Annotated in this window: 54 protein-coding genes (1 of these 54 cut by a window edge); 30 read left to right on the forward strand and 24 right to left on the reverse strand. The window is 56.5% G+C overall.

The annotated features are described in order from the left end of the window. The 4 genes from IE156_RS16605 to IE156_RS16620 all read right to left on the reverse strand — a co-directional run. Window positions 1-583: thiol:disulfide interchange protein DsbA/DsbL (locus IE156_RS16605; protein ID WP_189393758.1), on the reverse strand; the 583-nt coding region annotated here is incomplete at its 3' end. Window positions 584-672: 89 nt separating this feature from the next. After that, window positions 673-1,422, reverse strand: coding sequence for an SPOR domain-containing protein (locus IE156_RS16610; protein ID WP_189393759.1), 750 nt, complete (start codon window positions 1,420-1,422; stop codon window positions 673-675). A 14-nt stretch (window positions 1,423-1,436) separates the two neighbouring features. Next, window positions 1,437-3,122 carry an arginine--tRNA ligase gene (gene argS, locus IE156_RS16615; RefSeq protein WP_189393760.1) on the reverse strand — a complete coding sequence of 562 codons (1,686 nt, stop codon included), beginning with the start codon at window positions 3,120-3,122 and terminating at the stop codon, window positions 1,437-1,439. A gap of 130 nt (window positions 3,123-3,252) precedes the next feature. Continuing rightward, window positions 3,253-6,858 carry a phospholipase effector Tle1 domain-containing protein gene (locus IE156_RS16620; protein ID WP_189393761.1) on the reverse strand — a complete coding sequence of 1,202 codons (3,606 nt, stop codon included), beginning with the start codon at window positions 6,856-6,858 and terminating at the stop codon, window positions 3,253-3,255. Between the two features lie 97 nt (window positions 6,859-6,955). Here IE156_RS16620 and IE156_RS16625 point away from each other — a divergent pair, with 97 nt between their 5' ends. Continuing rightward, window positions 6,956-7,303 (forward strand): DUF1840 domain-containing protein, encoded by a 348-nt coding sequence (locus IE156_RS16625; protein ID WP_189393762.1) that lies wholly within the window; start codon window positions 6,956-6,958, stop codon window positions 7,301-7,303. Window positions 7,304-7,389: 86 nt separating this feature from the next. Continuing rightward, window positions 7,390-7,710 (forward strand): hypothetical protein, encoded by a 321-nt coding sequence (locus tag IE156_RS16630; RefSeq protein WP_189393763.1) that lies wholly within the window; start codon window positions 7,390-7,392, stop codon window positions 7,708-7,710. A gap of 219 nt (window positions 7,711-7,929) precedes the next feature. Here the strand turns inward: IE156_RS16630 and leuA are convergent, their stop codons facing one another. Continuing rightward, entirely contained in the window at window positions 7,930-9,624 is a 1,695-nt protein-coding gene (gene leuA, locus IE156_RS16635; RefSeq protein WP_189393887.1) for a 2-isopropylmalate synthase, read from the reverse strand. Window positions 9,625-9,954: 330 nt separating this feature from the next. Beyond that, window positions 9,955-10,509, reverse strand: coding sequence for a hypothetical protein (locus tag IE156_RS16640; protein WP_189393764.1), 555 nt, complete (start codon window positions 10,507-10,509; stop codon window positions 9,955-9,957). 16 nt (window positions 10,510-10,525) lie between these two features. Between IE156_RS16640 and rpoN the strand changes: the two genes are divergently transcribed. Beyond that, a complete protein-coding gene (gene rpoN, locus IE156_RS16645; RefSeq protein ID WP_189393765.1) occupies window positions 10,526-11,911 on the forward strand; it encodes an RNA polymerase factor sigma-54 in 1,386 nt (461 codons plus the stop codon). Window positions 11,912-12,079: 168 nt separating this feature from the next. Here rpoN and IE156_RS16650 read toward each other — a convergent pair whose 3' ends face one another. The 9 genes from IE156_RS16650 to IE156_RS16690 form a co-directional block, all read right to left on the reverse strand. Then, complete coding sequence (locus IE156_RS16650; RefSeq protein ID WP_189393766.1) at window positions 12,080-14,206, reverse strand: TonB-dependent receptor; 2,127 nt, start codon at window positions 14,204-14,206, stop codon at window positions 12,080-12,082. A gap of 466 nt (window positions 14,207-14,672) precedes the next feature. Continuing rightward, window positions 14,673-15,311 carry a 3-isopropylmalate dehydratase small subunit gene (gene leuD, locus IE156_RS16655; protein WP_189393767.1) on the reverse strand — a complete coding sequence of 213 codons (639 nt, stop codon included), beginning with the start codon at window positions 15,309-15,311 and terminating at the stop codon, window positions 14,673-14,675. After that, window positions 15,308-16,720 (reverse strand): 3-isopropylmalate dehydratase large subunit, encoded by a 1,413-nt coding sequence (gene leuC / locus IE156_RS16660; protein ID WP_189393768.1) that lies wholly within the window; start codon window positions 16,718-16,720, stop codon window positions 15,308-15,310. Before leuC ends, leuD begins: the two co-directional genes overlap by 4 nt. Then, window positions 16,717-17,619, reverse strand: a complete 903-nt coding sequence (locus IE156_RS16665) for a hydroxymethylglutaryl-CoA lyase (RefSeq protein WP_189393769.1) — start codon at window positions 17,617-17,619, stop codon at window positions 16,717-16,719. Before IE156_RS16665 ends, leuC begins: the two co-directional genes overlap by 4 nt. Continuing rightward, the gene (locus IE156_RS16670) at window positions 17,616-18,827 is read right to left on the reverse strand and encodes a CaiB/BaiF CoA transferase family protein (RefSeq protein WP_189393770.1); all 1,212 of its coding nucleotides are present in this window, start codon (window positions 18,825-18,827) and stop codon (window positions 17,616-17,618) included. Before IE156_RS16670 ends, IE156_RS16665 begins: the two co-directional genes overlap by 4 nt. Window positions 18,828-18,951: 124 nt before the next feature. Continuing rightward, complete coding sequence (locus IE156_RS16675) at window positions 18,952-20,250, reverse strand: TRAP transporter large permease (RefSeq protein WP_189393771.1); 1,299 nt, start codon at window positions 20,248-20,250, stop codon at window positions 18,952-18,954. A 1-nt stretch (window position 20,251) separates the two neighbouring features. Beyond that, complete coding sequence (locus IE156_RS16680) at window positions 20,252-20,770, reverse strand: TRAP transporter small permease (RefSeq protein WP_189393772.1); 519 nt, start codon at window positions 20,768-20,770, stop codon at window positions 20,252-20,254. Window positions 20,771-20,827: 57 nt separating this feature from the next. Further along, window positions 20,828-21,829: a TRAP transporter substrate-binding protein gene (locus IE156_RS16685; protein WP_189393773.1), complete on the reverse strand. Its 1,002-nt coding sequence runs from the start codon at window positions 21,827-21,829 to the stop codon at window positions 20,828-20,830. 36 nt (window positions 21,830-21,865) lie between these two features. After that, the gene (locus tag IE156_RS16690) at window positions 21,866-22,486 is read right to left on the reverse strand and encodes an isochorismatase family protein (RefSeq protein WP_189393774.1); all 621 of its coding nucleotides are present in this window, start codon (window positions 22,484-22,486) and stop codon (window positions 21,866-21,868) included. Window positions 22,487-22,655: 169 nt separating this feature from the next. Between IE156_RS16690 and IE156_RS16695 the strand changes: the two genes are divergently transcribed. From IE156_RS16695 to bfr, 3 genes are all read left to right on the forward strand, one after another. Continuing rightward, entirely contained in the window at window positions 22,656-23,540 is an 885-nt protein-coding gene (locus IE156_RS16695; protein WP_189393775.1) for a LysR substrate-binding domain-containing protein, read from the forward strand. A gap of 139 nt (window positions 23,541-23,679) precedes the next feature. Then, entirely contained in the window at window positions 23,680-23,949 is a 270-nt protein-coding gene (locus IE156_RS16700) for a (2Fe-2S)-binding protein (RefSeq protein WP_189393776.1), read from the forward strand. Between the two features lie 268 nt (window positions 23,950-24,217). Further along, window positions 24,218-24,697, forward strand: coding sequence for a bacterioferritin (bfr, locus tag IE156_RS16705; protein WP_189393777.1), 480 nt, complete (start codon window positions 24,218-24,220; stop codon window positions 24,695-24,697). Window positions 24,698-24,877: 180 nt separating this feature from the next. Here bfr and IE156_RS16710 read toward each other — a convergent pair whose 3' ends face one another. The 6 genes from IE156_RS16710 to IE156_RS16730 all read right to left on the reverse strand — a co-directional run bounded on the left by IE156_RS16710 (window position 24,878) and on the right by IE156_RS16730 (window position 30,804). Continuing rightward, window positions 24,878-25,552 (reverse strand): TIGR00366 family protein, encoded by a 675-nt coding sequence (locus IE156_RS16710; RefSeq protein WP_444541882.1) that lies wholly within the window; start codon window positions 25,550-25,552, stop codon window positions 24,878-24,880. A 3-nt stretch (window positions 25,553-25,555) separates the two neighbouring features. Next, a complete protein-coding gene (locus tag IE156_RS18655; protein ID WP_268248118.1) occupies window positions 25,556-25,699 on the reverse strand; it encodes a hypothetical protein in 144 nt (47 codons plus the stop codon). Window positions 25,700-26,184: 485 nt separating this feature from the next. Next, a complete protein-coding gene (locus tag IE156_RS16715; RefSeq protein ID WP_189393778.1) occupies window positions 26,185-26,808 on the reverse strand; it encodes a hypothetical protein in 624 nt (207 codons plus the stop codon). A gap of 107 nt (window positions 26,809-26,915) precedes the next feature. Continuing rightward, window positions 26,916-28,529: a peptide chain release factor 3 gene (locus tag IE156_RS16720; protein WP_189393779.1), complete on the reverse strand. Its 1,614-nt coding sequence runs from the start codon at window positions 28,527-28,529 to the stop codon at window positions 26,916-26,918. Between the two features lie 97 nt (window positions 28,530-28,626). Beyond that, window positions 28,627-29,250, reverse strand: coding sequence for a LysE family transporter (locus IE156_RS16725; RefSeq protein ID WP_189393780.1), 624 nt, complete (start codon window positions 29,248-29,250; stop codon window positions 28,627-28,629). Between the two features lie 63 nt (window positions 29,251-29,313). Next, entirely contained in the window at window positions 29,314-30,804 is a 1,491-nt protein-coding gene (locus IE156_RS16730) for a DEAD/DEAH box helicase (protein WP_189393781.1), read from the reverse strand. A 427-nt stretch (window positions 30,805-31,231) separates the two neighbouring features. Between IE156_RS16730 and IE156_RS16735 the strand changes: the two genes are divergently transcribed. Genes IE156_RS16735 through IE156_RS16755 form a run of 5 tightly spaced genes read left to right on the forward strand, consistent with a single transcriptional unit; the run spans window position 31,232 to window position 36,199 of the window. Continuing rightward, window positions 31,232-31,852 (forward strand): LemA family protein, encoded by a 621-nt coding sequence (locus tag IE156_RS16735; RefSeq protein WP_189393782.1) that lies wholly within the window; start codon window positions 31,232-31,234, stop codon window positions 31,850-31,852. A gap of 21 nt (window positions 31,853-31,873) precedes the next feature. Further along, entirely contained in the window at window positions 31,874-32,833 is a 960-nt protein-coding gene (locus IE156_RS16740; protein ID WP_189393888.1) for a TPM domain-containing protein, read from the forward strand. A gap of 16 nt (window positions 32,834-32,849) precedes the next feature. Continuing rightward, window positions 32,850-33,347 carry a TPM domain-containing protein gene (locus tag IE156_RS16745; RefSeq protein ID WP_189393783.1) on the forward strand — a complete coding sequence of 166 codons (498 nt, stop codon included), beginning with the start codon at window positions 32,850-32,852 and terminating at the stop codon, window positions 33,345-33,347. Between the two features lie 15 nt (window positions 33,348-33,362). Beyond that, entirely contained in the window at window positions 33,363-34,769 is a 1,407-nt protein-coding gene (locus IE156_RS16750; RefSeq protein WP_189393784.1) for a DUF2868 domain-containing protein, read from the forward strand. Continuing rightward, window positions 34,766-36,199: a DUF3482 domain-containing protein gene (locus IE156_RS16755; protein ID WP_189393785.1), complete on the forward strand. Its 1,434-nt coding sequence runs from the start codon at window positions 34,766-34,768 to the stop codon at window positions 36,197-36,199. Before IE156_RS16750 ends, IE156_RS16755 begins: the two co-directional genes overlap by 4 nt. 84 nt (window positions 36,200-36,283) lie before the next feature. Here the strand turns inward: IE156_RS16755 and IE156_RS16760 are convergent, their stop codons facing one another. Further along, a complete protein-coding gene (locus IE156_RS16760) occupies window positions 36,284-37,093 on the reverse strand; it encodes an IclR family transcriptional regulator (protein ID WP_189393786.1) in 810 nt (269 codons plus the stop codon). Between the two features lie 208 nt (window positions 37,094-37,301). Between IE156_RS16760 and IE156_RS16765 the strand changes: the two genes are divergently transcribed. The 10 genes from IE156_RS16765 to IE156_RS16810 are packed head-to-tail and all read left to right on the forward strand — an operon-like array spanning window position 37,302 to window position 47,154. Then, entirely contained in the window at window positions 37,302-38,351 is a 1,050-nt protein-coding gene (locus tag IE156_RS16765) for a porin (protein WP_189393787.1), read from the forward strand. Window positions 38,352-38,394: 43 nt separating this feature from the next. Continuing rightward, window positions 38,395-38,997: a cupin domain-containing protein gene (locus tag IE156_RS16770; protein ID WP_189393889.1), complete on the forward strand. Its 603-nt coding sequence runs from the start codon at window positions 38,395-38,397 to the stop codon at window positions 38,995-38,997. Window positions 38,998-39,020: 23 nt separating this feature from the next. Then, on the forward strand, window positions 39,021-40,031 hold the full coding sequence (locus IE156_RS16775; RefSeq protein WP_189393788.1) for an ABC transporter substrate-binding protein: 1,011 nt from the start codon (window positions 39,021-39,023) through the stop codon (window positions 40,029-40,031). Continuing rightward, on the forward strand, window positions 40,024-40,809 hold the full coding sequence (locus IE156_RS16780) for an ABC transporter ATP-binding protein (RefSeq protein ID WP_229841438.1): 786 nt from the start codon (window positions 40,024-40,026) through the stop codon (window positions 40,807-40,809). Before IE156_RS16775 ends, IE156_RS16780 begins: the two co-directional genes overlap by 8 nt. Then, entirely contained in the window at window positions 40,810-41,574 is a 765-nt protein-coding gene (locus tag IE156_RS16785) for an ABC transporter permease (RefSeq protein ID WP_189393790.1), read from the forward strand. A 28-nt stretch (window positions 41,575-41,602) separates the two neighbouring features. Then, window positions 41,603-42,430: an alpha/beta fold hydrolase gene (locus tag IE156_RS16790; protein WP_189393791.1), complete on the forward strand. Its 828-nt coding sequence runs from the start codon at window positions 41,603-41,605 to the stop codon at window positions 42,428-42,430. Further along, the gene (locus tag IE156_RS16795; RefSeq protein ID WP_189393792.1) at window positions 42,427-43,221 is read left to right on the forward strand and encodes an SDR family oxidoreductase; all 795 of its coding nucleotides are present in this window, start codon (window positions 42,427-42,429) and stop codon (window positions 43,219-43,221) included. The genes IE156_RS16790 and IE156_RS16795 overlap by 4 nt, the downstream gene beginning before the upstream one ends. Window positions 43,222-43,230: 9 nt before the next feature. Beyond that, a complete protein-coding gene (locus tag IE156_RS16800; RefSeq protein ID WP_189393793.1) occupies window positions 43,231-44,022 on the forward strand; it encodes an aspartate dehydrogenase in 792 nt (263 codons plus the stop codon). Between the two features lie 13 nt (window positions 44,023-44,035). Continuing rightward, the gene (locus tag IE156_RS16805) at window positions 44,036-45,502 is read left to right on the forward strand and encodes an aldehyde dehydrogenase (protein ID WP_189393794.1); all 1,467 of its coding nucleotides are present in this window, start codon (window positions 44,036-44,038) and stop codon (window positions 45,500-45,502) included. Between the two features lie 11 nt (window positions 45,503-45,513). After that, complete coding sequence (locus IE156_RS16810; protein WP_189393795.1) at window positions 45,514-47,154, forward strand: thiamine pyrophosphate-binding protein; 1,641 nt, start codon at window positions 45,514-45,516, stop codon at window positions 47,152-47,154. A 137-nt stretch (window positions 47,155-47,291) separates the two neighbouring features. On the opposite strand, the gene IE156_RS16815 is transcribed toward IE156_RS16810, so the two are convergent. Together IE156_RS16815 and IE156_RS16820 are read right to left on the reverse strand one after the other, a co-directional pair. Beyond that, the gene (locus IE156_RS16815) at window positions 47,292-47,540 is read right to left on the reverse strand and encodes a GlsB/YeaQ/YmgE family stress response membrane protein (protein WP_189393796.1); all 249 of its coding nucleotides are present in this window, start codon (window positions 47,538-47,540) and stop codon (window positions 47,292-47,294) included. Window positions 47,541-47,736: 196 nt separating this feature from the next. Further along, complete coding sequence (locus IE156_RS16820) at window positions 47,737-49,305, reverse strand: amidase (RefSeq protein WP_189393797.1); 1,569 nt, start codon at window positions 49,303-49,305, stop codon at window positions 47,737-47,739. 149 nt (window positions 49,306-49,454) lie between these two features. Between IE156_RS16820 and IE156_RS16825 the strand changes: the two genes are divergently transcribed. From IE156_RS16825 to IE156_RS16865, 9 genes are all read left to right on the forward strand, one after another. Then, entirely contained in the window at window positions 49,455-50,351 is an 897-nt protein-coding gene (locus IE156_RS16825; protein ID WP_189393798.1) for a LysR family transcriptional regulator, read from the forward strand. Window positions 50,352-50,398: 47 nt separating this feature from the next. After that, window positions 50,399-50,998, forward strand: coding sequence for an RNA 2',3'-cyclic phosphodiesterase (thpR, locus tag IE156_RS16830; RefSeq protein ID WP_189393799.1), 600 nt, complete (start codon window positions 50,399-50,401; stop codon window positions 50,996-50,998). After that, window positions 50,995-51,933, forward strand: coding sequence for a LysR family transcriptional regulator (locus IE156_RS16835; protein ID WP_189393800.1), 939 nt, complete (start codon window positions 50,995-50,997; stop codon window positions 51,931-51,933). Before thpR ends, IE156_RS16835 begins: the two co-directional genes overlap by 4 nt. A 197-nt stretch (window positions 51,934-52,130) precedes the next feature. Continuing rightward, window positions 52,131-52,805 carry a DUF4286 family protein gene (locus IE156_RS16840; protein WP_189393801.1) on the forward strand — a complete coding sequence of 225 codons (675 nt, stop codon included), beginning with the start codon at window positions 52,131-52,133 and terminating at the stop codon, window positions 52,803-52,805. Window positions 52,806-52,842: 37 nt separating this feature from the next. Continuing rightward, on the forward strand, window positions 52,843-53,811 hold the full coding sequence (locus IE156_RS16845) for a TRAP transporter substrate-binding protein (RefSeq protein WP_189393802.1): 969 nt from the start codon (window positions 52,843-52,845) through the stop codon (window positions 53,809-53,811). 15 nt (window positions 53,812-53,826) lie between these two features. Further along, window positions 53,827-54,318, forward strand: coding sequence for a TRAP transporter small permease (locus IE156_RS16850; protein WP_189393803.1), 492 nt, complete (start codon window positions 53,827-53,829; stop codon window positions 54,316-54,318). Then, window positions 54,311-55,606, forward strand: coding sequence for a TRAP transporter large permease (locus IE156_RS16855; RefSeq protein ID WP_189393804.1), 1,296 nt, complete (start codon window positions 54,311-54,313; stop codon window positions 55,604-55,606). Before IE156_RS16850 ends, IE156_RS16855 begins: the two co-directional genes overlap by 8 nt. A 12-nt stretch (window positions 55,607-55,618) precedes the next feature. Then, window positions 55,619-56,443: an NHL repeat-containing protein gene (locus IE156_RS16860; RefSeq protein WP_189393805.1), complete on the forward strand. Its 825-nt coding sequence runs from the start codon at window positions 55,619-55,621 to the stop codon at window positions 56,441-56,443. Between the two features lie 64 nt (window positions 56,444-56,507). Beyond that, window positions 56,508-57,302: the 5' portion of an ABC transporter permease gene (locus tag IE156_RS16865; RefSeq protein ID WP_189393806.1), read on the forward strand. The gene runs 342 nt beyond the window's last position; only the first 795 of its 1,137 coding nucleotides appear in the window; the start codon lies at window positions 56,508-56,510; the stop codon falls past the right edge of the window.

Genomic DNA, 57,302 nt, shown 5'->3' on the forward strand with positions numbered 1-57,302 from the left:
CATTAGCCAAGGCAGGCGAGGTCACAAACTTGCCACCGACGGCCAGGCTAGGGGTGCCCTGAATCTGGTAGGTGTTGGACAGTTCGTTGGCCTTGTTGGCTTTGGTCTGCACGCCAAAGGAGTTGAAGGTCTGCTCGAAGCGGGCCTTGTCTACGCCTTGTTGAGCAGCCCAAGCTGTGATGGTCTTGGCATCAAAGAGGCGTTCGCGCTTTTGGTGGATGGCGTCAAACACCTTGGGGTGCAGGTCCAGACGGTCCATGGCTTCCAGGGTGTAGTACAGCTTTTGCAGGTCGGTCATACCGGCATTAAAGGCGACCGGTACGCGACGCAGCACGACATTGTCGGGCAGACTCTTGGCCCAGACTTCAACCTTGGGTTCCAGAATGGCGCAGTGTGGGCAGCTGTAGGAGAAGAACTCCAGCACTTCCGTTTTGCCGACGCTGTCCGAGGGCTGAGCCGCAGGCAGGGTGACGTAGCCTTGGTTGGCTTGTTGAGCCAGCGCGCTGGTGGCGGGCAACAAAGTTGCCCCAGCCAATAGACTGGCACCGACCAGGGATCGTACAAACAATGCGTTCAGCTTCATGAATCAATTTCCTTAAGTGGGAAGATGAGGTCTATGACCTGTTCAATGGCGGAAAAGTTCACCTTGGGCCTGCGGTCAGAGCAAATTACTTAGGGCCGTACCACCGAAGTGTCAATTTTTTCCTCGGCCAGACGGCTGCGGGTCCGGTTCATTTCGTCTATGCCCTTGAAGGGGCCCATGCGCACGCGGTTGACGGTGCTGCCATTCACTTGGGCACTTTGCACCGAGGCGTCAAAGCCCAGCATCAACAAACGCGCCTTCATGGCTTCAGCGTCCGCATTGCTGCGGAAAGCGCCTGCTTGCAGATAGTAGGGAGTGGACGTTGTTGCAGGTTTATTGGCAGCGGCTGGGGCAGCTGGGGCCGGAGTTGCCGGTTTGCTAGCTGCTGGCGCCTGGGTAACAGGTGCTGCTGGGGTCACTGGCGCGTTCGCGGCCGGTGCAGCCGGAGCCGTGTTGCGTGTGTCGGGCTGACGTGCTGACTCCGTACCCATCGAAGGCAAGGTGGCAATCAGATCACCCAAGGCATCCGGAGCGGCAGGCTTGGGGCCGCTGGGCAGGGTGACAGGTGGTAAGGTCAGGCCGGGAATGGCACCGATGGCGGGCGGCGGGGTTTGGCCCGCCGAGCTGCCATACAGGTCCCGATTCGGATCCAGCAAATCCCGCCCTTCAGGCAAGGCAACGGTTGGGTTGTCCCGGCTGGCTTTGTCCACAAAGGGCATGGGCACTTTGGTAACAAACAGGGCGACTGCTACCGCAGCGCCCAGGCCCAGAATCAGGCCAATCAAAATGCCGGTATAGGTACCGCCGGAACTGCTGGATTTTTTACGTGCTCTTGCCATATCTGCCTATGGGTTTACATACGGTCGGGTGCGGACACACCCAGCAGGTTCAGACCGTTGCGAATGACCTGGGCGCAGGCTTGGGCCAGACGCAGACGGGCCAGACGCAAGGCCGTGTCGTCTACCGACACGCGCTCGGCGTTGTACCAGGAATGGAAGTCCGAGGCGCAATCGCGCAGCCAGAAAGCAATGTGGTGGGGAGCCAGCTCGCGAGCCGACTGGGCCAGCACATTGGGGTATTCGGACAGGCGTTGCAACAGGGCAATTTCGGTGGGGGCGGTCAGGGGCGAGATGTCGGCCTGGGGCACTTGGCCCAGCAACTCGGCCGACTGGTTCAACACAGAGTTGATGCGGGCGTGAGCGTACTGGATGTAGTAAACCGGGTTTTCTTCGCTCTTGGACAAGGCGAGGTCGATATCGAACACGAATTCGGAGTCGGCACGGCGCTGGATCAGGAAGAAACGCACGGCGTCCTGGCCCACCCATTCGATCAGGTCGCGCAAGGTGACATAGCTGCCTGCGCGTTTGGAAATTTTAACTTCCTGGCCATTGCGCACCACTTTGACCATCTTGTGCAGGATGTAGGCCGGGAATTCCTTGGGAATACCCAGACCCAGACCTTGCAGGCCAGCGCGTACGCGGGCGATGGTGCCGTGGTGGTCAGAGCCTTGAATATTGATGGCGTGGTGAAAGCCGCGCTCCCACTTGGCCACGTGGTAGGCCACGTCCGGCACGAAGTAGGTGTAGCCGCCTTCGGATTTACGCATCACGCGGTCTTTATCGTCGCCAGTGCCCAGTTCGGTGGTGCGCAGCCACAGCGCGCCGTCCAGCTCGTAGGTGTGACCGGCGTCGATCAGGGCCTGCACGGTTTTTTCAACCTTGCCGGAGGTGTACAGCGAGCTTTCCAGGTAGAAGTTGTCGAACTTCAGACCAAAGGCTTGCAGATCCAGATCCTGTTCGCGGCGCAGGTAGGCCACGGCAAAGCGGCGGATGTCTTCGATATTGTCCAGATCACCGCTGGCAGTAACGGACTGGCCATCGGCCGCTTGCACCGTTGCTCCAGCCTGGTAGTCGCGGGCAATATCCAGAATGTAGTCGCCCTTGTAGCCGTCAGCGGGGAACTGTTCGCTGTCGGGCTCGATCCCACGGGCACGAGCATGAACGCTGGTGCTCAGGTTGTCGATCTGGTTACCGGCATCGTTGTAGTAGAACTCGCGGGTCACGTCGTAGCCTTGCGAGCTGAATACGCGGCACAGCGAATCACCCAGTGCAGCTTGGCGGGCGTGTCCCACGTGTAAGGGGCCGGTGGGGTTGGCCGACACGAACTCCACCATCAGTTTTTCCTGGGTAGGAGCAATATGGCCAAAGTTCTCGCCCTGCTCGGCAATCGTCTGCAGGACGGCCTGATGCGTGGCGGTGGACAGGCGGAAGTTGATAAAGCCTGGGCCAGCGATTTCCGCTGCCGCCAACAAAGTGGCCGCGTTAGGATCGGCCAAGAGCGCATCGACAATTTGCTGAGCCAGCTCGCGCGGGTTGCGACCGGCTGGTTTGGCCAGTTGCATGGCAATATTGCAGGCTGCATCACCGTGCGCGGCCACTTTGGGGCGCTCCAGCGTGATGTTAGGTTCAGCCTCGGGCAAGATGGCACGGACGGCAGCCTGAAGGCAGGCGATTAATTGAGATTGTTGCTCAGCAAGCATAGGAAAGGTCTGGATTGGTAGAAAGACAACTGAGGCGGGTTGTCACCGCATCAGATGGAAGGCGCGACATTGGCCCGCCGGATAGCCCCACATGATAGCGTGATTTGACGCCAAATTCTTTTCAAGAAGCCTAGCGTTCCCATCCCAGGTGGTTCTGTAACCACGTATCGTAAGCGTCCATGTCTACCCAGCCCACCTGATTGTCGCCACGCAGACGCCAGTCATCGAAGCGCGTAATGAGTTTTTCCAGCGTGTTGCGTACTTCTCGACCCAAGGCAGGGTGGGAGTCTTGATACAGCAGGTCCTGGTCGTGACCGTGGTAGTCAACACGGCGTACTCCTTGTGTGCTCAGGCGCAGTCCGGGGCTACGCATGTCCTGCAAGATGGGGTGCAGGACGCTCAGATCGGTCTGGCTGAGTTCGGCCAGCGTCAGCCCTGCTGCGGTGGCTTGCCAATGCATCCAGGCCAGGGCCACTTTGTCCAGATCGCTGATGTCGCTGTTCTCCTCGGGCAAGATGCCGCCACCGATCTGACTATGAGCACCGATAAAAGGCATTTCCACTGCATTCATGGCCTGGGCCAGACCACTTAAGGGAAAGAGAATACGGTGCTCATGCATGGCGACGGCGTGCGCTACCCAGCTCCATGCTTCCGATACACCCAGCCGATATTGGGAGTTGCTCCAGCCGCCTAAACCGAACTGAGCCACTGTATCGAACAGTCCTAAAAAGCGGGGGGTGATGCAGGACCGGATAGCCCCACGTTGTGGATCATTCAGGACAAACCAGCCTTGCCGGGTATGGTCCAGAATCCGATTGGAAAAGTCCCGAGCCAGTGCCGCTCCGCGCGAAAAGCCCAATAGATCAACAGGGATTGCCGTTGGGGTTGGGCCTTGCTCTTGCATGCGATTCAGAAAGTTATTCCATTGAGATTCCAGAATACGGCCCGCTCGCCAGGCCGTCAGTGCATCCCAGTCGGCGGTCACTGGATTACCGGGGCCATCGCTGTAGTGCACCGCCCCATCCTGATACAACTGCGACAGTTTCCACACATTGCTTTTGGTGATGGGAGCTTGGCGTGTGCCATCAAAGGCAAACAGCAGCAGGCCGGTGGGATCGATATGGCGTAATGCTTGTTGCTGGGCATAACCTACAGCCTGAGTTTGCGGCCAAGGCCCAAGAGGATCGGGTTCCAGATACTGGCCGTGGCTGGGCAGATATGTGCGCAGCAGATTGTCATGCCAACCGGTAGCGGATTCTGCGTACTGACCCGGCAGGCGTAAATTGAATTCCAGAGTCTTCAACAGAATATTGGCCTGCCCCAAGGGGTTCAGGTCCGCCGCCCAGACGGGCTGGGCCTGTTGATTGCTAATCAGCCGTACTGCTCCCATCAAATCACTATGCAGGTAGTACAACTGCCCTTGCCCGTCGGCTTGATAAATAATCATGCCCACCGGGGTCAGTCCGGCATAGAGATAACGCCGGGACACAAGCTGGTCGGGTAGTGCAGGCAAATCCAGCTCGGCCATCAGTTGCTGGCCGTGAAAGAAAAAGGCTCGTTCTTGTTGCTTCTGCTGACGCCAGATTCGCTGTCCAAAGGCATCATGCTGATAGTCGACCAGAACGTGATCGGCTGATTGCACCCGTCGTAAACGGCGGTTGGGGCCGTAGTTCAGCTTTAGTGTGCCGACTGCTGTAGCCATCCCTGTGGGTGAACGCTGAATTGGAACCGCTGGTTCCGGAGAGCTTGCGACAAGGGCACCGCTTGGGTTCCAGGCCAGCCACTGCGCGGGCTCGGTCGTCCCCAGACGAAAGGCTATTAACTGGTTTTGAGAGTCGTAGTTCAATAGCCAATGATGTGTTTTTTGCAGTACCGGGTATTCATGCCGGTCCTCCAGCACCTTGCCCTGCTCATCCAGACGGCGCGACTGCGTCCAGACAGGGTTGCCATCCGGCTGTAAGAGCATCAGGTCTACTGTGTGGCCGTTGCGGGTCGCATGAGTTCTCAACTGCAGGCCATTCCCCCAGGCATAGCCTGCTTCTTGGGCTTGAATCACTGTCTGGCTGCGCCCTTGTCTGTCTGTCCATTCCAGTGACTGCAAACGGCCATTGCTGCTCCAGCGATAGCGAATCTGCCCCCCTTCCGGCAGCGTGTATTGGATCAGTCTGTGTTGTTCGTCGTATTCAAAGCGCTCGGTCCAGCTGCGTTCGGGGCTGTGCTTCCGTTCCAGGCGGCGCTCCTGCAATAAGCCAGCGCGTAGTTTGAGCCATTGCGTCTCGTAAGGATGATGGATGCGTAGCGCCCCGGGGCCGAGCCAGTCCAGTTCAGTGCGTTCAGTTTCCTGGCCCTGTCGATGTTCAATACGGCTTAAGCGCCCTTGCTGATCGTAGTCAATCTGCAGTGAGCCTTGCCCCGCATAATCGATACGCATCAGCTTATTTGCCGGGTTCCAGTAGCGTGTTTCACCGCCATGCTGTTTGCTTGCCCAACGTTGCAGGCGTCCTTGTGTATCCAGATCCAGCGTCAGTGGTCCCCAGCCGCCTTGCTTTTGTTGAAGCTGGGATAGCGAGCCATTCGCACGCCGCTGAGCCCGCCAAGGTCCTGCTTGTAGCCATCGTCCTTGCGGGTCGTACAGCCACTCTGTGCTGTGAGGCGGGCAGCTTTCACACAAGCGGCTTTCGAGTTTCTGCAGTCGACTCTGGCCTTGATAGTTACGGTAGTGGAAACGATGCCGCTCCGTGCCTATGGCCCATTCACTCTGGCCCGGCTCATAATGAGCGCTCCACTCCTGATTGAAGGCGTGAGAGATCAAGCGACTGACGCGCCCTTGTGCGTCGTACTCCCATTTTTGTATGGGTTGCGCAGGCTGGTCGGGCGCTTGCAGGCTGCTGCCACCCAAACGATGCGCCCAAGGCACCGGGGCTGGATGGTAAAGGCGCTGCATGCCATCGGGTCGACTGACGCTAGCGAGCCAGACTTGCTGATCGTGTTGTTCCAGATGCAGATGAAACGTCCCGGCAGGAGTTTGAATAATGAGGGCGTTGCCTTTACCTTTGCTTTTGTCGATGCTGTTGTCTCTGTCTGGGTGCTGAACCTGGGCTTGAGCTTGAGCTTGAAGCCCTACCTGCATGCCTTGCTCCCAATTGAACTCCAGCGCTTGCCCCAAATGATTACGCACAGTCTTTATCGAATGAGGGTGGGGATGGCTCTCCGGCAAGCGCTCTATATCCAGCCATTGCTGTGTGGAAACACGGGCATGGATTAACCAGCCTTGTTCGTTAAAGCGCAGCACCAAACCTTCAGGCCCTTGCCAGAGCCAGCCAGAACGCTGTGCTTGCGCGGGTGGGAACAGACGGGTTTGTCGACCATCAGGCATGAAAAGAGCATGGCCTTGCTGGCGCAACTGCAGGTCATAACTCAGGGCCCAGCCCGTATACCCAAGCGTGGGTGTAGGATTGCGCCCTTGCCCATTCCAATGACGCTGCAATTGCAGCAAAGGCCAGGCTTGGCTAAGCGGCAGATCCGTGTCGCTCTGGTATTTGTGCCCACTTAGAAAATCGACGGGATTGAGTAAACCCATATCTGGCGCGGGCTCGGCGTGTTCGCCCAGTGCAGCAGCAGGCGCGCACTGGGTCGAGGCCGGAGGTAAGGGACATTCCAGGGTGGTTTGCGACCAGGCCCAGGCTGGCAAGGCGGCCACGAGCAAGATTAGCCATTGCAGAAGCGCGGCAAGCATGAAGGACTCTCCAAGACAGGGGAAATCCTGCTATCTTGCAGGGGTGTGTATCCTGAAAGTCGAGTCGGAAACACAAAGATCCATAAGGAGAAACCGTATGTTAGTCGTCTTTAAAAGTAAAGCCGCCGCCGATGTTCTGATGTTCGCTGAGCATGCCATGCCTATTCTCCGGGCCGCGGGGCGCTCCTACCCTGATGGTTTGCCTGAGCGTGGTGTGTTCACCCCCGAGCAGTTATCGGACGCTATCGGCAATATCGAAAGAGCAGTGGGACAAGATCGGGAACATAAAAAAGCTCCCCATGAGGACGAGGACCAGGAAAAAGAACACCCGATCTCGCAGTCGGTCAGCTTTGGTCAACGCTCTTATCCCTTACTGGATATGTTGCGTCAGGCCAATAACAGTGGTGTCCCCGTGATGTGGGAACCCGCAGATAGCTCCTGGTAGTTCCTCAAATGTCGGCCCGCCGACAATTTGGAGGGCCGACTTTGCTTAAGCTCCACAGTTGATCTATTTCTTTTCGGAGATCGTCTATGAGCGCTATGGTGCTTGTGATCTTTAGTCCTCGCCAGCACATAGAGCTGGTCACACCTATACAAACCATCGATCCGGATAGCGGCAAGCAATCACGCGACTGGTTCGATCAAACCTGGCAAGCGCTGGGCTGTGAGCCTTTGCGGGCCAGCGGCAAGGTGCTTTTGCTGGACAAAATTATGGGCGTGGCCGATGCCCTGGGTTACACGCTGCTGTCACAAGACGATGAGCGCGCCCAGGAGTTTGCGCGTCATTGTCTGCAAGCGGTGGGCTCTATGCAGGTCACCGTGGATTTGCCGGGATTGGCGGTTACTTACTGACCAGGTTCAAGCCAATAGAAAACCGGCTCTTTAGGGCCGGTTTTTTTATATCGCGAATGAATATGGCATTTTGAGTCGCCCACGAAAAACCCGCCTTGTGGGCGGGTTGCAAGCAGAGCGACGATAAGTCGGCTGCGAGTAGCGGTTCGGGCGCGGCCAGGGTTGGCCGGGCGGGCGCTTGGGTGGGATCACCACCCAAGACGCGATATAAAGCCGGTATTAAGCCGTTGTGGTCTCAGTTTCGTGCTGGGCGATGGTGTGGCGGTTAACCGCGCTCAAGATCGCCAGGAAGGACGACGTCACGATGTCGGCATGAATGCCCACACCAAAGCCCGATGGGCTGTCGCCAATCCGCATTTCCACGTACGCAGCAGCGCGGGTTTCAGCACCGGAACCAATGGCGTGCTCGCTGTAATCCATGATTTTGATGGACAGGTCCAGCGCGTTCACAAAGGCAGAGATTGCACCTTCGCCGGCACCCTTCAAGGTGCGAACCTGACCGTCTTGCTCGACATCCACTTCAATCGTGAACTGTTGGCCGCTGTCGGCATGAGGTTGGCTGACGATATTGTGCTTGAGCAGCTTGTAGTGCTTTTTGCAGTTCAGGTATTCGGATTCAAAAATACCGTAGACGTCGGCAGTGGTAACTTCCTTGCCCGACGAGTCCGTCACACGTTGAATGGCGCGGCTAAATTCGATTTGCATACGGCGTGGCAAGACCAGACCGTGTTCTTGTTCCAGCAAGTAGGAAACACCGCCCTTGCCCGACTGGCTGTTGACGCGGATAACCGCATCGTAGCTGCGGCCCAGGTCGGCCGGGTCGATAGGCAAGTAAGGCACTTCCCAGAGCTCGTCGGCTTTTTGTTGGGACAAGCCTTTTTTGATGGCGTCCTGGTGGGAGCCGGAGAAAGCGGTAAAGACCAAGTCGCCCGCGTAGGGGTGACGTGGGTGTACAGGCAACTGGTTGCAGTACTCGGCAGTGCGACGCACTTCGTCAATGTCCGAGAAGTCCAGCTCAGGGTTCACGCCCTGGGTGTACAAGTTCAGGGCCAAGGTTACCAAACAAACGTTACCGGTGCGCTCGCCGCTACCGAACAAGCAGCCTTCGATACGGTCAGCACCGGCCATGACGGCCAGTTCAGCGGCGGCCACAGCGGTGCCACGGTCATTGTGCGGGTGCACGCTCAGGGTGACGTTGCTGCGCTGGTCCAGATTGTTGTGCATCCATTCGATCTGGTCGGCGTACATATTGGGCGTGGTGGCCTCAACCGTGGCGGGCAAGTTCAGGATGACACGCTCGTCGGCGGCAGGAGCCCAGGCTTTGACGACGGCATTACACACGTCCAAGGCAAATTCAGGCTCGGTAGTGCTGAATACTTCGGGCGAGTACTCGTAGCCCCATTGGGTTTGCGGGTACTTGGCCACTTCGTTTTTGATCAAGCGGGTGCCGGTCAAGGCAATTTCCTTGATCTCGTCTTTGCTCAAGTTAAAAACGATCTTGCGAAAGGCGGGGGCGCAGGCGTTGTACAAGTGAATGATGGCGCGCTTGGCACCGGCAGCCGCTTCAGCGGTGCGCTTGATCAGGTCTTCACGCGATTGCGTCAACACGATGATGGTGACGTCTTCGGGGATACGGTTTTCTTCAATCAGCTTGCGAACGAAATCGAAGTCGGTCTGCGATGCGGAAGGGAAACCGACCTCGATTTCTTTGAAACCGATTTTGACGAGCTGCTCGAAAAAGCGCAGTTTGCGAGCCACGTTCATAGGCTCGATCAAGGACTGGTTGCCATCACGCAAGTCGGTGCTCATCCAGATGGGCGCTTTGGTGATGCGCTTGGATGGCCAGGTGCGTTCAGCGAAGTCGCGATCAAAGGCGACAAAAGGACGATACTTTTGAGAGGGATTGTTCAGCATTGCCATGGGGATACCTGTCGGACAAAAAGTGTTTAATAACTTCTTGCCGTCACCAGCGATTCAGCATTTACGTAGGCCGGTGGCGGCACAAATAACGTAGATGTGGCTGAGAATTGGCTGCCGAACTGCCACAGGACACTAGGCCCGGCAACCGGACGCTAGTAGTAGCAGGCAGGATAGGCTGGAGGCAGGGGCCGTAGAACGGCCGTCACGCACGGAACGCGACAGAGCGGTTTCAGCGGCTTGGCTGAAACCCTGACAGGCGTAGGAAGATTGGCGTGCGTGAGTCATGACCGTTAGTCAAACACAAAAAAAACAGGAAGGCAAGCTTTAGGCTTGTACTTCGTGGCGTTCATAGTCGGCTTGTAACAGGCGGCTGTGCTGCTCGGCCAGTTCCATTTTGCTAAAGCGGCCTGCACGCAACTCACCGTAAGCGCGTTGTAAATCGCCCACAGTCAGCGGGCTGCGCTGGTCGGGCCAGCACCATAAAATCACTTCACGGGCCGGACGACTTAATGAGCGGGCCAGTTGAGCCACGGTTGTCTGGTCGATAATGCGTTGCTGGTTGCGCCGCATGACAGCTTGTACGAAGCCATACAAAAGATAGGCAATAATGAGGGTTATGACGCCCACAACCGTCCACCAGAAAAACGGGTTGTATTGCTTGATCAGCGCCAGGTTTTGAATACTGAGTGCTTGCAGGCCGGAGTAATCCAGACCACGCCCGAAGCTGATAAGACGGTTGAGCAGGTCCCACCAGATAATGGCAACCACGATAGTGACCACGGTGCAGGTAATAGTGGCGGTGGCGCAAAGCTTAAAAAGCGTGTTGCGCAGAGCCTGACTATCGTTCGAGGTGGGTGTCTGGGCGTTGTCGGTTTTCATGGAAATGATTGTACCTATGCTTACGCGTCAGTCACTAGATTTACGCCAGCAGCAGACGCTGGTTTTGACGCCGCAATTGCAACAGTCTATTAAAGTGTTGCAGCTATCGGGGGCCGAGCTGGAGCAGGAATTGGCTCAAGCTTTGCTGGACAACCCTTTGCTGGAGCGTCTGGACGTGCAGGCGGATGTTGTCGCCGAGCCATTGCCCGAAGCCGCTTCGGACGAGGCGGAATCCTCGTGGGCGAGCCTGGAGTTTCCCAAGCATCAGGGCGATTCGGATGATCCGGACTGGACCCCGGAGTCGGCTGTTGTCCAGGATCTGGCCGCGTACCTTCGCGAGCAATTGGGACTGTTGCGTTTGAGCGACCGTGACCGGGTGCTGGCACAACTACTGATCGATGAGCTGGACGATAACGGCTACCTACCCGTGTCCTTGGACGAGGTCCTGGCCTGCCTGCCCGACGAGCTGGATATTGATGAAAGTGATCTTCGTTGTGCCTTGGCCCAGGTGCAGTCGTTGGAGCCGGCCGGTGTCGGTGCGCGGGACCTGTCTGAATGCCTGGGCTTGCAGTTGATGCAGCAGGCCGATCAGCTAGAGCCATCTTTATTGGATTGCGCTCGCTACCTGGTGCGCGAGCATGTCGGCATCCTGGCCTCCCCTAGTCAATTGCGACAACGCAGTACGGGCCATTACTCGGCCGATCTGGTGGAGCGTGCTCATCATCTGGTCTTGAAGCTGGACCCCAAGCCGGGTCGTGCCTGGACACAAAACGTCTCGGCTTATGTGGTGCCCGATGTGCTGTTGGTCCGTGCGAAAGACCGTTGGCAGGCCGCTTTAAACCCCTTGGCGGTGCCGCGCCTGCAATTGGTGAACCTGCACGACTATGAAATTGAGGCTCATCCGGCCCTGCTGGCTGAGCGTCAAAAAGCTACCGGTTTGCTGCGCAGTGTGAACAGTCGCTTCGTAACGATTTTGCGAGTGGCGCAAGCGATTGTGCAGATGCAGCAGGCATTCTTTACGCAAGGGGTGTCGGCCTTGCGACCCATGCAACTGGCCGATCTGGCTGCCGAGCTGGATCTACATGAATCCACGATTTCACGCGCAACGCGGCAGAAATACATGCAGACACCGCATGGCGTTATGGAGCTTAAACAGTTCTTTACCGTGGCGCTGACCAGTACCGATGGCAAGGAAGATATGTCCGCGGCCTCGGTACGGGCGCAGATTGTGCAGATGATTCGGGATGAGTCGCCCAGCAAGCCTTTGTCTGATCAGCAGATTACCGATCTCTTGCAGGCCCAGGGCCTGACTTTGGCACGACGTACGGTGGCTAAATATCGCGAGGCGGAAGGCTTGGCACCGGCTTCGCAGCGCAAGATGCGAGCGGCTGCCGGGGTCTAGGAGCCTTAGTGTCCAAGTCTGGGGCCTGCGGCTTCAGACTTTAGGTAAGACCGTTAAAACAATAAAAAAAACAGGGCCTGCATACACGCATGAACAGGCCCTGCAAAAGCGGAGTTAGACCCTGTCAGCCAGACGGAGTACTGGATGACAGGGGTGTCGCTGGTCTACTTAGAATTTCATGGTGGCCGAGGCCAGGAACGTACGAGGTGAGCCTTGGCCATTGCTCAAAGGCACCACCCAGTAGGCTTTATTGCCCACGTTTTCCAGGCTGGCTCGCAAGGTCACTTCCTTGCCAGCAAAGCGGGTTTTGTAGCGCATGCCTAGATCGTAGGTTGTCACGCCCGGCATGTAGTAGCTGTTGCTGGCGTCCGCGTATTGCTTGGACTGGCTGTTCAGATTGGCATTCAAGGTCAGGCCCTGAACAAAGGGCGTATCCCATTCAATACCCGCCTTGGCGACCCATCGGGACAGGCCCACGGCATTGCGACCTTCCGTATCCGGGTTGCTGGCTTTGCGGATTTTGGGGTCCAGGTAGGCGATACCGCCTGTCAGACGCCAGTTCGTGGCGATCTGGCCAAACACCTGCACTTCCACACCGCGGTTACGCTGGCGACCGTCGTAGCTCAAATTAGGTTTGCCATTGATACGTTCGGGTGTCTCGTAGCTATTGGGCTGGGTAATGTCGAACAGGGCCGCCGTCAGGGCGTAATCACCGCTGTCGTACTTCATCCCGATTTCGTATTGACGAGTTTTTTGTGGTGCGAAGATTTGGCCTTCGTTAGCGTAGTCGTCGCCCACAATCATGCCCTGGGTCAGTCCTTCGGCGTAGTTGGCGTACAGCATCCAGTCGTCACGCAACTGCCAGACACCAGCAATGGTGGGCGTCAGGGCATTCTTGCTGTAGTTATCACTCTTGCCGCTTTTATCCTTGGTGCTGACCCATTGCTGGCGCAGGCCCAAAGTTAGCTGATACTTACCGTCCGCAAAGGACAGGGTGTCGGCTAAGGCTGCACTATATAAATAGCTGACGTTAGGCGCACTTAGTCCATTCATCGGGACATAAGGGCGCGCCGGGTAGTCCGGGTCGTAGATATTGATGGTTTCGGACCAGCCTTTGATGGACGTGTTGTCGCTGCGTGAGCTTTTACGGTTCCAGTCCACCCCGGCGCTGATGGTGTGGTGCACGGAGCCGGTATCAAAGTTGTAGAACAGGCCGCTATTGGCGGCCAGGTTGTAGCCTGTGTTGTTGCGACGGGTGGCTGCTAGTTTTAGGTCACCTGCCTCGTTCAGCAAGGTGCTGCCCTTGGTGTTGTAGTTGCTCATTTCGGACTTGCTGTAACCAGCCGACCCGTAGACGGCCAGCTTGTCGCTGGCAGCCCAGTCAGCACGCATCAGCGCCGTGGTTTCACGCGTCAGGCCAGCAGCCCAAGGTACACCCAGCAAGACATTGCCTTTGGGTGGGGTGGGCAGCGGGTTCTTGTCCAGACCCTTGGCCAGCCGTACACCTCGGTTCAGGCCGGAAATGTATTCTTCCAGGTGATACAGATCGGCGGATAACTTGACCGAACCCAGGCGGTAGTCGGCCCCTAAGGAGATCAGTTTGTCGCGGTTGGTCCGGTGGTCCACCACACCCTCACCGTCTTTAAAGACACCGTTCAGACGCAGACCCAGCTCATTGGCTTCGCCAAACCGACGGCCTAAATCCAGATGAGTCCCAAACTGGGATGGCTGGATGTAGGACATGGTGACGTTGGTAATGGGATCATCTGTCGCACGCTTGGACACCAGGTTGATGGAGCCGCCCACATCATTGCTGGCATTCATGCCATTCAACACTGCCGATGGGCCTTTGAGAATTTCTAAACGCTCTGCGATGGCCATCACGCGGCGGCCACTGGTCAAACCTTGCAAACCATTTAGAGACACGTCACCGGCACGGAAACCCCGTATGTACATGGTGTCTTTGCCGCCGGTTCCACCCGCACCCGGTGTTTGTACAGAAGGGTCGTTCTTGCTGATCAGAATGCGCAGCTCCTGACCTTGCAAATCTTCGATGTAATCGCTGGTGTAATTGATGGTGCTGAACGGAGTGTTCATGACATCCCGGTTGCCCAGCAAACCCAGATTCCCGCCGGTGGCGACATGATTGCCTTCGTAAGCAGGCGGCAAATCAATGTATTCGCTGGCTTTGACTTCAATGGTGGACAAAGACGTAACCGGGGGAGCATCGGAGGATTGTGCCCAACTGCTGCCTGCACTGAGCAAGCTCAGGCCAACAAGATAAGAAATGCGCATGAGTCTGTAAGTTAAATGGAAATAAAAATGATTCTCATTAATGTTTCATTTGTAGCATTTGCTTGTAGGTGGTTCAAGTAGTTAGGTGCCTTTGTGATATAAAAACGACCCTAAAAAACTTAGGGATATAAAGAGGCGGATCGTGCGATTTCCCCTCGAAATCGGTTGGAAATCAGGGTTTTAGGGGGGGGGGTGAGCACTATCCGGGTGCGCCTGACAAGGCGGTGGGAGTTCGTCCCATGATGCGAGTTTGGAAAAACAGACGATGCTGTTTGCAAGGGAAAGGCAAAGGGAGGACGGCTCCCGGCAAATAGGGAGCGACTCACGAAATTGTTTTTTTGTAGCCTGAGCAGGCTTGAGTTGTGCTTCGTTACTTGTCGACTTCGACTTCGACTTCGACTTCGACTGCGGGCGGTAGGCGGCTGCGTAAGCCCCCTTCTACAGCCGCTCGCCCTATCTATCGCGCCTAGCTAAATAGCCAGGGTTCCTGTGCCCTGCGTTGCTGCTCGTAGGTCTGGATCTGATCCATTTTCTGCTCCGTCACGCTGATATCGTCCAGCGCCAGCAGCAGGCGGCGGCGACGTTCCAGCTCCACCTGGAAATGAATGTGCTGATCAGGACCGGTCAGCGTGCAGGCCTCCAGATCCACCGTCCATTCATCCCACGGGTTTTGGGCGGCAGTGGTGAATAGAGCATCAATCTGTTCTGCACTAAGCTGTATAGGCAACATGCCGTTTTTAAAGCAGTTATTGCGGAAGATATCGGCAAATGAAGGGGCAATAAGCACGGAAATGCCTAAGTCGCTCAGCGCCCAGACGGCGTGTTCACGGCTGGAGCCGCAGCCAAAGTTCTCGCGACCCAGCAGAATCCGGGCCCCTTGCGCCGTGGGCTGATGCAGGCAAAAGCTGCGGATCGGCTCACGCTCTTCCAGTGCTTTGCCGGGGTAGCCAATATCTGCGTAACGCCAGTTATCGAAGGCATATTGTCCAAAGCCGGTACGAGACAGTGAGGTCATGTATTGCTTGGGCAAAATAGCGTCGGTGTCCACATTGGCGCGGTCCAGGGCGATCAGGCGCGAACGCACTGAGGTGAAAGGCGTGTTCATACGGCGTCCCAGTTACGTATATCGACAAGGTGGCCTGCAATGGCGGCAGCAGCGGCCATGGCGGGACTCATCAGATGTGTGCGGCCCAAAGCGCCCTGCCGACCTTCAAAGTTACGGTTGGAGGTGGATGCGCAGCGCTCGCCCGGATTCAAGCGATCTTCGTTCATCCCCAGACACATAGAGCAACCGGGCTCGCGCCATTCAAAACCGGCATTCAGGAAAATCTTGTCCAGACCCTCTTGTTCGGCCTGACGTCGCACCAAACCGGAGCCAGGGACGACCAGGGCCTGCAGTACATTGCTGGCCACGCGTTTGCCTTGAATCATGGCAGCGGCGCTACGTAGATCTTCAATGCGGGCATTGGTACAGGAGCCAATAAAAACGCGATCGATAGCGATGCCTACCAGTGGCTGGCCTGCTTGTAGGTCCATATAGTTCAGTGCGCGTTGGGCGTCGGCCTGTTTGCCCGTGGCTGCTGTGTGTGGATCAGGGACAAACTGATCGATGGCCGCGGCCATATCAGGCGAGGTACCCCAAGTCACGGTGGGAGCAAGCTGGGTGGCGTCGATCAACAAGTGCTGGTCGTAGTGGCAGCCTTCGTCACTGAGCAGCGTGCGCCAGTAGCGCTCTGCTTTGTCCCATTCTGCGCCCTTGGGGGCCAGGGGGCGGCCCCGGACATAGTCCAGGGTTTTGTCGTCTACGGCGACCAGACCGATGCGCGCACCGGCCTCGATGGCCATATTGCATAAGGTCATGCGCCCCTCCATGGACAAAGCGCGAATGACGGGGCCCGTGAATTCGATGGCACAGTCGCGCCCACCATCGGCACCCAGGCGGGCAATGATGTGCAAAATCAGATCTTTCGCTGTGCTGGTGGCAGGCAACCTTCCCTGTACATCCACCTGTAGCGTACGCATGCGTTTTGCGGCCAGACATTGGGTGGCCATCACGTGTTCGACCTCGGAGGTGCCAATGCCAAACGCCAAGGCCGCAAAGGCACCGTGCGTGCTGGTGTGTGAGTCCCCCGCGACGATGCTGGAGCCGGGCAATGTCATGCCCTGCTCTGGCCCGATCACATGGATGATGCCTTGGCGTTCGTCATTCAGCCCAAAATAGCGCAGGCCAAATTCACGGCTGTTGATCTCCATCTGGTCGATCTGTGCCTGAGCCAAAGGATCGTCCAGGCGTTGATTTCGGCGACGGGTGGGCACGTTATGGTCCACCGTGGTCAAAGCGGTATCAGGGCGGCGGACAGTGCGGCCTGCCAGACGCAGGCTCTCGAAAGCCTGCGGACTGGTGACTTCGTACAACAACTGACGGTCTATGTAGATCAGATCGTGCTCATCGTCCACCGCAGCGACTCGGTGCGCATCCCAGAGTTTTTGGAAAAGAGTGCGGGTTCGGCTCATTGGCACACCTTCAAGGCGTAGGCAGGCCCCGCTTTGTGCAGGCGGCTTTGTATGGGTTCTTGCGTCAGTGCGGCAATTTCTTCGGCTAAGGGCTGTAGAGCTTCCAGGTTCAAGCCAGTGTTTACTCCGCTGATCTGGAACATATGGGCCATGTCCTCCAGGCTGGCATTGCCACTGGCTCCCGGAGCATAGGGACAGCCGCCCAGGCCCGCTAACGCGGCATCAAAGCGCCGCCCACCTTCGCGGTACGCGGCCCAGGCATTGGCCAAAGCCAGCCCGCGAGTATCGTGGAAATGACCAGTGACGCCTTGCTCGCCATATAGGCTCAGTGCGGCTTGGGTCAGGCGTTCCACATCGGCGGGGGAGCCCATGCCCGTGGTGTCGCACAGGCTGATGGAACTGGCGCCCATACGCTGGACTTCCTGCATTAGGGCAATGACATGGGCAGGTGCGACAGCACCGGTAAAGGGGCAGCCAAAGGCGGTGGACAGAGAAACGTTCACAGGTGTGCCGCCTGCTGCACTTATTACTTGCTCCAGCTGTGCCAGGGATTGCGCAATCGTCATGCGCAGATTGGCCTGGTTATGTGCTTCGGAGGCAGAGAATACAAAATTCAGCTCATCCATCTTGGCTGCCAAAGCACGCTGTGCACCACGCAGATTGGGCACCAGAGCGGTGTAGCAAACCTGTGGGTTGCGTGCGGTCAGGCTGGCCAGCTCGTCGGCATCTGCCAGCGAGGGAATGGCTTTGGGCGAGGTGAACGAGGTCAGCTCGATCTTGCGTACACCACAGTGGGGCAGTGCGTGGGCAATGCGTAGTTTGTCCGGGGTAGACACCCAGCGGGGCACGATTTGCAGGCCATCACGCAAGGTGACGTCGGTGATTAATACGGTATTCATTCTACAATTCCTTGTTCGCGCAACGCTTGGCGGCGCTCTGGGGCCATGCCCAGCTCTTGCAGGATGCTGTCTGTGTGTTCGCCCAGTTCGGGCCCCAACCATTGGGTAGCGCCAGGGCTACGGCTGAGCTTGGGCACAATGCCGGGTATGGTCAGTTCCTGGCCGTCCTCCAGTTTGTGTTTCTCCAACATGCCGCGTGCTTGATAGTGCGGGTCGTGGAGAATATCGGCAGCGGTGTAGATGCTGCCGCTGGGGACTTCGGCCTGCTCCAGGGCGTGCAGCACGTCCTCCAGACTGCGTGCGGTTGTCCAGTCGCTAATGGTCTGGTCCAGCATGGCGCTGTGCTCAACCCGTCCGGCGTTGTCGGACAAGCTTTCGTCACTGGCCAGATCGGGTCTGCCCATGGCCTGCATCAGGCGGATAAAAATGGCATCGCTATTAGCGGCAATCACCACCCATTTGCTGTCGCCGGTGGGGTAGGTGTTGGAGGGGGCGATTCCGGGCAGGCTGGCCCCGGTGCGTTCACGCTGATGGCCGTTCAGTTGATAGTCCGGAATCAGGCTTTCCATGATGGCAAAGACGGATTCGTATAACGCCACATCAATCATCTGGCCCTGCCCGCCTTCTTGACGAAGATGGTGCATGGCCAGCAGCGCGCCTATGGTGCCGTACAGCGAAGCCAGCGTATCGCCCAGACTGACGCCCGCTCGTACAGGCGGGCGATCGGGGTAGCCAGTGCCATAACGCAGGCCACCCATGCATTCGGCGATGGCGGCAAAACCGGGGCGGCGGTGATAGGGACCGTCCTGCCCATAGCCAGAGACGCGCACCATGATCAGGCGTGGATTCAGCGCATGTAGCGTTTCCCAGCCCAGGCCCCAGCGTTCCAGTACGCCGGGACGGAAGTTTTCAATGATGATGTCGCTTTGCAAAGCCAGCTCACGGGCGATTTCCTGGCCCTCTGCCTGCCGTAGATCCAGTGCAATGGAGCGTTTGTTGCGGCTTTGCACACGCCACCACAGGGATGTGTCTTTGTGCAGTTGGCGCCAGCGGCGCAATGGGTCGCCCTTGCCGGGCGGTTCAATCTTGATGACGTCGGCGCCGAATTGGGCCAGCAGGCTGCCTGCGTAAGGGCCGGCAATCAGTGAACCCAGCTCTAGGACTTTGATGCCTTTCAGGGGTGGTTCGGCAAATGTGTTCTTATCCATTCTTGTTTCCTCCAGATATTGATTCTGGTATAGAAAAAGAAAGTGGAAAAGCAATCAAATATTATGCTGCCATCGTAAAAAACGTGGGTGGAAAAACAAAACCCGCACAAGGCGGGTTTTGTTTTTAAAGCGTTCTAGGTAACCAAAGAATGATTTCCGGGAATATGGTCAGAATGATAATCGCCAGAATCTCCAAACCTACAAAAGGCAACGCACCTCGGGTGATTTGCTGTAGCGATATCTGTGGGGCAATGCCCTTGATAACATAAAGATTTAATCCGACAGGTGGGGTGATCACCGCCATCTCGCAGGCAATAATCATCACAATGCCAAACCATAATGGGTCATAACCCAAGGCCACAATGACCGGCAATAAGACAGGGGTGGTAATCAGGATAAGAGAAACAATATCCAGAAACATGCCCACAACAATCAGAAACAGCAGCACGAATAATAAAATGACCCATGCTGGCTGAGACGAAGCGGTAATGAGCGCCACCAGTTTTTGCGGAATCATCAGACGAGTCATGATGTAGCCAAACAGCAGTGCGGCAGCCAGAATCAGCAAAATCATGCCACTGGTCACAGCGGTAGAGCGCAGAATCTGCATGGCCGTGCGCCAGTTCATTTCCTTGTAGGCGATGGCAATGATGAACGCACCTGCGGCACCAATACCGGCAGCTTCTGTGGGTGTGGCGATACCCATATAGATCGTGCCCAGCACCAGCAAAATGAGCAGTGCAGCGGCCCAAATATCTTTGAAGGCCCCCAGTTTTTGGGACCAGGTTACGGTTTCGGCATTGCGGGGCGCGGATTCAGGTTTGAACACGGCTACCAGTACCACATAGATCACCATCATGACGGTGACCATCAGGGCCGGCAGCAAGGCCCCAATGAACAGTTTGCCGATGGATTGATCCGCCATTTCGCCATAAAGCACAAAGCCAATGCTGGGAGGAATTAGCAGTGCCAAGGCCCCCGCTGCTGCAATTGTGCCACCGGACAGGCTGGGCGAATAGCCGCGCTTGAGCATTTCAGGAATGGCAAAGCGGCCAATGGTGGCGGCGCCGGCCACGCTGACCCCGCTCATTGCCCCAAACACGGCTGAGCTGCCCACGCTGGCAACGGCCAGGCCACCCGGCATACGGTTCAACCATAGATAGAACAGTTGATAGAGTTTGCCACCGATGCTGGTGCGGGCAATGACTTCACCCATCAGGATAAACAGCGGGATGGCGATCAGGGAGTAGCTGGCCATGCCACGGTGCAGCGTGGCGGGAATGACGTCCAGGCCACCCAGGCCGGATTTCATGAGAATGCCGGAAATACTGGCAACGCCTAAGGCGGCAAAAATAGGTGTGCCTATGACCATCAGAATGGCGAAGCAGGCCATCATGAGGCTGAAGATGAGCATGGAATCCATGTCAGAACTCCTTGATACTGTCGTTGGATTCCACGCTGTTCGGAATGAACAGCTGGCGCAGGGTTGCCAGACCTAGCAGTGAGCCGCCCAGCGGGATCATGCCGTAGGCCATCCACAGGGGGAAACGCAGCATGGAGGCCGAACGGTAATTGCGTGCAAGGGCTGTTTCTACCACCGAAATACCCGCCCACAACAGCACCAGGCAGAAAAATAGAATGCACAGTTGCGAGATGCAGGTAGCCAGACGTTTGCCGCGTGGCGAGAACTTCATATGGAAGGCTTCGACACTGACGTGGCGGTTTTCCAAATGGACCCAGCCAACAGACAGCCAGGAGCAGACCAGCAGCAGGTACACGCAGATTTCCGTAATGTAGATGCTGGGACTGTTAAAGACGTAGCGCGCAATGACGCCGTAGGCGCAGGCAATCATCAGGGCGGCCAGTGCCACCTCGGCCACCACAATGGCGACACGATTGCTGCCGCGCGCAAATGCGCCCAGGGAATGAATAAGTGGATTCATGGTGTCTCCACACGAGGGATGCACGCTGGGTTTCACCCAGCGTGCATTCACGCGTGATCAGGGCTGGCGGGTTTTTTCGATCAGTTCCAGGTAAGCAGGACCGTTATCGACTTGCTTGCTCCACTCATCAATGGCGGGGCGGGTCAATTGACGCATCTCTTCCAGTTGGGCAGGCTCAACACGGTTGATGGTCACGCCAGCTTGCTCGTAGCGTTGCAACGCGTGGTCCACAAAGGCACTGACGCGTTCAAACTGCTCTTGGTCGCGCTGGTTGGCTGCTTTGCTGATGATCTCTTGCAGATCTGGTGGCAAGGATTCCCACTTTTTGCGGTTGATGGTCAGCACAGACACGTCGATCCCGACGTTGGCAATGGACAAGAACTTGGCCACTTCGTACAGATTGCGGCCAATGCCGGTCAGCAGTGGGCGTGGGGTAGCGTCGATCACACCGCGGTCAAAGGCCAGGTACAGCTCGGACGACGGCATGCCGGTGGGCGAGCCACCCAGCAATTGCAGGGCGCGTGCATCCATGGAGCTGGTCGAGGCCCAGACTTTGCCTTTGACGTCCGCAGCCGAGTTGATTGGAGTCTTGCGGCTGTAGAACTCGTATGGATCCCAAGGGGCCAGACCCAGCACCACGGCATCGTGCGTGTCGCGCAGTTCTTGTTCAGCACCCAGCTTGAACAGGCCTTGATCCAGCGCACGTTTCAGGTGGGCGGTGCTGTCAAACAGGAATGGCAAGGTAAAGATGTTCAGCGCCGGTACCGTGCCGCTGGGGTAGGTACTGGTCATGTTGACGATGTCCACGTCACCACGCGACAAGGCAGGCAATTCCTCGTAGCCGTCGAACAGCTGGCCGGAATGGAACACATTGATCTTGATGCGGCCCTGGCTTTCTTTCTCTACCGTCTGAACGAAGTTCTCGATAGGTTTCCAGGCGTATTCGTAGGCAGGCGGCAAGTAGGTGGAAAAGGTCAGTTCGACCTCTTGGGCGTGGGCAGGCGAGATGCCTAGCGCCAGGGTGCAGGCGGCCAGAGCCGCTGTCAGGGCTTTTTTCATGGATGTCTCCTGTGGTTTTCTTGTTGTGTGCAACGCTTAAAGCGTTTGCAGATGCTGGATCAGTTGTGCCGAAGGCATAACTTCGGCGTACTTGCTGGCCATATCGACCAGATTGCTGCGATGTTGGGCTGCCGAGCGGTCAGCCACCGCATCTTCAGCCACGAACGGGGCAAATCCCGACTGCAAGCTATCCACAACGCTGGCACGAACACAGCCACTGGTCGTAGCACCGGTCACGATCAGCATGTCGCAGCCCTGATGAGCCAACAACGCAGGCAAAGGTGTGCCATAAAAGGCGGAAGCCTGGGTCTTGTAAAGGATGATGTCTTGTTCGGGGTCGTAGTCCAGCCGTGGGTCCAGCTCACAGGCAGACGTGCCACGCAGCAGACAACGCAAGGACGAGGCCTTGGTTAACCACAGGTTGGCGTCGGCCAGATGAGGCTCATAGCCGATGATGGTGAAAATAATGCGGCCCTTGCCCCGCATGGCGCGGATCAAGGCGTTGGTCTGCTCGATCTGGCTGTCGCAGTTTGAGGCCAGCGGGGTCAAGCCCGGCTCGGTGAACCCACGTTGAAAATCAATGACGACCAGAGCCGGCTGTTGACCTAGCGGCAGGGTGCCGTCAAACCCCCCTTTTAGATTATCGCTGTCGCGCATCTTGTCTCCCTCTTATATTTACCTGACTTAAATAATCAGGTTCCGTATTATTTGCGTAGTCTGTCATCGCTAATGACGTGAGTACAGCGTCAAATTGCGATGGTGCTATCGCAATTTATGATGGCAAAGCGCTTGTCGCCCTAGCCTTCATAGGATGGAATACTGGCTTATGAACATTGATCCCAAGTCCCTTCGGCTTTTTCTGTTGGTTATTGAACGCGGCACCATTTCGGGTGCTGCCGAGCAATTTCATATAGCACCTGCGGCAGTCAGTAAACGGCTGAGCGATCTGGAAGAGCAACTGGGTACTGCGCTGATCGAGCGCAGCAATAAAGGCGTTCTCCCCACCGCGGCGGGTAAGTCATTGGCCGCTCTGTCGCAGCGTCTGCTGGATGATATGGATGCGATGGGCGCGTCGATGCGCGATTTTGCGGGTGGTGCGACGGGGCATGTGCGGATTGCGGCCAACCTGTCTTCCATCACCCAGTTCCTCCCCCAGGCCTTGAGCTCCTTTATGGAGCGTCATCCCAAAGTGAAGGTGTCGCTGGAGGAGCGCATCAGCTCCGGAGTCGCCCAGGCGGTGGCAGATAACAATGCGGATCTGGGGGTGCTGATACGAGGCGTGGGCAGTGTGGAGGTGGAGTACTACGATTATCGGCAGGACGAGCTGGTTTTGCTGGTACCCGCGCATCATCCCTTAGCCGGGCGAGCGGAACTGCCTTTTGTCGATACTCTGGATTTTGACTACGTAGGGATGCACACGGGTAGTCATCCGAATCTGTTGCTGTTACGGGCGGCCAGCGAGCTGGAACGAACGTGGCGTTGCCGTGTGCAGGTGACCAGCTACGATGCGCAGTGCCGCATGATAGAGGCTGGTTTGGGCATAGGTGTGCTGCCGCGTTCAGTGGCCGAGTCCTATGTGCAAAGCCTGGGTTTGGCCTTATGTGTGATCAAGGAGCCCTGGACCTGTAGGCGCGTGGCTCTGTGTGTGCGCAGTCGCCATAGCCTGTCCCCCGCCGCTCGTTTACTGATGGATCATCTGTTGCAGAACTGATGTGTTGCGTACTGTGGACGCTGCCTTAGGCCTTTTGGGGTCCAGTCTGATCAGGGCTCATAGAGCCGTAGCGGAAACAATACGTTCTTAATGAGAATGACTATTGATCTTTTCAAGTTTCTTGATAATAATGGTTCTCATGTTTATTTGCATATGTAATGCCATCACCGAGCGGCAAGTACAAGAAGCAGTACGCGGCGGCGCTGCCAGTCTGGCAGATCTTCAGGGCCAGTTGGGCGTTGCTTCTTGTTGCGGATGCTGTGCGGAAACGGCTCAGGACTACTTGCCCGGCGGGCGCTATGCCAATCAAGCCATGATTGCCAGCGTTAGTGCAGCCCGGGTGGATCATGCCGCCAACGACAGCCTGATCCCAGCTCCCGAGTTCGGCCGCCTCGTCTGCCGCGCCTGATTAGGCATTTTTCTCGGTTTTCATCATTCCTGCTATTGCTAGTGGGAATGATTGTTGTTAGTCCTGTTACTAACCCAAAAGTGCAACGCTTTCTGGGTGTTTAGCCGTTTTTTAAGCCATCGCCTCTGCGTGCATGGTAGCCTGTGACATTCATCCCCCCCACTGCTTTTGACCTGTCGTCGCCTTGTGTGCGAGCCAGGTTGGGGCCGGTTTGTGGGGGTTCGGCGGTTCCTTGGGGGGAGCGCCGTCAGATTTACAGGAGAACAGCATGTTTGGCGATAAAGTGGTAATTCAGCACCTGAACAAGCAGCTAAAGAACGAACTAACAGCAATCAATCAATACTTCTTGCACGCTCGCATGTTGAACCATTGGGGCTTTACCAAGCTGGGCAAGCACGAGTATGACGAGTCCATCGGCGAGATGAAGCATGCCGATCTGCTGATCGAACGTATCTTTATGCTGGACGGCCTGCCTAACCTGCAGGACATGCACAAAATCATGATTGGCGAGAACGTGCCTGAGCTGCTGGGCTGTGACCTGAAGCTGGAACAGGCCGCCCGTCAGACCGTGGTGGAAGCTATCGAATACTGTGAGTCCTCGCGTGACTACGTGTCGCGTGATCTGTTCTTGAAGATTTTGGACGACACCGAAGAGCATATCGACTGGCTGGGCACGCAGCTTGAGCTGATCGAAAAAGTCGGCTTGCCTAACTACCTGCAATCGCAGATGGGCGAACACGGCGAGTAAGCGGCAAACCTTGCCAGCTTGATATCGGCAAGCGATGAAGCTACTGCTCTAGAAGTAAAACACCCCATAGCCTGGATGAACTCCAGTGCTATGGGGTGTTTTTTATGGCTACCGTATTGCTACGGTTTCAGTGTTCTAAGGTTGAATCGGCGGGAAGTACGTTAATGTCTGTCCCAGACCTCACAACAGCAGTAGTACAACCGGGATGTGGACCAGCAATTGCACAAAGGTGAAACCGATCAGGTCACGCGCCAGCACGACCAGAACAATAATCAGAAAAGGGCTGTATTCCAGCCATTCGCTTGACCGCTGCGGCTTAGGTGTTTCAGGCACGACCACCGTAGAGTCGATACCGCAGGCCGCTGCCTCTTTGGCGCTGCCTTTACCGGGAGCCGTGGCATAAGCCACGATCAGTGACACCACCATCAGGACCAGAAGCATCAGACCCGACTGCCACAGGAAAATGGTCTCCGTAAAGGGAATGACGCCGGTGATAGCTAGAATTGAGGGGGGCAGGCTGGCCGGGTTGGCTTGCAACTGCGCGGCCGGCGAAGACAGGCCCAATGTCCAGACGGCTCCCAAGCCTAGATAGGCAGCGGCACCGGCTGCGCGATAATCCATTTTCAGGTCCGTGCGTCGGGCTAATGCTTTTACCAGCAAACCACCAAACACGAGGCTCAGCCCCCAGTTCAGCAAAGAGGCCACCATAGATATGATGGCGACCCAGGCGACAGCGGAGCGACCATTGCGAGGTACCGCTGCACAAATATCAATCAAGCGCGATGCGGGCTTGGAACTGGCCACCACATACCCACCGATGACCACAAATGCCATCTGCATCGTGAAGGGGATCAGGCTTCAGAAACCATCACCAAATGCCTTGGCCGTCGCCGTGACGGGGGCGCCAATGGCCAATGCTGCCACGGTCACAATCAGTATGGCCAGGGTCGCAAATACCCATGAATCCGGGAACCAGCGTTCAGCCCAACTTGCACAGCGCATCGCAAAACGTGCTGAGCGGCTTTCTTATAATGCTCCAGACATAAAGTGCCCTCCACTTATTGATATAAAAACAAGCAGCCTGCCCTCTTTCTGATATTTTGCTTAAGGCAGAGGTCGCGGCTGCAAAGCTTTCTGACTACAACGGTTGAAACCGACAGGGTCATAGGACTGACCCTCTGCCGTCAAGTCATCCCGAGTTATCGCTTGGCAAGGATAGAGTTTATCCGTGTCCAGGACTCCGTCTGGAATGATTGATCTATTTGATATCACACACAAAAAGCAGGTAGAGCATGCTACCTGATGATCTACGTGTATAGATGAGGGGCCGGTGAAGGTGTCCGCCCTGGGGAGCGAAGCGGCGTCCGTGATCTGTAGGGCGCCTGTGCAACAGCCAAAGCAGCTGTTAAGTGATGCATAAATGGATCTGCAGCGCGTTGCAGTGTGTGTGCTTGGTCAAGGCCTTGGCAAGCACACACACTGTGGTATCAGAAGGACTTGCTAGGACAGCCAGGGACTTTTCCCCAGCCATTATTCGGGCCACAGTACTTGTTGCGTGCTTCCCAGGAGCAACTGGGGCGATCGAAAAAGCCTTTGCTGCTGCAGGCATTCAGTTCTTGCTGCAACTGTGCTTGCCAGGCTCCGTTGTTGGTGCCGGCAATTTGAATTTCTTGGGGTGGAGGGGGCGGGGGTGCACCTACGTCCACGGGTTGAATAGGCTCGGCGCCGCCAAGATTAACGCGGGCAATGCCCTGCAATTCCCGATTTTGCTCGGACATGGCGATTTGAATGGCCTGTTCCAGAGAAATGGAGGTCGTGGCCAAGGCAATAGGCGGCTTTTCATCCGACAGAGTCGAGGTGTCGATTTCCCAGGCAACAGGCGTGGGCGACTGGGGCACACCTAAGCGGCCATTGGGCAAGGGCTGTGGCGGCTGCGCGGTAAAGGGCTTGCCGTCGGCATCAAGAGTAGGCAGGTCAGATGGGTCCGGCGAACTTACCACCATGGACTTTTCAGGACCGTGCGCGATGAGCCAGTTCCCCAGTTCCAGGCCGCCCCACACTGAAGCACCTGCAACCAGCAGCAAGACAGCAATGATAAAACGCCAGGGCATAAGCGATGTCTCGGTTGAGTCAACGGCAATCCGGGGGCCGGATGCACTTTATTAAAAGAAAAGAGCCGTCATTGTAGCGAAATGTCGGCCCTGCTCTTGTGACAGAATTAGACGGCATCCCCGAAAACGTGTCCACCATGCTCACGTAGGGCATGGAATTCGACGCCGGGGTTCAGCTCTTGAGCCACGCGCAGCTGCGCAGGGGATGTGGCTAAAAAGGCAGTGGCCTCGACCACGTCGTAGGCAATATTGCCCGCGTTGGTCTCGATGAATTTCTTCATGTCTTTTGGGTCTTTGGCCGTTACCCAGCGCGCCATATTGAAGCGGCTGGAAGCCAGGCGAGCGTCAACACCATATTCGGTCTTCAGACGATGGGCTACCACTTCAAACTGCAGCTGACCAACCGCGCCCAATAGCATCATGCCGCCAGCCATATGGGGACGGAACACCTGAATGGCGCCCTCTTCGCCCAACTGAGTCAGGCCAGTGCGCAATTGTTTGGTGCGCAAAGGATCTTTGACTTCAATGGACTGGAACAGTTCAGGGGCAAAGAATGGCAAGCCGGTAAATTGCAGGTTTTCGCCTTCAGTCAGCACGTCGCCCAATTGCAAAATGCCGTGGTTGGGGATACCGATAATGTCGCCGGCAAAGGCATCGTCCAGCAGTTCACGGCGTTGCGACAGGAAAGACACCACGTTATTGGGACGAATTTCCTTGCCGGTGCGCGATACTTTCAGTTTCATGCCGCGCTTGAAGTGGCCGGAGCTCACGCGTACAAAGGCCACGCGGTCACGGTGGGCCGGGTCCATATTGGCTTGTACCTTGAAGACCACGCCGCTGAATTTTGGTTCATCAGGCTGCACTTCACGTTGCAAGGCCACACGGGGGCCTGGAGCAGGAGCCAGGTCTACCAAGGCGTCCAAGACTTCCTGTACGCCAAAATTATTGATCGCCGATCCAAAAAATACGGGGGTTTGCTGGCCTGCCAGGAACATTTCCAGGTCGAACTCGGGCGCAGCGGCATTCAATAATTCAATTTCTTCTTGAGCCTTTTCAAAGGTCTCGCCAAAACGCTGGGCAATGATGGGATTGTCCAGGCCGGGGATGATCTCATCCTCGCCATGGCGTTCCTGACCGGGTTTGAACACACGCATGTGGTTGGCGCGCAGATTGAATACACCGCCAAAGCGACGCGCCATCCCGATAGGCCAGGAGAACGGCACCACTTCCATATCTAGGTGCGATTCAATTTCCGACAGCACATCCAGTGGCTCTTGAACCTCGCGGTCCAGCTTGTTCACAAAGGTGATGATGGGCGTATTGCGGGCCCGGCACACTTGCAAGAGGCGAATGGTCTGGGGTTCCACACCGTTAGCGGCGTCAATGACCATCAGGGCGGCATCCACGGCGGTCAGCACGCGATAGGTATCTTCCGAAAAGTCCTGGTGACCGGGGGTGTCTAGCAGGTTGATGACGCAGTCGCGGTATTCCATCTGCATGACCGAGGAGGCCACCGAGATACCCCGTTGCTTTTCAATTTCCATCCAGTCCGAGGAAGCGTGGCGGCTGGCTTTGCGCGCCTTGACGCTACCTGCAATCTGAATTGCACCCGCGAACAGCAGCAGTTTTTCGGTCAGTGTGGTCTTACCCGCGTCAGGGTGAGAAATGATGGCAAAGGTGCGGCGTTTCTTGACTTCAGAGCGGATGTCACCGGACGACATTGAAAATCCTTGTGGCAGCGCCAGTCTGGCGCGTGAAAAACAGTGAGCGAATTATCCGTAAAGCAGGGCTTGGGGGCAAGCGTAGGCGTGCACAAGGCTAACGCGACACGCTGGCCAACACCGTACCTGCCAGAATAAATAGCGAACCAAACACGCGGTTCAGCAGCCGGACATGGCTGGCCTGACGGAGCAAATGCAACATGCGAGCAGCCAGTGACGTGTAGCAGCCCATCGCTATCAGATCGGTAAAACAGAGCGTCATGGCAATCAGCAAGTACTGCAAAGGCATGGGCCGATTCAAGTCCAGAAACTGGGGCATGATGGCCAGCAGAAATACCAGACCCTTGGGGTTGGTGATATTGATCAGGCAACCGCGAAGCAGAAGGTCACGGATGCGAAAGTCGCTTGGCTCTTGGCCTGCGACTTGCACCGGCATGGCGTCGGTGCGCAATTGCTTCCAGCCCAGATAGATCAGGTAAGCAGCACCCAGCCATTTGAGCGTGGTAAACGCCAGTTCCGAGCGAGCCAGAACCTGTCCCAGCCCCAGACTGATGATGAATATCTGAATCATGATTCCGATATTCAAGCCAATCGCCATCCAGTAGCCACGCTTGAAGCCGTATTTCAGGCCGGAGGACATGGAGGAGATCGCACCCGGTCCGGGTGAAAAGGAGATAACCCAGGAAGCCGCGAAAAAGGCGAGCCAGGTGCTCAGTGCCATGGTGTGCTCGGTTCAAAGGCGGGCACTGTGCCCGCCTTTGGCAGGCACAGCCCCTTGCCAGGGTTAGGCTTTGGCTTGTGCGGAGCTACGGTTGCTGCGGTTTGGGCCGCGGCTGTCTTGACGGCCTTGGCCTGGACGACCTTGACCACCTGGACGAGCAGCGCCACCGGTACCAGCACCAGCACCGCCGGGAGCAGCACTACGACGTGGGCGGTTATCGTTGCTAGGACGACGTGGACGGCTTTCGCCATTACCACCACGGCCTTCGGCCGAACGGGCCTGACCACCACCGCCGCCGGTGCGACGGGCACCAGCTGGAGCACGAGCGCCAGGACCAGGAGCGCTGTGGAAACGGCGCTCTGCGTAGGTGTCTTCCTTGGCTTCTTCAGCCAGAGCAGCACGCGAAGGAGGCGTCCAGCCTTCCACCACGATGCGTTCGATAGGATTGCGCGTCATGCGTTCGATCTGCTTGAGCAGACGCATTTCGGAGCGATCCACCATCGACAAGGCCACGCCTTCGCTACCAGCACGACCGGTACGGCCAATGCGGTGAACGTAATCTTCAGGCACGTTAGGCAGTTCGAAGTTGACCACGTACGGCAGTTGGTCGATGTCCAGACCACGGGCAGCAATATCGGTTGCAACCAGTACTACAACCTTGCCGTTTTTAAAGCCAGCCAGGGCACGGGTACGAGCCGCTTGGCTCTTGTTGCCGTGCAGAGCTTCGGCGGCCAGACCGTCTTGAGACAGTTTTTCGGCCAAACGGTTGGCACCGTGCTTGGTGCGGCAGAACACCAGAACCTGGTTCCAGCTGCTTTCGCGGATGATGTGGCTGAGCAAATCGCGTTTGTGCGCTTGGTCGGCCAGGATCACTTGCTGGGTAATCAGTTCGTTAGTGGTGTTGCGCGCAGCAACAGCGACTTCAGCAGGATTGTTCAGCGAGCTGCGAGCCAGTTCACGAATCTCGTCGGAGAAGGTGGCCGAGAACAGCAGAGTCTGACGATTAACCGGCATCAGGCTGATGATCTTGCGGATATCGCGGATAAAGCCCATGTCCAGCATGCGGTCGGCTTCGTCCAGTACCAGGATTTCCACGCCGGTCAGGTCCACAGTGCGTTGACGCACGTGATCCAGCAAACGGCCAGGAGTGGCGACCAGAATATCCAGCGGCTTGCGCAGTGCATGGAACTGAGGGTTGATGTTCACGCCACCAAACATGACCATCGAGCGCAGACGAGTGTGCTGGCTGTACAAACGTACGGATTCTTCGACCTGGGCGGCCAGTTCGCGAGTAGGAGCCAAGATCAGGGCGCGTGGGCGGCCTGGCTTGCGGTTTGGCTGAGGATCGTTAAGCAGACGGTGCAAGATGGGCAATGTGAAACCGGCGGTTTTACCCGTACCAGTTTGCGCAGCAGCCAACAAATCGCCGCCTTCAATGACCTTAGGGATTGCCTGGGCCTGAATAGGAGTGGGATGGGTGTAGCCTGCGTCAGTTACAGCACGCAACAGGGTTTCTGCCAGCCCAAGGGAGGCAAAAGTAATTTGAGAGTCCAAGAATTTTCCAGTGACTAGCCCCAAAGCCCTCTTTGGGGCTATACCAATCCAGGCTAAGGTATTTTAGTTATGGCGACAATGCCACGGCAGGGGCAAGAACGCCGCCTGCTGCAAGAGGCGCAGAGATTGGTGCGCTGCGCAATCAGACATTATAGCGTGAAATTAGTAAAAGTCCTCATTGACCATCTTGTATCATTTTGACCGGTAGCGTTAAAACAACCTGTTTCAGGCATAAAAGGTCAGGCTGAATGCAGGCCTGGATATGACAGAAATTGTTAAGCGTCCTCATAGACGTACTTGTTATGCCGCTAGAGGCGGTTTACGCTTGGCGTGCGCGGATTGCCGGGCTATCTTTGGCATGTACCCGACCGACTAGGTCGGAACTTGTTTTTGTTGTTTATCTGCTTATTTTTGCAGGAAAAAAATCATGACATCATGGATTCGATGGGTCTTTATCAGCAGCGTGGCCGTTTTGCTGTCGGGTTGTGGGTATAACGAGATCCAGCGCCTGGACGAGCAGGTCAAGGCGGCTTGGTCGCAAACCTTGAATCAGTACGAGCGTCGGGCCGAACTGGTGCCCAAGCTGGTCAGCTCGGTTAATGCCTATATGGTCAATGAACGCACCGTTCTGACTCAAGTGACCGAAGCCCGTGCCAAAGTTGGCACCATACAGATGAAAGTAGATGACCTCGATAATCCCGAGGTCATGGCGCGCTTTCAGGAAGCACAGAACCAGTTATCCTCGGCCTTGTCGCGTTTGATTGCAGTGTCAGAAAACTACCCGCAGCTGAAAAGCGATGGCTTGTTCCGGGATTTGATGACACAGCTGGAAGGCACGGAAAACCGCATCGCTACCGAACGCGGCCGTTATGTGCAGACGATCCAGGAATACAACCTGTTCATTCGCCAGTTCCCAACCCTGATTACCGCCAAGCTCTTTGGCTACAAGGTTAAGGAAAACTACGGGGTAGATCGTCAAAGTGAAATCACACGCGACCCCGAGGTTAAGTTTGATATCCCTGTGACCCCTGCTCCTGCTGGGTCTTGATTCATTCTGGAGGCAGCAATGATGAACGTGCATGATCTTGCACCGACTGCTGGGCCTGGGTCTGCACGTTCTGGCAGGCTGGTCTGGGTCGGTAGCCTGCTGGTGGCGATGTTTCTGCTGTGTTGGCCCTGGGCTCAGGCGCAGGCTAAAACCGAGCCCATTCCCGCTATTGCGGGCTGGGTCACGGACACCACAGGTACCTTAAGCCCCGATCAAAAAGATGCTTTGAATCAGCAACTCAAGGCCGTGGAACAGGAAAAAGGGGCGCAAATTGCTATTTTGATGGTGCCCACCACGGGTGATGAGGCCATCGAACAATACGCCTTGCGGGTCTTTGACCAATGGGAAATGGGTCGCAAAAAAGTGGACGATGGCATCTTGTTGTTGGTCGCTAAAGACGATCGTCGTATGCGCATCCAGACCGGTTACGGCTTGGAAGGCGCGGTGACGGACTTGCAGGCCGGTCGCATCATCCGCGAACAGATGACGCCGCGTTTTATTGAAGGCAATTTCTACGCCGGGATTCAGGCCGCTACCGATAGTTTGGTGGGCTTGGTCAATGGTGAAGAGCTGCCTCCACCCCCTAAAAATGCCCCAGTCACCTCTTCAGGTGAAGAAGGCGTGTTCTGGGAGCCTTTGCTGGCTGTGGGCGCGATTGTGTTCTTTGCCTCTCCTTTGTTTGCCGCTTTTGCGGCGGGCGTCTTTACCCTGGTTGTGTCAGGCAGCATTGGGCTGGCCTTGGTGGCGGCGGTGGTCGGGGCGGGACTGAGTATGATTGGCCGACTCTTTGGTGCAGGCGGTAAATCCAGTTCCGGCCGTGCCTCGCGCCGTGGTGGCGTCATTGGTGGGCTGGGTGGCTATTCCTCCGGCGGGTTTGGTGGCAATGGCAGCAGCAGTGGTGGCGGCTTCGGTGGTTTTGGCGGAGGCAGCGGCGGCGGTGGTGGCAGTAGCGGAGGCGGTGGCGCTTCCGGCAGCTGGTAGGCGACAGGGGAGCGACATGAGTGTGAATTGGAAAGAATTGTCGGGCTGGGCGTCGATACAAGGCCAATGGCTGCGCCGTCGTTACTTTGATGCCGAAATGCTGGGGCATGTGGCCGAGCAAATTCGTAAAAGCGAACAGAACCATAGCGGTGAACTGGTCGTGGCTATCGAGGCGGTCTTGCCCGCCCATGAAGCCGACAGTGGCCAGCGTGCGCTGGAAGTTTTTGGTCGTTTACGTGTCTGGGACACGCCTTTAAACAGCGGCGTTCTCTTATATCTGGCACTGGGCCAGCGACGTATCCACATCATTGCAGACCGTGGCATCCAGGCTGATCCAGCGCAATGGGCGCAGATTTGCCAGCAACTGGAACAAAATTTGGCTTCACGCGAATACCTGTCAGGCCTTTTAAGTGCAGTGGACGCGATCGAGGCGGTCTTGCAAAAGGGGGCTCCGGTGCAGCCGCAAGGCTCGGCAGCGGTGAATGCCCTACCTGATGAACCAGTACTTCTCTAAGTGATGGCCAATGCCATGAAACCGCCCCAATCCGTCGGCTCCTGGCAACAGCAAACTCTGGTTGAAGCCATACGTTTGCGCGAGACTCAGTGGGGGCCAATTGAAGATCTGGCGGAATCGCGTCGGGCACGGGCGGCGGGTGGCTCGTTTGCCCAACGTGTTTTGGCCCGTGCTTTAGCTCTGGCTCGGCGTGATGGCCTGACACAAGCCTGGACGCGCTGGTGGCGGATTGCCCGCCTTTTATTGATTGCGATGGCGGTTCTGGCTTTGCTGGCCGGGGCCGGAACCGCTGCCGGCGCCTTGGGCGATGGCAGTCGCGCTGTTAATGTCCTGACGGCTTTGGGCGCCCTGCTGGGCTTGCATGCGCTGACCTTTATGTTCTGGCTGTTCAGCTTGGCCTGGTCGGGTAAAAGCGCGGGTACGGGCAGTTGGGCAGGCGATGCCTGGTGGTGGCTTAGCCGCCGTTTCGTCAAAGGGGATGCCAGTTTGGTGCCCCAGGCGTTTGCGGCGGTGTTGGCACGTCGGGGAAGCCAAGCCTGGTTGGCGGGTCTGATCAGCCATAGCTTGTGGGTGCTGGCTTTTATGTCGGCCTTGAGTACCCTGCTTTTATTACTGGCCTCGCGCCGTTATCACTTCAATTGGGAAACCACGCTTTTGACGCCGGACACCTTTGTCTGGCTGGTAGAAAGTATTGGCGCCCTGCCTTCTTTGCTGGGCTTCGCCCTGCCCGATACCCTCACCATACGCAGCAGCGATGGCCTGCAATTGCTGGATGCCCAGGCGCAGGCCTTGTGGTCCAGCTGGCTCCTGGGAGCGGTGGTCACCTATGGCCTGATTCCGCGTTTGCTGGCCCTTGCCTGGAGTCTTTGGCAATGGCGTAAACATACGGCGCGCTTAAGTTTGGATGACAGTTTGCCCGGCTTGGCGGAGCTGCGCCCACGGTTGATGCCTGCCAGCGAACCTACGGGTGTGGATGAACTGGCTTCTCCGGATAGGGTTGCCCGGATTCAAAGCGAACCAAGCGCGCCACTGGCCGCCGATGCCTTGTGTGTGGTGGGGCTGGAATTGGCACCTGAATACAGCTGGCCACCTGCGTTCATGCACGCTGATATGCAGGATTTGGGACGGGTTGATTCACGGGCTGAGCGTCTGGATATCCTGGGGCGTTTGCAGTCCGCCACGCCACGTCGTTTGTTGATGGTGTGTGATGCTGCCCAGACGACGGATCGTGGGGTGGTGGCAACGCTGGTCGAGTGGGCACAATTAGCTCGGCAGTCCGATGTCATCTTGCTGGACGAAACCGTAAGCGACCCGGATCAGGCGCGCCGCCGCAGTTGGCACGATCGGCTCGTGGCAGCGGGTTTTGCGCCGGGTCAGATTCACGATCAATGGCCTGATGTTGCTATGAAGGAGCCATCATGAGTGCCGCTGCTTTGACGCTGGCTGTGGTGGGTCACACCAATACGGGTAAAACCTCTTTGCTGCGTACGCTGACGCGGGATACAGAGTTTGGCCAGGTCAGCAATAGCCCTGGCACGACGCGCCATGTAGAAGGGGCCAGGCTGACGGTAGATGGGGAGGCATTGGTCGAGTTGTTCGATACCCCCGGTCTGGAAGACAGCATGGCCTTGCTGGACTTTATGGATCAGCTTAGCCAGCCCGGTGAGCGTATTGATGGGCCGGAGCGTATTCGTCGTTTTCTGGAGTCACCTGCTGCGCAGGGCCGTTTCGAGCAAGAGGCCCGTGTGCTGCGCAAATTGCAGTCCTGCGACGCAGGCTTGTATGTGGTCGATGCGCGTGATCCTGTGCTAAGCAAGCATAAGGATGAGCTGACCCTGTTGGCCTATAGTGGGCGACCTTTATTGCCAGTGCTGAACTTCGTGCGTAGCCCGCAGGCGCGGGTTCAGGAGTGGCGCAGTGCTTTGGCCCGTTTGGGGCTGCATGCCTTGGCAGAGTTTGATACGGTTGCGCCGGCTTTGGATGGCGAGGCGTTGCTGTACGACAAGCTGGCGGTGCTTCTGGAGACGCAGGCGGGTGTATTGCAGCAGTTGAAGGTGGATCTGACCCAGCAGGCAGTGCTGCGCCGTCGTGATGCCTTGCGTTTGCTGGCCGAGCTCCTGGTGGATGTGGCGGCTTGGCGTGTCAGCACGCCTTCGGATGCGGAGTCTATGGAGTTGGCGGCGCAACAGTTACGTGAGCCGGTCTTGGCCCGCGAGGCCAAGAGCGTGCAGGCTTTGCTTAAGCGTTATAGCTTTGGCCGTCAGGATGTGGTGGCGGATTTGCTGCATTTTGATGGCGGCCGGTGGGGGATGGATTTGTTTGATCCCCAGGCTTTGAAAGAGTTTGGCGTGCAGTTAGGTAAGGGCGTGGCTGCGGGAGCCATGGCCGGTGCGACGCTGGATGTGATGACGGGCGGCCTAAGCCTGGGAACCGGAACGGTTCTGGGGGCTTTGGCGGGTGGTTTGTGGCAAGGCGCTGATAAGTGGGGGCAGCGTTTGATGGGCAAGCTGCGGGGCGAGACAGAGCTTAGTGTTGATGATGCGGTCTTGCGCTTGCTGGCGGTGCGACAGCTTAGTCTGATTGCTGCTTTGGAACGACGTGGGCACGCGGCGCAGGCACCGATCCGCCTTGGTGAGATTGACGCAGAAAATTTTGATCAGGCTTTGCTGCGGGAGTTGAATGTCTGGCGGGCGCAAGGCCTGCCAGAGGAGTTGGCGCAGGCGCGGATTCATCCGTCCTGGTCTACGTTACGGGCCGACTATGCGCCAGATTCGCGGCGGGAGGCTTGTGTGCAGAGTTTGTTGCAGAGCTTGATGGGAGCGAGAGGCGGGGCCTCATCGCTACGCAATTGAGCTAGCTGAGCTTGTCAGGGCGAACCGTGTACATGCGCGCACTTAGCCGGGCAGCTCGGCGATGCCCGGTGTGGCACGCCTGTTTTATATCGTAGCGGCTGAGTTGCTGTGATAGCCCAGTAGCTGTGAAAGCTCTGTAGCGGCGTTGCGCACCGTGTTAACGAGCAGTAAGGCGTCCTGCTTGCCAGAATGCAAATAACTGACGGGAATGGTCACGCCCAATGCGGCAACAATATGACCGTGCTGATTGCGTACTGCGACGGCGGCACTGCCCACCTCAGGTTCAAAATATCCCTCGTCATAGCCATAGCCACGTTCGGCATCCTGGTGTATCAGTTCATACAACAGGGCGGTATTGGTGGGGGTGCGCTCAGAAAAGCTGGGCAGAGTGTCTTCAGGATACAGCCGCAGCAAGTCAGCGGGTTTCATATCGCTTAACAGCACGCGCCCTAGCAGAGTGGCATGCAAAGGTAGACGGGTGCCTACATGCACCGTGCTGACAAATGGGGTGGGGGCAGCCACTTTGCTGATGATGACGGCGCTGTGCTCATCTTGGATCGCTAAATTGCACGACAGGCCGGTTTGATCTCGTACTCGCTCCAAAATGGGGGTCCCCAGTTGGGTCAACTCCAGAGATGCCAAATACTCAAAACCCAAACGCAAAATGGCCATGCCTAACTTATAGGTGTGCCCGCCTTCCACGCGCTGTACAAACCCCAGGTTTTCTAGCGTCGCCAGCAAACGGAAGGTTGTGGTACGGGGGAGATCCAGCCTTTTGGCCAGCTCAGGAGCGGTCAGAGTCTGCTCATTACGGTTGAATTCGAATAACAAACGCAGGCCGCGCTCCAGTCCTGGCACGGTGTAGTTTTGTTGTGCCGGCAAAGTCGTACTCATAAGTTCTCTTCGGTGTTGGTCACAGCGGTTTAGTTGATGTGGCTAAGTATAAGAGTGGGGGACGCCATTGTGGCAGGCAGCGGCTTGTCGGCCGGAAGTGATTCATGCCTAAAGGGTTTCTACTCATTTATTTCGAAGTTTAAATGATTTTATACTTCTCGTTCCTAATATAAAACAACATTCCATTAGTGAAACAAAGGAAGTGGGGATGAGCAAAGTACGAGTGGGGGTAGTAGCAGGGGTGCTGGCCATAGCGTGTTTCGGCTCCAGCGCAGCGATGGCACAGAAAACCAGCGTGCAGCTATATGGCTTGCTGGACAGCGGCCTGCTGTTAGAAAAACAGTTGGACGACAGCAGGAACTTTGGGATGGCCAGTGGCATTGCCGGTCAGTCGCGTTTTGGTATTCGCGGTAGTGAAGACCTGGGTAATGGTTATTCCGTGACCTTTCAGATGGAAGGCGGTTTGTTGACTACGACCGGCCAATCTACTCAAGGTCGCCTATTTGGTCGGCAAGCCACCTTGGGGTTAAAGGGTGGCTTTGGTGAGTTGAAGTTCGGTCGCCAAACGGTCTTTGGTTATTCCTGGACGCCCTTTATTGCCAGCCCATTTGGCGTGGCATGGTCGGGTAATGGCATCGGTTCTACGTTTGGCTACAAGAGCGGTGATTACGGGGCAGATGGCCGCCTGAGTAACGCGGTTACCTACCAAACGCCCAACGTGGGTGGGTTTGAAGCCGGTATTGGCTATAGCTTTTCGACGGCTGATGAACAGGCGTTTGGCGCGTCTAACAACAACCGTGTTCTGACGGCGGGTTTGCGTTATAGCAATGGTCCCTTGAAAGCGGCTCTGACCTATGAGCGCCTGAACCCTATTAAAGACAGCAACAAGCGCAAGGCCCAGAACTATCAGTTCGGCTTGTCGTATGACTTTGGCGTCGTACGTTTGTTCAGTGGCTATAACGAACAGCGCAACATTAACCTCAACCCAGCGCCAGGCTATGTGGAGACTGGTGGCAACCAAGATCGTGCGTTTACGGTAGGTGCCTCTATTCCTACAGGTAAAACCGGCACGGTCATGCTGAGCTACCAGCGAGCCATGCGCTCGAACAATGGTGGTTTTGCGGCAGCCTACCGCTACCAGCTCTCTAAACGCACCAATGTTTATGCGATGGGCAACTTATACAGCGTGCGTAACCACTTTATTGATGAGAATCAGCGCAAACACCAGTTCGGTGTTGGGTTGCAGCATGCATTTTGATTGATTTGATGTTTTGGAAGCAGAAAGGAAAACCATGAGTGAAATGACAACAGACCAAGTCGTGCCGGTTCCCGATCAGGAATCTCCTCTGTTTGCGAGCTGGAAACGTCCACAAGACAAAAGCCTGCAAGATTGGATCGAATCACGCATTGCTCGCCGTAAAACCCGTCAATACGACTGGAATGCCTTGGGCTGGCAAGCAGAGGTGGATCCTGCTTACCGTCGCGCGCAAACCCGTTACATCGGCACAGGCGCTGCCGGCGTAAGTCATGACGACAACGTGATTCCGGCGGAACATTTCACTTTTTCCACCATGATTTTGCCAGCAGGTTGTGAAGGCCCATTGCATGTGCACCACGACGTTGAAGAAGCATTTTTCATTTTGCGCGGTGACAGCATCCGTCTGTTCCTGGAATATAACGGTGAGCGTTGCGAAGTGGTCCTGAACGAGCGCGACGTTATTTCTGTGCCGCCCGGCGTGTACCGCGGTTTGCGCAACGAGGGTCAAGAAGAGTCCTTGATGTGTGTGATGCTGGGGGCAAACAGGCCTGATTTGCCAGACTACCCCGAAGATCATCCACTGACTGCCGCCAAGAAACTGCGTATGCAGGCAAAGGCCGCTGCGCAAAACAAGCAGTCTGCATAAATCCTATCCAGGAGACATCCCATATGAACCGCAGAAAATTTCTGGTTTATAGCGCCGGCGCCATGGGGGCGATGAGTTTGCCCCTGACTTCCAGCGTTGCCTTTGCCAAGGCAACGGGTACCTACACTTACCTGACGCCCTTCACACTGTCTTTGGCCTTCGCACCGGTGTTGTATGCCAGTGCGTCGGGTGACTTCGACAAGCTGGGCGTGAACGTCAAAGTTGAAGTAGGCAGAGGGGCAGGCCAGGCCATACAGCTGGTTGCTGCCAAACAGGTACAGGCTGGACGAACAGGGGGTGCCAACTATCTGGCGGCCCGCGCCCAAGACAATTCTGATGTGTTGGCATTTGGCACGGTGTCACAGATCTCACCTTTCGTGGTGATTTCATCTGAAAGCCATCCTATCCGCGACGTTAAAGAACTGGCAGGGAAAGTGGTCGGTGTGGCGTCATTCGGCGGTTCTATGGAGGCCACATTGAACTTGATGCTGGCCAAAGCAGGTGTAGATGCCAAGTCGGTGCGTCGTGAGCGTGTGGCTGATGGTCCAGCGTCTTTCGCGATGGTAGAAGCAGGTCGGATTGCGGCATTCTTTGGTAATGCCAGTACGGTATCGCGCCTGCATGCGGCAGCGCTGCCTTTGGTCGCACTGCCTGTGGATGACGGTGTGCCCGGCCAAGTGTATGTAGCCAGTGAAGCAGACCTTGTGTCCAACCGTGAGCAGCATGTCGCGTTTTTGCAAGGTACCCGCAATGCGATTCTAGCCATGGCTGATATGGATGATGCGCAATTGCTGGACGTGATTCGTACCATCGCCCGTCGCTACGATGTGCCCGGTATTGAAAAAGAAGATATTGCGCTGGGCGACCTTAAGGGCAACCGCGAATTGTGGTTGGCACACGGTAAAGAAAACGTATTGCGTAATGTCCCCGAGCAATGGGAAGAGGCGATTCGTTTGTTAAGTGGTGCAGGTCTGATGAAGGAAACCTCCAGACAGCTTTATACCAATGACATCTGGGAGTCCACCGTTGTCTGAGTTAGCAAAAAAACCGTCATCTAACGCACAGCCCATTGTCCGTTTTGAGAATGTTGCCAAGCATTTTGAGACCTCTACCGGTACAACCATTGCTTTGCAAAACATTAACCAGCACATCATGGCGGGTGAGTTTGTTGCGGTGATTGGTCCATCAGGCTGCGGTAAGTCCACGCTATTGCGCTTGCTATGTGGATTGGAGCAGCCCACCTCGGGAGAGGTGAGCTGGCCCTCCAGTGCCGATAAAAGCACGCCCGATATTGGTGTGGCGTTTCAAGAGCACCGCTTGCTGCCCTGGATGAATGTTCAGAAAAACATCCTGCTGCCTACCTTGATGCAAAAAGGCAGTTACAGCGCCGAAGATGAAAAACGGGCGCTGTTGCTGTGCGAAATGGTGGGTTTGAAAGGCTTTGAAGGCAGAGGCCCGGCTGAGTTGTCGGGCGGGATGCGTCAACGGGCCTCCTTTGCTCGTGCGCTATTTTCTCAGCCTAGTTTGTTGCTGCTGGATGAGCCGTTTGGGGCTTTGGATGCCCTGACCCGAGAAAAAATCATTGCAGATGCAGAGCGTATTTGGATGGACCAAAAATTTGGTGCTTTCTTGATTACGCACTCTATTAGTGAAGCGGTGCATTTGGCTGACAGGGTCATTGTGATGTCAGCGCGCCCAGGCCGTGTGGTCGCAGAAATTCCGATTACGCTGGAGCGCCCGCGCACCAACTTTTTGGGCGACCCACAGTTTGCCCGTCTATGTGATGAACTGCGTCAGCATCTGGAGTTGTAAGTGAATCGTCTTGTTATTCAAACCATTTCCGTGCTGGTGTTTTTCCTGCTGTGGAAAGCGTATGTCAGTGGCTTTGATGTCTCCCCGCTGGTGTTGCCTCCACCGGAAGATGTGCTGCATGCCTTAGTCCGACTGATGCAGCGCGATGACACCTACTATCACATTTACACCACCTTGGCGGAGTGTTTGGGTGGGTTCTGCATTGCGGTGCTTGTGGGGACCTTGTTGGGACAGTTGCTGGGCAGGATCGCCATTCTGGATACGATCTTTAAACCCTTTGTGATTGCCTTGCAATTGACGCCCAAAGTGGCTTTGATTCCCCTGTTCATTTTGTGGTTTGGTTTTGGCATTGAGTCCAAGATCATCATCTCCGCGCTTTTGGCTTTCTTCCCGGTCTTTTCCAATAGTTATCTGGGTGCCAAGTCGGTGGATTCCGGCCTGATTGAAGTGTTTCAGGTGGGCAAGGCCAGTACCTGGCAGCGTTTCAAGTTGTTGGTCATCCCAGCCTCCTTGCCGTACATCCTGACGGGGATGGAGATGGCTATTGTGTTGGCCATTATCGGTGCGGTGGTCTCTGAGTTTGTGGCGGGTTCTCGGGGTCTAGGCTATTTGGCCACGATCAAGCTGCAAGATTTGGAAGTAGACACTTTGTTTGCTGTCGTGATTTTGCTGGCGATGATTGGTTTTGTGCTGTATTTCACCGTAGGCTCGCTGCGTAAAGTAGTGATCCCATGGCATGAGTCCGCAAAAAGTGTCAAAAAATAAGCCCTAGCACGCCAGTAGGAAGCAAAGCATGCCAACGAGCACACACAGCACGATGCGCCAGACTGCTTGCGGTCTGACGTATTGGGATAACGGGGAGCAGCAAGGCGATGTGTACGTTTTGCTGCACGGAATTAGCTCTGGCGCGGGGCTATGGGCCAAGCAGTTTGCCAGTCAAACCGGGAAAAACCGGCTGATCGCATGGGATGCACCGGGCTATGGCGACAGTGTCGCTTTGGCCTCGGCCACCCCTACCGCAGCCGATTACGCCCATGCACTAAAAGCAGTCGTTGATGAGGCGGGTTTAACTGCCTTCACGCTGGTGGGACATTCACTCGGTGCATTAATGGCCAGTGCCTATGCCTCTTTGTATCCGGCGGATGTGTCCCGTTTAGTGTTGGCTAGCGTGGCGCAGGGCTATGGCCAAACAGAGCCAGAGCAACAACAACAGGTGTATGAGAAACGTCCACGGCTGCTTGCCGAGTTGGGCCCGGAGGCCATGGCGCGAGAACGTGGACCGTTCTTGTTGGGACAAGCCACAGCAGAAAATATGCTCCTGGTGACGCAGGCTATGAAACGACTCACGCTAGCGGGGTTCAAGGCGTCGTCGTATGTCTTGGCCCACGACAGCATCGATTACTACTTGCCGGCCATACAGGGCGCCATAGAGGTGCTGTACGGCACAGAGGATGGCATTACGCCGCCCGCTGGCATGCAAGCGTTGCAGCAGCATTATGTCCAGATGAACTTACAGGCGGTGCCGCAAGCCGGCCATTTGTTGTATGTGGATCAGCCCGCACTATTTGATCGTTTGGTCTTTGAACAAACGCAGCCGGGCAAGAGGGAGAACAACACATGAGTTTTCAGGTCAGCGGCAAAGTTGCCGTAGTGACGGGTGGCTCTTCAGGCATAGGCCTGGAAACCGTCCGCCTGCTACTTGAACAAGGTGCTTACGTCGCCTGGTGCGGCAGAGATGCCGCCCGTTTGCAGGACTCCTGGCAGGCGATGGCAGTCATCTTCGAGCCGGATCGACTGCACATACGGTGTTGCGATGTACTGGATGCGGATGCCGTCAACGCTTTCATTGACGAGGTGGCACAGCGTTTTGGCGGTGTGGATATGCTGATCAACAACGCAGGCCAAGGCAAAGTGGCCAGCTTTGCAGACACTTCGGATCAGGATTGGATGACCGAAGTGCAGCTGAAGTATTTCAGCGTGTTAAATCCCGTCCGTGCCGCTTTACCGTATTTGCGTCAATCGCCTATAGCGTCCATTGCCAATGTGAACTCTTTGCTGGCGTACAAACCTGAGCCGCACATGATTGCGACTTCAGCCGCCAGAGCTGGCTTGCTGAATTTAAGCAAAGGCTTATCCAAAGAGTTTGTCGACATGGGCATACGGGTGAACTCCATTCTGATTGGCATGGTCGAGTCGGGCCAATGGCAACGTCGCTACCAGGAGAGATCAGATCCGGATCAAAGCTGGGACGACTGGTTGGCGGGGATTGCGCGCAAGCGCGGCATACCGATGGGGCGTTTGGGCAAGCCCATAGAGGCAGCCCGAGCCTTAGTGTTTTTAGCGTCACCCTTGTCCTCCTATACAACGGGGTCGGTGATTGATGTATCTGGCGGCTTTAGTCAGGAAATTTAGGGCGAAACAATGAAAAAAGTAGCATTTATAGGCTATGGGGCCATGGCAAAAACAGTGCATGCCCTGCTGCCTGAATCCATTCAGTTGGCGTGGGTGATCGTCACTGAGGACGGAGTGGCCGCCACGCAGCAAGAGCTGGGGCCGGCCGTGCAGGTGGTCAGTCGTGTGGATGCCATCTTGGGTACGCCAGACCTGGTGTTGGAGATGGCCGGACAGCCCGGTTTGAAAGCTCACGCCAAGGCCGTATTGCAGCGCCAATTGCCCTTGGCGGTAATTTCGGTTGGGGCCTTTGCCGACAGTGCGTTTGAGCAGGAGATCCGTGAATTTGCGAGCTCGCAAGGTGCACAGCTACAGATTTTGCCAGGCGCCATTGCGGGGATCGATGGTATCGCCGCTGCCCGCACGATGGGCCTGGATAGTGTGGTGTATCAGGGGCGTAAAAAGCCGGCCAGCTGGAAAGGCAGTTATGCCGAGCAATTGGTCGATTTGGATGCATTGACCGAAGCGACCGTCTTTTTCCGGGGTTCGGCGCGTGAGGCCGCACAGAAGTTTCCGGCCAATGCGAACGTGGCAGCAACCATTGCCTTGGCGGGCGTGGGCATGGATGCGACACAGGTTGAGCTGATTGCTGATCCTGCCATGACGCGCAATCAACATCGCATTCGTGCTGAAGGCGCGTTCGGTGAGATGCAAATAGAGATGCAAGGCGTGGCCTTGGCCAGTAATCCCAAAACATCGACCTTAGCGGCACTCAGCGTCGTGCGCGCTTGCTATCAATTGGGCGACGCCCTGGTTATCTAGGCAGAGAGTAAGCATGAAACCATTATTTTTGGCCGGCCAATGGCGTCAGGGCCGGGGGGCAGTTGCGCGCAGCGTTTTCCCCGCGGACGGTAGCCTGAATGCCGAGTTCTCCACCGCCAGTATTGACGATGTAGAAGAGGCCATACAAGCGGCCCATCAAGCGTGGCAAGAGCCATCGTGGCGCAATAGCTTGCCTGTGGAGCGGGCTCGCGTGCTGTACAAAGTGGCCGATCTGATCGAGCAAAATGTGACGCAGTTGGCTGCGTTGCAAACACGCGACAACGGTAAACCATTGGCAGAAACGCGTGGCTTGGTGATGAGTGCAGCCGCCACTGCTCGTTACACCGCAGCATGCCTGGAAACCTTGGATACGGAGCTGACCAATGCCCGTTCCAAAGACTGGTTGACCATGAGCGTGCACGAGCCCTTGGGTGTGGTGGCCGCTATCACACCCTGGAATTCGCCCATCGCCTCTGAAGTGCAAAAATTGGCCCCGGCCTTGGCCGCTGGTAATGCGGTGATCCTGAAACCGGCCGAAGCCACCTCCTTGATTGCCTTGGAACTGGCGCGCTTGTTTGAAGAAGCGGGGCTGCCTTGCGGCTTGTTAAGCGTATTGCCCGGCAAAGGCTCGGTCGTGGGTAATGCCATCGTGCAGCATCCACTGGTGAAGAAAATTTCGTTCACTGGGGGGACGAGCACAGGGCGTCAATTGGCACATATTGCCGCGGAACGCCTGATTAGTACCTCCCTGGAGTTGGGGGGGAAATCGCCGACCGTGGTACTGGCAGATGCCGACTTGGATTTGGCCGTAAATGGTGTGATCTACGGTATTTTCAGCTCTTCAGGTCAGGCCTGTATCGCGGGTGCGCGTTTGTTTGTACACACTCAGGTGTATGACGCCTTTCTGCAGCGCCTGGTCGCTAAAACACAGGCCCTGCGCGTAGGCCACCCCGAGCATGTCGAGACCCAGGTAGGCCCATTGATCGATGAAAAACACTTGAGCTCGGTAGATGCTTATGTGCGCCAAGCCGAGCACGACGGTGGGCAGATCCTAGTGGGTGGGCATCGTCTGAGCGAAGGCGAGCTGGCGAAGGGCAGTTACTACGCGCCCACCATCATTGCGGGGCTCAGCAACCAGGCGACTGTGTGCCAGGAAGAAATTTTTGGGCCTGTGTTGGTGGTATTGCCGTTTGAGGACGAGCAAGACTTAGTACAACAAGCCAATGACAGCGTGTACGGATTGGCCGCTGGCATCTGGACTGAAAACTACCGTAAAGCATGGCAATTGGCCAGAGCCCTGGACGTAGGTACGGTCTGGATTAATACCTATAAAAAGTTCTCTATTTCCACGCCATTTGGCGGGTTTAAAGAAAGTGGTGTGGGTAGGGAAAAAGGCAGGCTGAGTATCGTGTCCTACATGCAGCAGAAAAGTATTTATATGGGGCTCAATACACAGCCTGATCCGTGGTGTGAAGGATGAGAGAAGCAAACATGACAGAAACTATTACCGTGGGTGAAGCCATTGCCCGAGTGTTAGAGAGCCATCAGGTACGCAATGTGTATGGGGTGATTTCCATTCATAACCTGCCTATTGCGGATGCGTTAGGCCGCCGCAAGCAGGTGCAGTTTGTGTGTGCCAGAGGTGAGGCCGGTAGCGTTACGATGGCCGATGCAGAGTCACGTTTCACCGGTTTAGGGGTGGCCTTGACGAGTACGGGTGCGGGTGCGGGCAATGCGGTGGGCTCGCTTATCGAAGCTTGCAATGCCGCGAGCCCAGTGCTGCATTTAACGGGGCAAGTGGAACGAGAATATTTGGATAGAGACGCCAGTTTCATTCATGAAGCCAAAGACCAGCTGGGTTTTCTGCGTGCGTCTAGCAAAGCGGCGTACCGCATCAGTAGTCCAGAAAACGCAGTAGGCATGATTCAAGAAGCCATCCGCGTCGCGACAACTGTACCCATGGGCCCGGTGAGCGTAGAGATTCCTATTGATGTGCAGGCTGCAAAAATTGCATGGCCCGTCTCATTGGAACCTGTCGCCGCCATGCAGTTGCCGGTGTTGCAAGACCGCGATAGAGCACGTTTAGCCGCGGCCATGAAAGCCGCTAAACGCCCCATGCTATGGATTGGTGGTGGCACATTAAAGGCCGGTGAGGCCGTACGGCAACTGGCTGATATGGGAATTGCGGTGGTGTCGTCCACCCATGCGCGTGGGGTGCTACCAGATAGCCATCATCGTAGTTTGGGGGCGTTTCACAATGCTGCCGAGGTGGAAACCTTGTTGGCTGATGCGGACCTGGTCTTGGTGGTCGGTTCGCGTTTACGCAGCAATGAAACCAAAACATACTCCATACAGTTTCCGGCCAATACCATACAGATTGATGCGAACCCTGCTGCACAACAGCGCAACTACGCCATCAGCCAGTTTGTATGTGCCGAGGCCAACGAAGCCTTGACGGCATTGGTGCAGGATTTGCAGGGCCACAGCTTCGTAGATGCGGCCTATGACGCCGCGATTACCCAGGCCCGTGAAGCCGCCCTATCCCAATTGACTGAACAGTTAGGGCCGTATGCAGAGCTGTGTTTTGCACTGCGTGCTGCCATGCCTGACGATGCCATTTTGGTGCGCGACATCACGATGTCCGGCAGTACCTGGGGTAGTCGTCTGTTCCCTGTGAATGCACCATTACAAAACATCCACTCCTTAGCAGGGGCCATCGGTTTGGGGCTGGCACACGCTATCGGTACTGCTAAAGCCAACCTGGACAAAAAAGTGGTGGCATTGGTGGGGGACGGCGGCCTGATGCTGGGCATAGGTGAAATAGCCACCATGGTGCAGGAGCAAAGCAATCTGGTCTTGTTGGTGATGAATGACGGCGGCTATGGCGTGATGCGTGGCATACAGAAACGCTACTTTGACGATCGGCAATACTACAACCAGCTGCATACGCCTAGCTACCGCGATGTAGGCAGCGCGATGGGATGCCAAAGTTATCTGGTGTCGTCAGTTGATGAGTTCAAAACAGTGATCCAGCAGGCCATTGAGCATCAAGGTCCAGCGCTTGTCGAGGTCGATATGCACAGCATTGGGCCACTGAATTTTGCAGGGCCTCCCCAGAAAAAACTGTATTAGTCCACGAGGTTCGACGCGAGACCGATACCTCCGAGCCTGTTTGCTCAGTCCGAACGTTGAGGGTTGATCGCTGAAAGCGTCTATAAAAAAAGCCTGCCGGGTACTTGAACCGGGCAGGCTTTTTTCTATTTTGAGCTTTAGGACTTTTTGCTGACCAGCCCGTAGATGAACAAGACGATGATGGCGCCAACGATGGAGCCTATCCAGCCTGCCCCTTCGCCCGGTACGTACCAGCCCATGGCTTGCCCCAGATAACCGGCGACAAAGGCGCCGACAATACCCAGGATGGCGGTCATTATCCATCCCATTTTCTGGTCACCAGGCATGATGGCTCGCGCCAGCAAACCTACGATAAAGCCAACAATAATCATGGAGATAATACCCATCGTGCGACTCCTGTACTTAGTTTGTCGGTCAGGGGGACGGACCGCTGTGTCTATCTTAGGTAGGGACTTTTTACACGTCTACCGTTTTGGGGAGCGGTTACAGAGAAAAGTGTCAGGCTTTGTAAACGCAGGCCCTGCAGGCAGACGAGCTATATCGCGTCATAGGGCGTTTGCCGTTTTATCGGGCTTAATTGGTTCAGCTCAATAAGCTGGGCGGATGCTTTTGCACCCATTGGGTGACCTGTTCATAGGCGTAGGACAGTTGCAGTACGGCCATGTCTGCCTGGGCAGGACCCATGATTTGCAGTCCCATGGGTAGCCCCGCTTCGTTGAAACCTGCCGGTACGTTCATTACGGGCAAGCCGGCCAGCGAGCCACCAATGACGATCTCCATCCAGCGGTGGTAGGTGTCCATTTGACGTCCGGCGATTTCGGCAGGCCAATGGGTGGTGCCTGCGAAGGGGAAGACTTGGGCTGTGGGCAGGATCAGGTAGTCGTAGGTTTCGAATAGTTTGCGCAGGCTTTCGTACCATTTACTGCGGTTGATGGACGCTTGGTAGATCTGGGCGCCACTCAGGCTCAGGCCGCCCGCTATTTCCCAGATGGCTTCAGGCTTCATTTGGGCATGCAGTTCAGGTTTGGCGTACAGACCCTGGGCCGTGCCGGCGACGGTGAAGTGGCGCAGAGTCAGCCAGGTTTGCCACAGCTGTTCCATGGAGTAATCGGGCTGTGCGGCTTCGACGGTGCAGCCTATGGCTTCAAAACTTTTCAGGGCGGTTTGGCACAGGTCCATGATGCCTGCTTGCATGGGCAGGTAGCCGTTGTAGTCGCCCAGCCAGCCGATGCGCGTGCCTTTGAAATTACGCTGCAGTTTGCCTGCGAATTGTTTTGGGTCCTGCTGGATGCTCAATGGCGTTCGGGCATCAAAACCGGCCTGAGTAGAGAGCAACATGGCCAGGTCCGACACGGTACGACCCATAGGGCCTTCGTAGCCCATTTGCTGAAAAAAAACCTCGGAGCTAGGGCCGTAAGGTACGCGGCCCTGCGAAGGCCGAAAGCCGTAGACGTTATTGAAGGCACCGGGGTTGCGTAAGGAACCCATCATGTCGCTACCATCGGCCACGGGCAACATACGGGTGGCCAGGGCCACGGCGGCCCCGCCGCTGCTGCCACCGGCGCATAAATCCGTTTGGTAGGCGTTGCCAGTGGTGCCAAAGACGCTGTTGTAGGTGTGTGATCCCAGGCCAAATTCCGGAGTGTTGGTCTTACCGATCAGAATGGCGCCGGCTTGGCGGACGCGTTCGACGACGATGGCGTCTTGTTTCGGCAGGTAGTCTTTAAAGATGGGCGATCCATTGGTGGTGACGATGCCCACGGTGGCGGCCAGATCTTTGGGAGCCTGTGGCATGCCATGCATCCAGCCCAAGTAGTGGCCGGCTTTTAATTGCTGATCGCGTTGGTCGGCTTGGGCCAGCAGGCCGCCGCGTTCTTGCAAGGACACAATGGCGTTGACCTTGGGGTTGATGCGTTCGATATGGTCCAGATAAGCCACCATGACTTCACGGCAGGACACTTGACGCTGGGCGATCCAGTTGGACAGGCTCAGCGCGTCGGCCATGATGATGTCTTGTGCGCTGCCAGGGCCTGGCGCGGTGCTGGCCAGAGCCTGACGTCCCAGGCTGGGTGCCATTCCCGCCAGGGACAGCAGGCCAGTAGTTTTTAGAAAGCGGCGGCGTCCGCCCAGGGCGGTAGGTGTGTCGTTCATGCTTGTCTCCAGGTGTTCTTTTTTTGCGTGGGCCATCCAGGTGGCCAAGCCATTCTATGCAGGTACAATGCGCGGCTCAAACGCCAAAAAATCATCAAGTTGATGCGGTCTGTGCATAAGCCGGTTCAAGCGTCAGCAAGGGGACAAGCATGGACTTTCGCAGGCTGCGGCACTTTGTGGCCGTTTGCGAGCACGGTACGTTTCATCGGGCCGCTCAAGCTGTCCATTTAAGCCAGTCTGCGCTTAGCCGCAGCATTCAGGCTTTGGAGCAGGAACTGGGTGTGCCGCTGTTTGATCGCAGCGGTCAACGCAGTTTTTTGACACCGTATGGTCGGGTTCTGCTGGAGCGGGCCAACCGGGTCTTGCAAGAAGGTCGCGCCCTGCAACGAGAATTGGCCTTGATTCAGCATGAAGACGCGGGCAGTCTCAGATTGGGCCTTAGTTCCACACCAGCCGCCGTTTTGCTGCATCCTTGCATGGTGGCCTTGCTGAGTAAATATCCGCGTTTGCGTGTGGATGCCGTTATTGGCCGTACCCTGGAATTGATCGAAGGCCTGCGCCGAGAGCGCTACGATATGGTGGTGCTGGACGTCAGTGCAGTTACGGATGTTCGCGGCCTGGATATTGAGTATCTGCCCGCCATGCAAGGCGATATGCTGGTGCGTCAGGGCCACCCGCTTTTACAGCAGCAGCCGGTCGATTTGATGGCGATCAGCCAGTACCCCGTGGCCTGCTCGGTTATTAGCGATGATTTAACGGATCGCTTGATTGCTGAATTTGGCGCTCAAGGTCATCCAGACCGTTTTGTGCGCTTTTGTTGTGATAGTTTTAGTATCCAGCGCGATGTGGTACTGGACAGCGATATGGTCTTGATGAGTGTGCTGGCTGCCGTACGCCGTGACATCGATGCCGGAGATCTGGTGCCGCTGGGCCTGTTTTCGCCGTCCTTGTCCGGGCACTATGCCTTGGTGCGTTTATCGGGACGCACACAATTGCCGGCTCTGGATATTGTTTATGGTCTGGCGCGCCGCCTGTGTACGGCGTAATCCAGCGTCCCCCCGCTTACTGATCTGCTTTGTTAGAGGGTTTGTGCATGACGATTCCCTTGCCTGGCTTGGACCTGCAACAGTTAGGCCCCGAGCAATCCTTGCGTGCGTTTATCGGTTGGTGGCCGGATGCGCAGACCCGCCTCTATCTGGCTGAGCAGGCCGTGCAGGCGCAGGTGATTTACGGGGGGCGCATGATGCACGCTGATCATTTTCATCTGACGCTAGCCTTTTTGGACGGCAGCAGCGTGTCCGTGCTGCAGGCCTTGGCGGAAAATATGGCCGATTGGCCTGTGCCTGCTATCACCTTGGATCTGACTCTGCGGGATGTCTTTGAAAAACCTCAGGTGGTCTGGGCAGGCCCGGATGAGTCTCAACGCCAGGCATTGACTGTGTTGGACCAGTGGCACGAGGATATTTGGGCCAGACTGACGGCCTTGGGCTGGACGCAACCCCCTCGCCGTTTCCGGCCGCATGTGTCTTTGTTGCGCCATGCCCGTATCGCTGCCGATCAGTCGCATCGCCATGCTTTGCCAACACAGGCTTTTGTGGGGGATGGCGTGGGTTTGATTGTCTCTGTCCCCGGCGAGCAGCGCAGCCAATATCATTTGGCCGCCACAGTGAATCCTGGAAGGGCAGTGTCATGAATATCCGTTTTTTAGAAACCTTTATCTGGATAGCTCGTCTGGGCAGTTTTCGGGCAGCGGCTAATAAGCAGCACCTGACACAGGCCGCTGTGTCGGGGCGGATTGCGGCCCTGGAAAGCGAGTTTCAGAAAACCTTGTTCGAGCGCGGTCACCGTGACCTGCGTCTGACCCCGGCAGGGCGAAAGTTGATGCAGTATGCCGAACAGATGTTGGGTATGGAGCACGATTTACGCGAGGCGCTGGCCGGCTCCAGCCGTTTGAGCGGCCGGGTGCGCCTGGGCGTGGTCGAATCCATTGTGCATACCTGGTTCAAGGATCTGATCCGTCAGTTGCATGCCTTGTATCCCGAGCTGGAAATTGAACTGACCGCAGAGTCCACCTTGCGTCTGCATGATTTGCTTAAGCGCGGCACCATTGATGTGGCTTTGCAGACAGACCCCATCATGGGTGATGGCATACGCAACTTGCCCATGGGGTCCATGCGTATGGGCTGGGTAAGTATGGCTGACGAAGCCATGCCCGTGCGTAGTGGCTTGCAGGAACTGGTGCAGCGCTGGCCTCTGGTGACCTTTCCCCGTGGCTCTCAACCCCATCTGGCCCTGGTGCAATTGCTGGAACCTTTGCCAGTGGGTCAGGCCCGGATTCATTACGTGTCTTCTATTGCGGCCAGCACCCAGTTGCTGGAAGCGCAGCCCTGTGTGGCCACCCTGCCTTTGGCTGCCGTTAGCCGTCAGCTTAATAGTGGGCTGTATCAGGAAATCGTGTGTGAGCATGCTTTGCCGGACTTGCGGCTGGTGGCTAGCTGGCGGCCCGATCCCTTAACGCAGACGGCCCAAGCCGTTATTGGCGTGGCGCTGGAGCGCATGCATCATTTTGCCGCCGAGCACCCCGGACTGGCTTTACCGCCGCCAGACACGCGTGTCTTCGCGATTTAGCCTTTGAGGGTTTTCCCCTTACCTGCGTATGTGTACTGAGCGTGGGCTTGATTGATAATCTATATACCGCGCCATTCGCTGTATCTGATCGCTTTTTCCTATTGCTCCAGGCTGAAATAAAACATTTTGAATCTGCTTAGCAGCCGTTGGACACTCCCATAAAGAGTATTCAATGACTTTGATTTGGAGAGGCTTTCGTGTCTGCTACTTTTCGTACTGATCGTGATGCGCCGGGGGAACTGTTCATCTGGACAGACATCGCTCCTGAGCATGAGCAAGATTTCAACCAATGGTATGAGCGCGAGCATATGGCTGAACGTGCTGCCATACCGGGTTTTCAGTGGTCGCGTCGTTATGTGCGCCAAGGCGCTGGGCGTAAGTACCTGGCCTTGTACCGCACCGAGTCTTTGCGGGTTTTTGGTACTGCTGACTATAAAAAAGCCTTTGAGCGGCAAACGGACTGGTCCATCGCTAATTTTGGCCGTATGAGTAATACCCAGCGACGCGTGATGGCGGTGTCTTTATTGGGAGGTGCAGGCACCGGTTCGGTGGTGCTGCTGGTGCGTTTGGCTGACGCGGTCCAATTGGATGAGCTGGCCCGCCAGAGTGCGGCCTATCTGGAACAGACCGATGGTCTGCTGGCCTTGCGCGTACTGACGCCTGATCCTGAACTCTCCACCCCCTTGCCATCCGAAGATGTGCGGCAGCGCAGTCTGGATCCTTATTTGGTGGCCGACCTGACCACGGTTTCCGCTGCTCGTACCCTGGTTGCACGCTTGCAGCAGGATTTGGGCGTGGCGACCAACGATGTATCCGAGTTTTCTTTGTTGTGGGATCTGCAGTCAAGGGATCTGAATGCGGGCCGCCCATAAGGCGGCTATCACCTCAATGCTAGGGAGAAGCGACATCATGATCAAAAAACTACTTTCTATGGCTTGCGTGCTTGCGTTGGCTGGAACGGCTCAGGCAGCGAGCACGTGGAATATGACGGCCGAACAGCCCGATAGCAATTTCCTGACGCAAAACGCGCGCGAGTTCGCGGCGGATGTGAAGGCTGCGACCAATGGTGAACTGAATATCAATGTGCAGTCCAACTCCGTGTTGCTCAAACGCCCCGAGGTAAAGCGCGGTGTGCAGCAAGGTGTGGTGCAGGTGGGGGAAATGCTGGTGGCTGCCATCGGTAATGAAGACCCTATGTTCGAGGTTGATAGCGTGCCTTTCCTGGCCTCGTCTTTCGATCAGTCGGAAAAGCTCTGGAAAGCGACTCGCCCTTTCCTGGCCGAGCGTCTGGACAAGCAAGGCATCATTCTGGTCTATGGCTCACCTTGGCCACCTCAAGGTATTTACACTAAAAAGCCGGTAGAGCAGTTGTCTGACCTGGCAGGAGTGCGCTTTCGCGCCTACAGCCCGGCCACCAGCCGCCTGGTTTCCTTGATGGGGGCGGTGCCTACAACGGTGCAAACGCCCGAAGTACCCCAGGCATTTTCCACCGGCATTATCGACGCCATGCTGACCTCGCCTGCGACTGGTGTGGACTCTCAGGCGTGGGACTACGTGAAGTACTACTACGACGCCCAAGTCTTTATTCCACAAAGCTTTGTCATCATGAATAAACGTGCGTTCCAGCGTTTGCCTGAAAATGTGCAAAAAGCGGTGCTGGAAGCGGGTGCACGTGCCGAGGAACGCGGTTGGGCTGTGTCGCGCGAGCAGACGTCCAAGCTGACTCAGTCCATGGCCGACAAAGGCATGGTGGTGGGCCAGTTGAGCGACAAACTGTCGGGTGAAATGCACGCGATTGGCGAGACGATGACCGAAGAGTGGCTGAAAAAAGCCGGCGCGGATGGTCAGAAGCTGCTTGACGCTTACCGTCAACCGTAAACAAGGAGTGCGTCCATGATCGTTCTGGAGCGTATGGCCAGGGTCTGCGGCGCACTTGCCGCACTCTTCCTGTGTTTGATTGGAGTCGTGGTGACAGCGCAGATTGTGGCGCGCCTGTTTTCCATGCAGATACCCGCCTCGGATGACTTTGCGGGTTGGTTTATGGCGGCATCTATTTTTTTGGCGCTGCCCTATGCCATGTTGCGCGGCGATCATATCCGCGTGTCCTTGTTGTTGCAGGTGATGCCCGAGCGCCTGCATCGCCCTTACGAGCTGATAGCCACGACGATTGCAATGGCCCTGGCCGCCTGGTGCTCCTGGGAGACGGCTCATTTTGTCTATGAGTCCTTTATTTATAAGGAAGTGGCCCAGGGCATGGTGGCGGTGCCGCTGTGGATTCCGCAGCTGGGTATGCCGATTGGCCTGGGATTGCTGACCTTGATGTTGTTGCGACGTTTGTTGCACGCAGCCCAGGGTCAAAAACTGGAGGCAACTGAACATGGCTGATTTATCTCAGGCAATTGTGCTGTTGGTGGCTCTGCTTGTCTTGTTAGCCAGCGGCGTATGGGTAGCGCTGGTTCTGATCGCTTGCGGTATCTTGTCCATCGTTTTGTATGCCGATGCGCCGGCGGGCATTATCTTTGCCACCAAGGCGTGGGACTCTTCGGCCAGTTGGGCCTTGACGGCCTTGCCCCTGTTTATCTGGATGGGGGAAATTCTGTATCGCACCCGTTTGGCAGAGGATATGTTTAGCGGTCTGGGGCCGTGGGTACAGCGTTTGCCGGGCCGTCTGGTCCACGTTAACACCTTTGGTTGCGGTATTTTTGCGGCTGTCAGTGGGTCTTCGGCCGCCACCGCCGCCACCATTGGGCGTATCTCTTTACCCGAGCTCAAAGCCCGCGGTTATGACGACAGCATCAGCATTGGCTCTTTGGCTGGTGCAGGGACCTTGGGTCTGCTGATCCCACCGTCCATTGTGATGATTGTCTACGCCGTAGCGGCGCAGGTGTCCATCATTCGCTTGTTCGTGGCGGGTGTGCTGCCGGGCATCATGTTGATGTGCCTGTTCTCGCTTTACATCGCAATCTGGTCCTTGCGTCATCCGGACCGTGTGCCTACTGATGTTGAGGACCTGACGCTGGGCGAGAAAATCCGCCGTTTGCGTTTGCTCTTGCCGGTTGTGCTGCTGATTATGGCGGTGATCGGTTCGATCTATGGCGGTATTGCGACGGCCACCGAGGCGGCAGTGCTGGGGGTGATTGGTTCCTTGGTCATTGCAGCGTTTGGACGTTCTCTCAGTTGGAAGACGTTTACCGACAGCTTGTTGGGTGCGGCGCGCACGTCCTGCATGATTTCCTTCATCCTGATCGGGGCGGCTTATCTGACCAGTGCCATGAGCTTTACCGGCCTGCCTGCCAATCTGGCCGCCTGGATTGGGTCCTTGGGCCTGAACCAGTACGCCTTAATTGCCGTGCTGACGGTGTTCTTCATTATTTTGGGTGCCTTCCTGGACGGGATTTCGATCGTGGTGCTGACCACCTCGGTCTTGCTGCCAGCCGTGTTGGCAGCGGGTATTGATCCGATCTGGTTTGGTATTTACCTGATCCTGACCGTGGAGATGGCGCAGATCACCCCGCCTATCGGTTTCAACTTGTTTGTGATCCAGGGCATTACCGGGCGCAATCTGTTTGAGCTGGTGCGCATGGCGTTCCCCTTCTTCCTGTTGCTGGTTTTAGCCACGGTGATTGTGACGGTCTTCCCGCAAATCGTCATGGTCTTGCCTAACGCGATGTAAGGGGGATAAAGAATGGCAACGGCTTATGTGACCTTGGGCGCGCAGCGCTATCGGGTAGAGCGTGCCTGGACGCAGGCGGATATCGGTAGCATCACCAGCGTGGCGGTGCTGGCCGATGGCCGCATCGCGGCCTTGCTGCGTCGCCCGGCCTGTGTGCTGGTACTGGCCCCTGACGGGCAGGTGTCGGCACGGTGGGCGCTGGACGATATTTTATGCCCGCACCATATCAGTGCCCGCCCGCAAGGTGGGGTACTGGTTACCGATTTGGATGGGCATCAGATTCTGGCTCTGGACGCTCATGGCAATGAGCAATGGCGGCTGGGAAAACCTGAGCAGCCCCGTTGGCAGGAGCCCTTCAATCACCCTACCCATGCCATTGAATGTTTGGACGGCGGGCTATGGGTCAGCGATGGTTATGGCAATACGGTAGTGCATCGTTTTGACCCACAGCGCCAATGGCTGGCGGCATTGGGAGCACCGGGGGCGGGGCCTTTACAGTTCAGCACCCCCCATATGCTGGCCAGCGCAGCCGATGGCTCAATCTGGGTGGCGGACCGTGAAAATAACCGCGTGCAGCATCTGGATGTGCAGGGCCGCTACTTGGGTGAATTGCGCCCCATGTATAAACCGATGGCGGTGGCGGTACAGACTGACGGCTCGGTCTTGGTCAGCGACCAAACGGCTAGTTTGTGCCTCTTTGATCCTGAGTCCAGTACCTTGGTAGGGCGTTGTCGCGTGCAAGGTGTTTATGGGCATGGTTTGGCCGTGGGCCTGGACGGGCGTATTTATATAGCGGAAATGTTGCCCGATTGCTTAACTTGCTTACAGCCAGCTTAATCGTCCACAAGGCATGAAAAAGTAGTCTTTGTTATGGAAGCCCTTGGAGCAAATCCATTAGACTATGCGCATGAATACGTCCGTGCCTCTGTATGTTCGTACAGACTCCTCTGGCCAGTTGCAATTGCTGGGCGATTGGTCCTTGCGTCACTATGAAGCGCTGCAAAGCAGTTTGCACGCGCTCAGTGACAAGCAGGACCGTTGGTCGCTGGATTTCAGCCAGCTTAAGGCGCTGGATACGGCGGGTGCCCAGGTCCTGTGTGAATGGCTGGGTACCGAGCGGGTACAGGCCGCCTTGGACAGCGCTCAGGGCTTGTCCAAAGAGCGCCATCAATTACTGAGTACGGTTGCCAAGGCGATGAGCCGCATGGACCAGGAGCACCTGGCTCCGGCTCGCTGGGGTATTACGGACTTGTTCGAGCGTGTGGGCCTGGCCATGGTTCACATTACGCGCAATGTGCGTGAACTCTTGGGTTTTATCGGCCTGACGCTGGAAACCCTGATTCTGAATATGTTGCGGCCCAGCCAATGGCGCGTTACCTCGATTGTGGCGCAGTTGGAGGAAACCGCCTTTAATGCCGTGCCGATTGTGGCCTTGCTGACTTTTCTGGTCGGCGCGGTGATCGCCTTTCTGGGGGCAACGGTGCTGGCCGACTTTGGTGCCACCATCTATACCGTGAACCTGGTCGGCTTTTCCTTTTTGCGTGAATTTGCCGTGCTTTTGACTGCCATTTTGATGGCAGGCCGTACCGCCAGTGCATTTACTGCGCAGATCGGTTCCATGAAAGCGAACGAGGAAATCGACGCCTTGCGCGCCCAGGGCCTGAATCCCATGTTGATTCTGGTCATCCCGCGCGTG

This window comes from Alcaligenes pakistanensis, assembly GCF_014652815.1.
Classification (GTDB): Bacteria; Pseudomonadota; Gammaproteobacteria; order Burkholderiales; family Burkholderiaceae_B; genus Alcaligenes; species Alcaligenes pakistanensis.

Bases quoted from the DNA above. Each gene is read 5' to 3' on its own strand.
- IE156_RS16610 (WP_189393759.1), bottom strand. From the start codon at position 1,422: ATGGCAAGAGCACGTAAAAAATCCAGCAGTTCCGGCGGTACCTATACC.
- argS (WP_189393760.1), bottom strand. From the start codon at position 3,122: ATGCTTGCTGAGCAACAATCTCAATTAATCGCCTGCCTTCAGGCTGCC.
- IE156_RS16620 (WP_189393761.1), bottom strand. From the start codon at position 6,858: ATGCTTGCCGCGCTTCTGCAATGGCTAATCTTGCTCGTGGCCGCCTTG.
- IE156_RS16625 (WP_189393762.1), top strand. From the start codon at position 6,956: ATGTTAGTCGTCTTTAAAAGTAAAGCCGCCGCCGATGTTCTGATGTTC.
- IE156_RS16630 (WP_189393763.1), top strand. From the start codon at position 7,390: ATGAGCGCTATGGTGCTTGTGATCTTTAGTCCTCGCCAGCACATAGAG.
- leuA (WP_189393887.1), bottom strand. From the start codon at position 9,624: ATGCTGAACAATCCCTCTCAAAAGTATCGTCCTTTTGTCGCCTTTGAT.
- IE156_RS16640 (WP_189393764.1), bottom strand. From the start codon at position 10,509: ATGAAAACCGACAACGCCCAGACACCCACCTCGAACGATAGTCAGGCT.
- rpoN (WP_189393765.1), top strand. From the start codon at position 10,526: ATGCTTACGCGTCAGTCACTAGATTTACGCCAGCAGCAGACGCTGGTT.
- IE156_RS16650 (WP_189393766.1), bottom strand. From the start codon at position 14,206: ATGCGCATTTCTTATCTTGTTGGCCTGAGCTTGCTCAGTGCAGGCAGC.
- leuD (WP_189393767.1), bottom strand. From the start codon at position 15,311: ATGAACACGCCTTTCACCTCAGTGCGTTCGCGCCTGATCGCCCTGGAC.
- leuC (WP_189393768.1), bottom strand. From the start codon at position 16,720: ATGAGCCGAACCCGCACTCTTTTCCAAAAACTCTGGGATGCGCACCGA.
- IE156_RS16665 (WP_189393769.1), bottom strand. From the start codon at position 17,619: ATGAATACCGTATTAATCACCGACGTCACCTTGCGTGATGGCCTGCAA.
- IE156_RS16670 (WP_189393770.1), bottom strand. From the start codon at position 18,827: ATGGATAAGAACACATTTGCCGAACCACCCCTGAAAGGCATCAAAGTC.
- IE156_RS16675 (WP_189393771.1), bottom strand. From the start codon at position 20,250: ATGGATTCCATGCTCATCTTCAGCCTCATGATGGCCTGCTTCGCCATT.
- IE156_RS16680 (WP_189393772.1), bottom strand. From the start codon at position 20,770: ATGAATCCACTTATTCATTCCCTGGGCGCATTTGCGCGCGGCAGCAAT.
- IE156_RS16685 (WP_189393773.1), bottom strand. From the start codon at position 21,829: ATGAAAAAAGCCCTGACAGCGGCTCTGGCCGCCTGCACCCTGGCGCTA.
- IE156_RS16690 (WP_189393774.1), bottom strand. From the start codon at position 22,486: ATGCGCGACAGCGATAATCTAAAAGGGGGGTTTGACGGCACCCTGCCG.
- IE156_RS16695 (WP_189393775.1), top strand. From the start codon at position 22,656: ATGAACATTGATCCCAAGTCCCTTCGGCTTTTTCTGTTGGTTATTGAA.
- IE156_RS16700 (WP_189393776.1), top strand. From the start codon at position 23,680: ATGTTTATTTGCATATGTAATGCCATCACCGAGCGGCAAGTACAAGAA.
- bfr (WP_189393777.1), top strand. From the start codon at position 24,218: ATGTTTGGCGATAAAGTGGTAATTCAGCACCTGAACAAGCAGCTAAAG.
- IE156_RS18655 (WP_268248118.1), bottom strand. From the start codon at position 25,699: ATGCGCTGTGCAAGTTGGGCTGAACGCTGGTTCCCGGATTCATGGGTA.
- IE156_RS16715 (WP_189393778.1), bottom strand. From the start codon at position 26,808: ATGCCCTGGCGTTTTATCATTGCTGTCTTGCTGCTGGTTGCAGGTGCT.
- IE156_RS16720 (WP_189393779.1), bottom strand. From the start codon at position 28,529: ATGTCGTCCGGTGACATCCGCTCTGAAGTCAAGAAACGCCGCACCTTT.
- IE156_RS16725 (WP_189393780.1), bottom strand. From the start codon at position 29,250: ATGGCACTGAGCACCTGGCTCGCCTTTTTCGCGGCTTCCTGGGTTATC.
- IE156_RS16735 (WP_189393782.1), top strand. From the start codon at position 31,232: ATGACATCATGGATTCGATGGGTCTTTATCAGCAGCGTGGCCGTTTTG.
- IE156_RS16740 (WP_189393888.1), top strand. From the start codon at position 31,874: ATGAACGTGCATGATCTTGCACCGACTGCTGGGCCTGGGTCTGCACGT.
- IE156_RS16745 (WP_189393783.1), top strand. From the start codon at position 32,850: ATGAGTGTGAATTGGAAAGAATTGTCGGGCTGGGCGTCGATACAAGGC.
- IE156_RS16750 (WP_189393784.1), top strand. From the start codon at position 33,363: ATGAAACCGCCCCAATCCGTCGGCTCCTGGCAACAGCAAACTCTGGTT.
- IE156_RS16755 (WP_189393785.1), top strand. From the start codon at position 34,766: ATGAGTGCCGCTGCTTTGACGCTGGCTGTGGTGGGTCACACCAATACG.
- IE156_RS16760 (WP_189393786.1), bottom strand. From the start codon at position 37,093: ATGAGTACGACTTTGCCGGCACAACAAAACTACACCGTGCCAGGACTG.
- IE156_RS16765 (WP_189393787.1), top strand. From the start codon at position 37,302: ATGAGCAAAGTACGAGTGGGGGTAGTAGCAGGGGTGCTGGCCATAGCG.
- IE156_RS16770 (WP_189393889.1), top strand. From the start codon at position 38,395: ATGACAACAGACCAAGTCGTGCCGGTTCCCGATCAGGAATCTCCTCTG.
- IE156_RS16775 (WP_189393788.1), top strand. From the start codon at position 39,021: ATGAACCGCAGAAAATTTCTGGTTTATAGCGCCGGCGCCATGGGGGCG.
- IE156_RS16790 (WP_189393791.1), top strand. From the start codon at position 41,603: ATGCCAACGAGCACACACAGCACGATGCGCCAGACTGCTTGCGGTCTG.
- IE156_RS16795 (WP_189393792.1), top strand. From the start codon at position 42,427: ATGAGTTTTCAGGTCAGCGGCAAAGTTGCCGTAGTGACGGGTGGCTCT.
- IE156_RS16800 (WP_189393793.1), top strand. From the start codon at position 43,231: ATGAAAAAAGTAGCATTTATAGGCTATGGGGCCATGGCAAAAACAGTG.
- IE156_RS16805 (WP_189393794.1), top strand. From the start codon at position 44,036: ATGAAACCATTATTTTTGGCCGGCCAATGGCGTCAGGGCCGGGGGGCA.
- IE156_RS16810 (WP_189393795.1), top strand. From the start codon at position 45,514: ATGACAGAAACTATTACCGTGGGTGAAGCCATTGCCCGAGTGTTAGAG.
- IE156_RS16815 (WP_189393796.1), bottom strand. From the start codon at position 47,540: ATGGGTATTATCTCCATGATTATTGTTGGCTTTATCGTAGGTTTGCTG.
- IE156_RS16820 (WP_189393797.1), bottom strand. From the start codon at position 49,305: ATGAACGACACACCTACCGCCCTGGGCGGACGCCGCCGCTTTCTAAAA.
- IE156_RS16825 (WP_189393798.1), top strand. From the start codon at position 49,455: ATGGACTTTCGCAGGCTGCGGCACTTTGTGGCCGTTTGCGAGCACGGT.
- thpR (WP_189393799.1), top strand. From the start codon at position 50,399: ATGACGATTCCCTTGCCTGGCTTGGACCTGCAACAGTTAGGCCCCGAG.
- IE156_RS16835 (WP_189393800.1), top strand. From the start codon at position 50,995: ATGAATATCCGTTTTTTAGAAACCTTTATCTGGATAGCTCGTCTGGGC.
- IE156_RS16845 (WP_189393802.1), top strand. From the start codon at position 52,843: ATGATCAAAAAACTACTTTCTATGGCTTGCGTGCTTGCGTTGGCTGGA.
- IE156_RS16850 (WP_189393803.1), top strand. From the start codon at position 53,827: ATGATCGTTCTGGAGCGTATGGCCAGGGTCTGCGGCGCACTTGCCGCA.
- IE156_RS16855 (WP_189393804.1), top strand. From the start codon at position 54,311: ATGGCTGATTTATCTCAGGCAATTGTGCTGTTGGTGGCTCTGCTTGTC.
- IE156_RS16860 (WP_189393805.1), top strand. From the start codon at position 55,619: ATGGCAACGGCTTATGTGACCTTGGGCGCGCAGCGCTATCGGGTAGAG.